Source organism: Aedoeadaptatus ivorii, assembly GCF_030815095.1.
GTDB classification, from domain to species: Bacteria; Bacillota; Clostridia; order Tissierellales; family Peptoniphilaceae; genus Aedoeadaptatus; species Aedoeadaptatus ivorii.
In genome coordinates, this window is record NZ_JAUSWF010000007.1 from 1 (window position 1) to 57671 (window position 57671).

Below are 57671 nucleotides of genomic sequence, written 5' to 3' on the forward strand. Positions count from 1 at the left end.
CTTTTGTGAAAACTCTTCTGCTTTCTTTCGACATATGTCTCCTCCTTTGCTGAGGTAACTAAGGCCGTGTCTAAAATCATTATACCAGCTACCCTTGCTCAGGATGACAATGGGGGCGGTTATGCGTTCCGGCACAGGCTATTGCGAAACCCTAACTTTGTCACCCTGAGCGGAGCCGAAGGCGGAGTCGAACGGGTCTCCAGTAAGCTATTGCAGGTTGACCGCTTGCACAATGCTGATTGCGCGTCCTTTTGCCCGAAACATGAGAACGTGTTGCGCGCTTCGCAAAACCCCATACCCCACAACCGCCATTTCCTATACAATACCCTAAGAGGAGGAAAGCCGTGAACATACACCTTGCACCCCGGCGGTGGCAGGGCGCCGTATCCGTGCCGCCGTCAAAATCCCTGGCGCACCGCCACATCGCCCTCGCCGCGCTCTCGCCGCAAGGGGGCGTGGTCGAACTCGACGAAATCTCGCGCGATGTCGCCGCCACCATTCGCGCCGTATCGGCATTGGGGGCGGACATCCACCAAGACCGCAACCGCATACATATCGGCGCCGCCCGCACCGTAAAGACCGCCGTCATCGACGTCGACGAAAGCGCCACCACCCTCCGCTTTTTCCTCGCCATCGCCCCGGCCCTGGCACAGACCGCCGTGTTTACGGGAAGTGCGCGCCTCGGCCAAAGGCTCGGGGAAGCCGGCCTCCGCACCCTCGCCGAAGCGGGCGTAGCGGTAGAAGGCACAGGCCTTCCCCTCACCGCCCGCGGCCCCTTGCGCCTTCGAAAAATCACCGTCGACGCATCACAAACCGCGCAGTTTGCGAGCGGCTTCCTATTGGCCGCACTCGCCATGCCGGGGGAGGTCGCGGTAGAAATAAAGCGGCCCGTATCCCGTCCCTATATCGTCATGACCGCCGAAATGATCCGCCGCGCGGGCGGCGCCATACAAACCGTCCCCGGCGGCTATATCGTGGGCGATGCGCCCCTACAAAAAATCGAGGCAAAAATAGAAGGCGATTGGTCCCAGGCGGCATACTTTTACGGCGCCAACGCTCTCGGCTCCTCTGTGCGGGTACAAAACATACAGACAGACAGCCTGCAGGGCGACCGCGCCGTGGGCGAATATATCGAAACCCTCCGCACGGGCGGCGCCATCGATCTGACCGACCACCCCGACCTCTTTCCGCCGCTGGCCGTCGTCGCATCGCGCTTCGGGGGCAAATTTTATGGCATAGAGCGACTGCGAAAAAAAGAGAGCGACCGCATTCGCACCACCGCCGATCTCCTCGGCGCATTGGGCATCGACTGCGACTACACAGACGGCATATTCACCGTCCGCCCGGGCACATTGCGGGGCGGCACCGTCGATGCGCGGGGCGATCACCGCATCGCCTTTTCCGCCGCCATGGCCTCTACCGCCGCAGATGGCGCCGTCGTCATACGCGGCGCCGAAGCCGTAGACAAAAGCTGGCCCGGCTTCTTCGATGCCGTACGCCGATTGGGAGGAAAACCATGTACTATATAGGAAGAAAAATGCAACTCACCGTTTTCGGCGAGAGCCACGGCAAAGGCGTGGGCGCCCTCATAACCGGCCTGCCCCCGGGCCATCGCATAAATCCCGCCGCCATAGACCGCGAAATGGCGCACCGAAAACCCGGCGCCTACGGAACCCCCAGAAAAGAACCCGACCCGTGGGAAATCCTCTCCGGCATCTATCGGGGGCACACCACCGGCATGCCCCTCGCCATTTGGGTGCCCAATCTCGATCCCCGGCCCGACGACTATACAGACATGCCCTTTCGCCCGGGTCATACCGACTACACCGCCCACATCAAATACCGAGGGGCAGAAGACCCCCGGGGCGGCGGCCATTTTTCCGGCCGGCTGACCGCCCCCCTCGTCGCGGCGGGCGCCATATTGAAAGACATCTTGAAGCCCCTCGGCGTTACCGTCACATCGAACGTCGCCGCAGTCGGTGGAAAATCCGATCCCAAAGAGATACAAGCGGCCCTGGCGCGCGCTAAAGCCGAAAAAGACTCCCTCGGCGGCATCGTCGACCTCTGTATAGCGGGCGTTCCCGCCGGCATCGGCGGCCCGCGCTTTCGCGGACTCGAATCTGGCTTATCGGCCGCCTACTTTGCCTTGGGCGCCGTAAAAGGCGTTTCCTTCGGCGCGGGATTCGACGCGGCCAATAAAAAGGGATCCGAGAACAACGACCCCTTTCGGATCAAAGGCGGCGCCGTTGTCACCGAAACCAACCACGCCGGCGGCATCCTCGGCGGCATCGCCACCGGATCCGACATCGTCGCCCACATCGCCGTAAAACCCACCCCCACCATCGGAAAAGAACAGAACACCGTCGACCGAAGCGGCAAAGAAATCTCATTCGCCGCCACAGGCCGCCACGACACCGCTATCGTCTTGCGCATACCCGTCGCACTCGAAGCGATGAGTGCCCTCGTGATCTTGGACGAAATCGCATTGGTAAGAGGAGAACTATGAAACAAAACATCGTCATCATCGGCATGCCCGGCGTGGGCAAAACCACCATCGCCCGCGAAATCGGACGCCTGTATCACATACCCGTCATCGACATCGACGAGGAAATCGTAAAAACCCATGGCGACATCCCCGCCATCTTCGCCGAACGGGGCGAAGCGGGATTTCGCGCCATCGAAAAAGAAAAAGTGCACATCGCCGCCAAGGCGCGGGGCGTCGTCATCGCCACCGGCGGCGGCAGCGTGCTCGATCCCGAAAACGTAGAAGCCCTGCGGAAAGGGGGTAAAGTCTATTGGCTGCGCCGGCCCCTGGAAGAACTTTCCTCCGACGGGCGGCCCCTTTCCGCCGGTGGGCTCCAAGCCGTCGAAAAACTCTGGCAAGAGAGAAAACACATCTACGACGCCTCTAAAGACGTCATCGTGCACAACGTGCGCATACGCGATGCGGCAGAAGAGATCGTGCGGGACTTTCGGGAGGAATAGTGGGGAGAGTCGTGCGTTCCGGCAGAAGCTATGGCGTTTAGTATTTTTGTCATCCTGAGCGGAGCGCAGCGAAGTCGAATGGATCTCCGTAAGCTATTGCGGGTTGAAAGGTCGCACGGTGCCTATTGCGTGTCTTAGTGCCAGAAACAGAAGGACCGCCGAGCGTCCCGACACCGGCTTCTTTGCGAACTTTACATAGAGAAAGAGATCTTTCGACGCGGGGCTTCGCCCCTTGCTCAAGATGACAATAGGGGGAGGGTAACGTCAAGGCGTGATACCCCACTCTGCTATTGCGTTTAATATCCCTGTCATCCTGAGCGAGAAGCTGTGCTTCGAGTCGAACGGATCTCGAGCCTGCTATTGCGGGTCGACTGCTTGCATGGTACATACTTCGTGACATATCGCCCGATACAGAAGATACCGCCGCGCGTTTCGGCACCGGCTTCTCTGCGGACTTTACATGGGGAAAGAGATCTTTCGACGCGGGGCTTCGCCCCTTGCTCAAGATGACAGGTGGGGGAGGGTCACGGCAAGGCGTGATACCCCACTCTGCTATTGCGTTTAATATTCCTGTCATCCTGAGCGAGAAGCTGTGCTTCGAGTCGAATGGATCTCCGTAAGCTATTGCGGGTTGAAAGGTTGCACGGTGCCTATTGCGTGACGTATTGCCTGACACAGAAGGACCGCCGCGCGTTTCGGCACCGGCTTCTTAGCGGACTTTACATAGAGAAAGAGATCTTTCGACGCGGGGCTTCGCCCCTTGCTCAAGATGACAGGTGGGGGAGGGTCACGTCAAGGCGTGATACCCCACTCTGCTATTGCGTTTAATATTCCTGTCATCCTGAGCGGAGCGCAGCGAAGTCGAATGGATCTCCGTAAGCTACTGCGGGTTAAAAGGTCGCACGTTGCCTATTGCGTGTCTTAGTGCCAGAAACAGAAGGAGCCATCGCGCGTTTTGGCACCGGCTTCTTTGCGGACTTTACATGGGGAAAGAGATTCTTCGACTCGGAACGGGGTTCCTCGCTCAGAATGACAATAGGGCGGGTCGTGCGTTCCGGCAGAAGCTATTGCGAAATCCAACCTTGTCATCCTGAGCGGAGCGCAGCGGAGTCGAACGGATCTCAAGTTGGCTATTGCGGGTCTACTGCTTGCACGGTGCCTATTGCGTGTTTCACCACTCCAAAACATAACCCATACCTATACCGCCTCTTTCCCTCACAAAATACTCTCCCATAAATCCTCTCGCTCTGGATTCATCGCATCAATCAAGGCCTCTTTCTTTCGCCGGTTCCATCCCTTCAACTGCTTTTCGCGAGCGATCGCCACATCCACATCCCCCGCCACCTCGTAATACACCAGCTTATTGACATTATATTTCGCCGTAAACCCGGCAACCGACTTCTCCTTGTGTTCCCATACCCGTCGCAACAAATCATTGGTAACCCCTATGTATAACGTACTGTCCGTTTTGTTGCTTAGAATATAGACAAAATAATCTCGCATATACACCTCTTTCTTGGGTTAAAGTGCAAAATTATCCGGCAATGCCATTGTACCCATTTGGCGCACTTAGAATGACAATGGGGCAGACAAAAACCTTGTCATCCTGAGCATAGCTTTTGCGGGGAAGTCGGATCTTTTGAATGCTATTGCCAATTTATTTTTGTCATCCTGAGCGGAGCGAAGCGTAGTCGAATGGATCTCCGTAAGCTACTGCGGGTTAAAAGGTCGCACGTTGCCTATTGCGTGTCTTAGTGCCAGAAACAGAAGGAGTCATCGCGCGTTTTGGCACCGGCTTCTTTGCGGACTTTACATGGGGAAAGAGATCTTTCGACGCGGGGCTTCGCCCCTTGCTCAAGATGACAGGTGGGGGAGGGTCACGGCAAGGCGTGATACCCCACTCTGCTATTGCGTTTAATATCCCTGTCATCCTGAGCGGAGCGAAGCGTAGTCGAATGGATCTCCGTAAGCTATTGCGGGTCGACTGCTTGCATGGTACATACTTCGTGACATATCGCCCGATACAGAAGATACCGTCGCGCGTTTCGGCCTCGCCCCGCACTCAGAACGACAATCCCCTCCCTCCGCATCCACCCCCAACCCCACCCATTCCACAACCCCACCGCTACAAAAGCCAAAAATCGGTAAAAATACCGCCGCGCGACAAAAATGGTGTCATTAAACTGTAATTTTACTAAATAATACAATCGTGTATAATGAAATTACCATAGGACGGGACAGAGCCCGAAAATTTCGGGCCCCGACTATGAGATCCCCATCGACTTCGAACTTGAAGGCGAAGGTACTCGATGGTATAATGTAGTAAGATTCACAGGAATATGCCTGGGAGAATCTGAAAATTCATAAGGAGGTCGTAAGACAAGATGAAAAAGAAATTTCTTAGCCTTGTACTAGCACTAGTCATGGTACTCGGCACCTTCGGAAACGTCTTTGCGGCTGCCGCTACGGATAAGAAGGAAGTTCCCAAACTGACTTCTACCAACCAAAAGGTTCAATGGCTTATCGATAACAAGATTGTCATTGGTTTGGCAGACGACGAAGGCAAAGCAACCGGAAACATGGACCTTGACAGTCCGATCCGCAGAGACGCAGTCGCTAAGATGCTTGTATACGCTATCGGCGAACAAGACTTGGCAGCAAAACTGCAAGGACTTTACCGCCCCTTCCCGGACGTAACCGTTGATTCTATCGTAAACGGCTACATCTCCGTAGGCGCAAGCAAGTCCTCCCCCGCTAACGGTCTTCCCTTTATCGAAGGCTACAACGAAGACGGCACCTTCCGTCCCCAAAGAGAAGTTAGCTACGCGGAACTCGCTAAGATGCTCGTAGTTATGGTCAAGAAAGACCTGACCAAAGACATGGCATACAAGGCGAACAGAGACTGGGCATCCACCTGGATGAGATGGGCTGCACAAGAAGGTATCTTGGACGGCGTAAGCGTTGCTGACGAACACGCTAAGGCTCCCCGTAGCGATGCATTTGCAATGATCTACAATGCATTCTACAAACTGAGAGACGTTAAGCCGGTTCCCACCAACGAAACCCGCGGCATCATCAGCAAGAAATCCGTAAACTATGATTTGGTTCTCAACCAAGGCGATTTCGAAAAGAAATTCAAGGTTACCAACGAAACCGTATTTGTTTCCCTGCTGAATAGAACTCCGGTTCTCTGGTTGGAAAACATTGCTGAAAGACACAACTACTATGTAGGTTCCTTGGTACGTGTTCTTTCTGACAAAGACGGCAATGTAACCCACATTATCGAAATGGGTAACCCCGTTAAGGGAATTCAAAACCCCGAATTGGCATGGGTTGATCTGGGTAACAAGACTCTCAAGCAAGAACAAAGCAACTTCATCAACGGCGTTAAAGACGTTGAATTGAAGGTTGATGGTGCAGACAAACTCGATAAGATTCGTTTTACTCCTCAAAATGGAGACGCTTCGATGACTTTCGAGACCACCGATAATACCGTTTACTATGTAGCTGACTACGAAAACGGCGTTCTTACCCAAGTTAAGGACAAAGCTGCTGCAGCTAAGTACCTCGGCGACAAGACCGAAAAGGTATACCTCGCGTATGAAGTACTGCCGAAATCCAATGTGTATGAAGCAAAGATCGTAGTGTTCAACAGCATTAAGGATCAGGCAGATAAGGACATCGTGCGTGTTGCTAAGCCTGTATCTAACGCTGACTTTATGCTTAGTTATCAACTTCCCGGACTTACTTCGACTGATGTAAAGCAAGTTGATCTTCGCAATGTGACTGATGCTTGGCCTTACAACTATAAGTTGAATCCTTACGATGTCATTAATATGAGATATCGTGATGGTGAATTCAAAGGCAAAGCGGTTCTTATCAACTACAAGGAAGATCCGATCTACCAAGTAGAAGATCTTCAACTAGTAGAAAACGGTAAAACCACTAAGGGTGTAGAAATGGCAAAAGCTAACTCTATCGTTCTTAAAGACAAGGACGGTTGGGTAAACAGTTTCGACCTTTCCATCAATGCGAAGACCTTCTTCCGCAACGAAATTGTAAAGGGCGCTAAGGTACAAGTACTGCCTACCGATGACACGAACAGAAAGTTAGCCATCATCTCGGTAGTTCCTGACACCGACTCCCTTCGTGGCGATATGTTGAATAACACAGAAAATGCGAAGTCCTCTAAAACTATCGAAGGTGTATATGTAGATACCATCGATAGAGAAAATAGCCACTTGGCAACTGTTCTTGTCAACGTCAAAGATGGTGACAACAGTTACTCCAAGAACGAAACTCCTTTCGTTACCAGATTGGACCTCGATAAGTATGATGTTGAAGCAGGCGATGTAATTGAATTCGTAATCGAAAAGATCAATAACGATAACGCTGTTGGCGAAATCGTTAAGATCAACAACGTTACCAAGACTGCTTTGACTACTTGGAATAAGGCATATCAAGCTGTTGCAAAACCGCTTGTTGACGATCCTGCCTTTAAAGAATCTGCAGAATTCAAAGCTAAACTCGAAGACGCAATTAGAGCATACAACGCTTTGAATGCAGAGCAAAAAGCGATGGATAACGTAAAGAAGAATGCTGGATATCTTCAAACGAAGATTGACAAGTACAATGAAATTGTTCTAGATGCTTACTCTTGAACTTCAAAAGTAAGCATCTAGAACAAAAAACTCGCGTTGAAAAACGCGGGTTTTTTATTGCCCAAAATTCGTTGCAGACCTCTTCCACCCCAATCCCCAAAAATTTTCTCGAACTTTTTCCCATTTCCATAGGTAAAAAACGCGCCCTTATTCTATTACATGTATGAAGGGGCAAGAAAGACGCAGCGTCGCCTCCCTTCGGCGGCGCGGAATGAGAAAAGGAGAATATTATGGCAAGTGTAAAAAAAGCGTTGCGCCTGACCCACGACGCGGGCGTAGGCGAAGACGGCAAGCAAAAGACGCGCAGCAAGACCTATTACGGCGTGCGCGCCGAGGCGACCAACGAAAATATGCAACAGGTGGCGGAAGCGCTGAACACGCTCTCTGAAAAAGAGGTCATCTACGTCGAAGCGATCACCACCGAGCGATTGGCATAAGGAGGTAAGGGATGGAAAAAACGTATCTGAATATGAGTTTTGCGGACGCGGACGACAAGTCCATGACCTTGCGGGTAGACGACCCCAAGGCGGATCTCACCGCCGAGGATGTGACGACCGCGGTCAATGCCATCATCCAAAGCGAAGTGTTTCGCGACCGCGCGGCGCTGGTGCGCCACAAAAAGGCCGAGATCTTTACCGTGAGCTCTCGCGTCATTCTGAACCAAGAGGAAGCGTAACATGCCCTTAGAGCAAATCCTCTCGCTGATCGCCAACACCGGCTTTCCCATCGTGGTGGCAAGCTATATGATCCTCCGCATGGAAGACAAACTCGAAATGCTCAACAAAAGCATTCTGGAGCTCAGCCACTCGATCGAGAAGAGCGTGAACTAAAGGGAGGGCGGAACCATCCGCTCTCTTTTTTTACCATCTATTGAACATATGTTCTGAACCTGCTATACTGTTAGCATGAAAGGAGCGGAGACATGGAATGGGAAGTACCCGAAACGGCGACCGACGCCGAGTTAGTCGCGGGGTTGTGGACGGAGGCAAAGCCCTATGTGCGTTTCTGTATTAGACGCATACAGCCCTTTGCACCGGATTGGGAAGATTTGGAGCAAGAGGCGGCGTTGATATTGCTCCGTTGTATCGAGGACTACGACGAGGAAAAGGGCGTTCCCTTTCACCTGTACTTTAAGACGCAGTTGGAGTATTTCTTAAAGGACGATCTGAAAAAACGGCTGCGGCAAAAGGCGATTCCCCTCGAAGGCGAAGTGGCGGATGCGACGCCCGCTGACGACGACGTAGAGGAAGAGGCGGCCCTCAACGAGGCGTGCGAGGAAGTGCGCCGTGCCATCGGGCGTCTGGCGCCGCGCGAGGAGACCGTGATTCGCCTGTTTTACTATGAGGATCTGTCTATTTCTGAGATTGCGGGGTTTTTGGGGTTGCAATACGCCACCGTGGCGAATACCAAGTGCCGCGCGCTCAAAAAACTGCGGCGTCTGTTGTTTTAGAAAGCGTAGGAGGGTAATATGCGTTTAGATAAACGGCTGATTCACTACAACTACATGTCTCGGCGGGGCGCAAAGGTGCGCTACATCGTCATTCACGATACCGGGAACGAAAACCCCGGGGCCGATGCCCTGGCGCACTACCGCTACTTCGGCGGCGGCAATCGGCGGGCGAGCGCGCACTACTTCGTAGACGATGCGGGCGTGGTGCAAATTATCGAGGATGCCTACGCTTCGTGGCATTGCGGCGACGGTAGGGGGAAGCGCGGCATCACCAACACCAACTCCATCGGGATCGAACTTTGCGTGCACCGGGGGAATGATCGGACAAAGACCCTGGCACACGCGCGCACCCTCGTGCGGGAACTCATGGCATTTTACGGCGTGCCCAAGGCCCGCGTCGTGCGACATTACGACGCCAGCGGGAAAACCTGTCCCCGTTCCATGGCGGCGAACGGATGGGCCGAGTGGTATGGGTTTTGGGAGAGCTTGTGAACAAGCGGCGAGGATCGGCACCTCGCCGCTTTTTTTGTGGGGAAAAGGACCTTGCCTGGCGAAGAAGGGGGTGTTGTGCGTTTCGGCAGATGCTATTTCCACCCCCATCCTTGTCATCCTGAGCGGAGCGCAGCGGAGTCGAAGGATCTCGAGTGGCCTATTGCGTGTTATATTGCCTGGCGAAGAAGGGGGTGTTGTGCGTTCCGCATCGGCTTCTTCGCGGACTTTATGTAGGGAACGAGATCTTTCGACGCGGGGCTTCGCCCCTTGCTCAAGATGACAGGTGGGGGTGGGTCGTGCGTTCCGGCAGAAGCTATTGCGAAACCCTAACCTTGTCATCCTGAGCGACGCCGAAGGCGGAGTCGGCCGCTCCGTTAGCCAAATCGAAGATTTGGACTGCGCGGCATCTGACCTACGACGAAATCGAAGATTTCTGTTAGGTCATGAATGCATCTCCGTATTTTATTGCGGGTCGAAGGTTTGCACGGTGCCTATTGCGTGTTGTATTGCCTAAGACAAAAGGGGTGGTCGCGCGTTTCGGCATCGGCTTCTTTGCGGACTTTATGTAGGGAAAGAGATCTTTCGACGCGGGGCTTCGCCCCTTGCTCAAGATGACAAGTGGGGGTGGGTCGCGCGTTCCGGCAGAAGCTATTGCGAAACCCTAACCTTGTCATCCTGAGCGACGCCGAAGGCGGAGTCGGCCGCTCCGTTAGCCAAATCGAAGATTTGGACTGCGCGGCATCTGACCTACGACGAAATCGAAGATTTCTGTTAGGTCATGAATGCATCTCCGTATTTTATTGCGGGTCGAAGGTTTGCACGGTGCCTATTGCGTGTTGTATTGCCTAAGACAAAAGGGGTGGTCGCGCGTTTCGGCATCGGCTTCTTTGCGGACTTTATGTAGGGAACGAGATCTTTCGACGCGGGGCTTCGCCCCTCGCTCAAGATGACAAGTGGGGTGGGTCGCGCGTTTCGGCAGAAGCTATTGCGAAACCCTAACCTTGTCATCCTGAGTGACGACGAAGGCGGAGTCGGCCGCTCCGTTAGCCAAATCGAAGATTTGGACTGCGCGGCATCTGACCTACGACGAAATCGAAGATTTCTGTTAGGTCATGAATGCATCTCCGTAGCCTACTGCGGGTCGAAGGTTTGCACGGTGCCTATTGCGTGTTGTATTGCCTAAGACAAAAGGGGTGGTCGCGCGTTTCGGCATCGGCTTCTTTTCAGACCCAATGTAGGGAAAGAGATTCCTCGACCAACCTAACAAACGAAAAACTGCGCACAAAAAAAGGAACCGCACGGTTCCTTTTTTATTTACACTTTTACTTAGACCGATTCTCCATAGACAGATATTTCTTATGCGAGTTGAGGTGTACGTAAGCGGGACGCAGGATTTTTTTGTCCTGTACCTGCTCCAGTCGGTGGGCGCACCAGCCGGCCATGCGGGCGGTGGCGAAGAGGGGGGTGTAAAGATCTCTCGGGATGCCGAGCATTTGGTACACGAGTCCGGAGTAGAGGTCGATGTTGGCGGCGACGGGGTAGTCGGTCTTGTTGCGCTCCTGCAGGAGTTTGCCGCCGATGTCTTCGACGAGTTCGACGAAGGCGTACTGATCGGCATAGCCCTTTTCGTCGGCGAGTTTTTTTGCCTGTTCTTTGAGCATGATGGCGCGGGGGTCGCTTAGGGTGTATACGGCGTGGCCGATGCCGTAGATCAGGCCCTTTTCGTCGAAGGCCTGTCCGCCCATGATGCGGCGCAGATAGTCTTCGATGTCGTCGCGATTGTGGATGTCGCGCACATTGGAGGCGATGTCGTCGAGCATGGCGGAGCACATGAGGTTGGCGCCGCCGTGGCGGGGGCCTTTGAGGCTGCCCAAGGCGGTGGCGATGGTGCTATAGGTGTCGGTGCCGGAGGAGGAGACGACGTGGGTGGCGAAGGTGGAGTTGTTCCCGCCGCCGTGTTCGGCGTGGAGGATGAGCATAAGGTCCAGGATTTTCGCTTCCGCGTCGGTGAAGTCGGAATTTTTGCGAATCAGGTGTAGGATGTTTTCCGCCGTGGCGAGTTCTCCCTCGGGATAGTGGATGACGAGGCTTTCGCCGTCGATGTAGTGTTTTTTCGCCTGGTAGTTGTACGCCATGATGACGGGGATTTTGGCGAGGAGGCTGATGCACTGTCTAAGTACGTTGGCGGTGGAGGTGCCCTCGGGGTCGACGTCGTAGGAGTAGAGGCTCAATACGGAGCGCATCATTTTATTCATGACGTTTTTGCCCGGCACTTTGAGGATGACGTCTTCGAGGTAGTTGCGGGGCAGGTCCTGTTCTTCGCGCAGCAGGCCCTTAAAGAATTGGAGTTCCTTTTTGGTGGGGAGATTGCCGAAGAGCAGGGTATAGGCGACTTCTTCGTAGCCGAAACGATTGCTGCTCCTGAAGTCGTCGACCATGTCGCGCACGGAGTAGCCGCGGTAGAGGAGATCGCCCTCGACGGGGATCTTTTTGCCGTCGACTTTTTCGTAGCCGTTGACGTAGCCGATGCGGGTGATGCCCACCAGTACGCCGGTGCCGTCGGCGTGACGCAGGCCGTGTTTGACGTCGTATTTTTCGTAGAGCTGGCGGTTGATGTAGTCGCGTTTGGTAATGTTGTCGGCGTATTCCGCCAATCTGTGGTCCATTTTTTGATTTAACATAATTCACCTACAATCTTTGTAACAGTGCGTCGATATATTCTGCGGTCGTAAGGGTGCCGCCCAGGTCGCGGGTGCGGGTGGCGGGATCGGACAGTACGTCGTGGATTGCCGTGCGAATGCGCTCGGCGGCGTCGCGCTCGCCGATGTCTTCGAGCAGCATGCACGCGCTTAAGAGGAGGGCGGTGGGATTGGCGATGCCTTTGTTTGCGATGTCGGGGGCGGAGCCGTGCACGGCTTCGTAGATCGCCATATCGTGCCCTTTGTTCACGCCGGGGATCATGCCTAACCCGCCGATCAGGCCGGCGCCGAGGTCGGAGAGGATGTCGCCGTAGAGGTTTTCGGTGACGACGACGTCGAATTGGGCGGGGTGCATGACCATCTGCATGGCCATGTTGTCGACGAGGATTTCTCGGAGGGGGATGTCGTAGTCCTCGGCCACTTCGCGGGCGATGCGCAAAAACAGGCCGTCGGTCGCCTTCATAATGTTCGCCTTGGTGACGACGGCGACCGATTCGCGGCCGAATTTTGTCGCGTAGTCGAAGGCGGCCTTTACGATGCGGCGCGATTTGTCGGCGGTGATGATTTTGATGGAATGGGCCTCGTCGTCGCTGATGACCTCTTCTACGCCGGCGTAGAGGTCCTCGGTGTTTTCCCGAAAGAGGACCATGTCCACGTCGTCGAATTTGAGGGGCAGATTGGCCGCGGGTTTGATGGGGCGGATGTTTTGGTATAGATCGTATTTTTTGCGCAGTTGCACATTCAGGCTGCGAAAGCCGTGGCCGATGGGGGTGGTGATAGGGCCCTTTAGGGCGATGCGGTTTGCCTCCAACGATTCGTACACGGATTCGGGAATGTAGGCGCCTTCTTTTTCGAAGACCGCCGCACCGGCGTGGACTTCTTCAAATGCGACGGGCACTTGGAGAGCATCGAAGACGGTGCGAACCGCCGATGCGATCTCGGGGCCGATTCCGTCGCCGGGGATTAAGGTTACGGTTTTCATAGTTCCCCCCTATGGTTTTTGGTGTAGTTCAGGTAGCCGCCCTCGAGGAGCATCGCCTTTTCCCGCGCGCTGAATTCGCCGTCTAAGGCGATGTCGCCGTGGGGGGTGTGCAGGACGAAGTCGCCGGTTTCTACGGCCGCGTGCAGGGAATCCATAGAGATCTCATCGTCCTTGCGAAGGCGGTCGTAGTCCTCGGGGTTGCGAAAGGTGAGGGGTAAAATGCCCATGTTCACCAAATTGGAGCGGTGGATGCGGGCAAAGCTCTTGGCGACGACCGCCTTTACGCCCAAATACAGGGGCAGGAGCGCCGCGTGTTCCCGGCTGGATCCCTGGCCGTAGTTTTCGCCGCCGACGACGATGCCGCCGCCGCGCTCTTTGGCGCGCTCGTAAAATCCTTCGTCGATGGTGGAGAAGGCGTATTTCGAAAGTTCGGGGATATTCGAGCGGTAGGGCAGGAGTTTTGCCGTCGACGGGCAGATGTCGTCGGTGGTGACATTGTCCGGCGCCTTGAGGAGCACCGTTTTCGTAAAGGCATCGGCGAGGGGCATACTCGGGGGGAAGGGCTTGATATTGGGGCCCATGACGGTTTCCTTCGGCCGATCCGCCTTGTCTTTGGGGTAGATGAGGTAGTTGGTGGCGTGTTCGTAGGATTCGGGTTCTTCGATGCCCGAAAGCGCCGCCACATCGTCGGGGGAGGCGATATAGCCCAGCACCGCCGATGCGGCGCAGGTTTCGGGGCCCGCCAAGTATACCTGTGCGTCCTTGGTGCCGCTTCGGCCCTTAAAGTTGCGGTTAAAGGAGCGCAGACTCACGCCGCCGGATTTGGGCGCCTGGCCCATGCCGATGCAGGGGCCGCAGGCGCTTTCGAGGATGCGCGCCCCCGCTGCGATCATGATGGCGAGCGCTCCGTTTCGCGAAAGGGCCTCGAGGATGGTGGCGCTACCCGGGGCGATGACGAGGCTCACGTCTTCGTGCACCTTTTTGCCCTCGAGGATCTTCGCCACTTTCATCATGTCCTTATAGGAAGAGTTGGTGCAGCTGCCGATGGCGACCTGGTCGATCTTTGTGTGTTCCAGTTCGTCGACTTCGGCGAATTTGTCGGGGAGGTGGGGTTTTGCCACGGCGGGCACCACCGTAGAGAGGTCGAGTTCCAGCACCTCGTCGTAGTCCGCGTCGTCGTCGGCGGAGAGGGGGGCGTATTGTTCTTCTCTGCCGTGCCGGCGCAGAAAGTCGCGGGTGTTTTCGTCGGAGGGGAAAATCGAGGTGGTGGCGCCCAGTTCCGCGCCCATATTGCAGATGGTGGCGCGGTCGGTGACCGACAGGGCGCGAACGCCTTCGCCGCTATACTCGACGATATAGCCGGTGCCGCCTTTTACGGTTTTTTCCTTAAGAATGCGGAGAATGACGTCCTTGGCGTTTACGCCGGGGGCGAGGGCGCCGCTAAGACGTACATTCAGCACCTTGGGCACTTTTAGATAGTAATAGCCGCCCGCCATCGCCACCGCCACATCCAGACCACCGGCGCCGATGGCGAGGGAACCCAAACCGCCCGCTGTGGGGGTGTGGGAGTCGCTGCCCAACAGCGTCTTTCCGGGGCGCGCGAACTGTTCCAAATGCACTTGGTGGCAGATGCCGCCGCCGGGCTTCGAGAAGATGAGGCCGTATTTTTCGGCGGCGGATTGGATAAACTGGTGGTCGTCGGGATTTTCAAAGCTCGCTTGGAGCATATTGTGGTCGATATAGGCGACCGAAAGCTCCGTCTGAATCTCGTCGATGTCCATGGCCTCCAGCTGGAGATAGACCATGGTGCCGGTGGAGTCTTGGGTCAGGGTTTGGTCGATCTTGATGCGGATTTCTTCGCCGCGCTTCAGTTCTCCGTCTAAGAGATGGGAACGAAGCAGTTTGTATGCCAGTGATGCCATAATACCTCCTGTGTCGACTTTAGTAGGGCGATAGCCGGGTAAAGAAAACGACATTATCGTTATATAATTCATATGATCGTTTACAAGGCATAGTATACTAGTTCTTGGCGAGAAAAGATAGGGTTTTCCTAAAATTCGATTGTATATTTTTGCAAAGCGGCGGTAATATTTGCGACCGCAAACAAAAAACGACGCCGAAGCGTCGTCTTTATAAAAGAGGTATAGGAAGTGGCTGTCGTTATTTTACGAGATCTAAAGCGCCTTGGGGCACGTAGATCTTTTCGTCGTTGAATACGGTGAGTCCGCCGATGTCTACCTTTTCGCCGTCAACGATGGCGTAGTTGCGGTAGGTGGGGAATTGGTAGAGCTTGCCGTCTTTTTTGATTTCGAGGATCGGGTTGCCGCCGTTGCGGTTAAAATTGACTTCCGCGCCCTTGGCGGTAAACGCGTCTCTGGAGTAGATAAAGAGTTGGTCGGTGAGCGCGTCGAGGTCGGTGCCCATGATCTTCTCGATATAGCGTCCGATTTCGTGGTTGTGTACGGTGCCGGAAAGGACGTCTGCGCCGTTGGCGTATACATACAGTCCCACATCGCCGCCCACGTGGCCGTTGGTAGTCCAACCCAGGCCGCTGCGCTTGCTGACGACATGGCCGAATGCGGTGTCTGCCGCCTTGGTGTTTTTGATGTATTCGATTTCTTCGGCGGTGAGGTCGATGCCGAAAGCTTGTTTGGCGACTTCGGCCGCGTTGGAGCGGTCTTCGTTTAAGAGGGCCGCCGCGCCTTCGCCGGTGAGCTTGGAGTTCTTAACGATCTTGGTAAAGTGGTCGATGTCGAAGCGGTCATAGCCCTTGGTGGTCTTGTCGTTGCCGATGGTGAAACCGCCGGTGCCGTGGTCGGTGGCGGAGATTACGACGGTGCCGGGGTGTTCCTTCGCGAACTTCTTGGCGACGCCCACGGCGTTGTCGAAGGCGAGGATTTCGGAAGCGATGCCCATCGGGTCGTTGGCGTGTGCGGACCAGTCGGGCTTGGAGCCTTCTACCATGAGGAAGAAGCCCTTGTCGTTTTTAGAGAGAACATCGATGGCCTTGTCGGTCATTTCTGCGAGGGAAGGTTCCTTGGCGGGGTCTCTGTCCCAGTCGTTTGCCAAAGCGGAGGGGTCGAACATGCCCCAAATCTTATCGGCGGTGGACGCCTTCATGGCATCGGGGGTGGTGAAGTAGTCGTAGCCTTGTGCCTTGATTTCTGTGATCAAGTCTTCCTTGTCGCCGCGGTTTTCGGCTTCGAGGCTCTTGGAGCCGGCGCCGAGCACGACTTCCATGCCTTGGAATACTTGTTGTTCCGCCAGAGCGTCGTAGTTGTTGCGGTTGGGGTGGTGTGCGGAGAAGTCCGCCGGGGTGGCGTGTTGCACATTGGAGGTGGACACGATACCGGTGGATTTGCCTTGGCGTTCCGCCGCTTCGATGTGGTTTGCGATGGGCATCTTGGCGCGCTTTGCGTCAAAGCCTTCGCTGCCGGGCATACCCGCCTTGGAGGGGTAGCTGCCGACGAAGGGGGATTCTGACTTTACGCCGGTGGCCATAGCCGTTCCCGCCGGTGCGGAGTCGGCGATGGGGGTGGGGGCGTTGTTGGTGCGAATCAGGCCCGTCGCCATATCGTCGATATTCAGGGTATTGTCTTCGTCGATCCAACGGGCATAAGTAACAGCTTCTACGCTGGATCCGTCGGGGATCATGACGATCACATTCTTTGCCTTGCCGTAGTCTTCCTTCAGAGCCGCATGGGCGGGCATCGCACTAGCCAAGGTGGTGGTCAGGGCGAGGGCGAGGGCCGCTACGCGTAAAGTTTTTTTCATTTCTTTTCCTCCCAATCATATTTTATATTGCAATGGGAGTATACCGAAGCTTTATCGTTTTCATATAGAGTTATGATGAGGATCTGATTAAATTGTGTAATGAATGTGTAAAAACACCTTCCCCTTATCTTAATCTGCGCCTTACGGGTTTTTTCTTTCGGTAATAGACCACCTCTTCAAATCCCAAGGCCTCGAGATGGGCCGCCCCGGCGGCGATGCCGCGGCCGATGTGCACGCTTTTGTGCGCATCTGAGGAGAGCGTGACGTTGTCTCCGCCCAAGTCCCTATATAAGGAAAGGATTTCGTCCTTCGGGTTGGCGTGGTCGAGGCCCTTATACCGGCCGGCGGTGTTGTATTCGATGGCGAGGTCTTTTTGAATCGCCGCCTCGAGGATCGCCGCCACGATATCGCGATAGGCCGAAAAGGGCGGAATGGCGGATTTGTCTTCGATATAGCGGTCGATATAGTCGATATGCCCGACGACCTGAAAGCCCCGGGTGGTCTCGATATTTTCGAGCATGGTCTCGTAATAGTGGGTGTAGTAGGATTCGATATCGGGGGTGCTGCGGCGCAGAACCGTGGCGATGTCCTCCTCGTCGAGGGAGTGGATGGAGCCGATAAAAAAGTCGAAGTCCAAATTTTCCATCAGCTCTTCCATCATGGTCTTGACATTCAGATTCAAGCCGATTTCGAGTCCGATCAGCACTTCGATCCGCTCGGCATAACGGTGGCGGATAAAGTCGAGGACTTCTATATATTCGTTAAAGTTAAAGGTATAGTCGATGGATTCGTTCTCTATCGTGCGATCGATATGGTCGGTAAAGGCCAGGACTTCGATGCCCCTTTCGATGGCGTTTACGACGTTCTTTTCGGGATCGGCGATGGAATCCATGGAAAAGCGGGAGTGGGTGTGTATGTCGATCATAAGACCTCCTTTGTGTCACTATGAAGTATACCGTTCCGATGTGAAATTTGTGAAAGATTTGAGTTATTTGCATTAAAATTTCGATCAGCGGGTATACAGGTGGTAACGAACTAAAATGGAGGTATGAGTATGATTTTTGATTTGTTCGACATTCGCAGACGGGAAAGAGAAAGATATTTGCGAGAAGAGAGAGCCCGTAAGTTTGCCCTGGGCGCGCTGGTAGGTGCGGCGGCAGGTATTCTGTTCGCCCCCAAAAGCGGCGAAGAAACCCGCCAGGAAATCGCCGATCGCTCCCGCGAATTTGCCGAAAACGCCAAGGAAGGCGCATTGGAAACCGCCGATGAATTGAGCTACAAGGCATACGAAGCCCAACAGGCGGTACAAAACACCTATGATGACCTGAAGCTCCGCGCGGCCATCAAAGCCGACGAAATGCGCGACGAAGCCGAAATCGCCAAGGCAAAGGCACGCGCCATCGGCGACATCGTGCGCGAAGAGGGCGCCAATGTAAAGGGCGAGCTCGACAAGAGCAAAGACGCCGTAGCCGATGCCGCCAAGGAAGTCGGCGGCGAAGTCAAGGAACAGGCGGAATCCACCAAGGACCAAATCGCCGAAAGCTCCGAAAAGATCGCCGATGCGGCAGAAAAGGCCGCCAAGAAAAACGACAAAAACAAGAAGTCTCAGGCGTAAGGCGGGGAGGTCTCGATGGATACGATGATCACCTTGCACGACCTCTTACGATTTTTACTCTATCTGGCGGGGATCGGCGCTCTGGTCTATCTCCTGCTGGTCCTTAAAAACGTCGCCGGCATCTTGAAGCTGGTAAAGGGAAAACTCGACGCCCACGAAGCGGTGATCGACGACACCTTCCAAAAGCTGCCGACGATCACCGACAACGCCACGGTGATTACCACCAATGTGTCTCGATTGTCCACCGACGCCACCGAGATGGTCGAGATCGTAAAGCCCGAGGTGGAAAAGATCGCCGTGACCGTAGGCGGCGTAACCGGCACGGTGGACAATGTGGTGCGCACCGTCGACGAGACGTCGATACGGCTTTCCAATACCGCCAATGTGGTATCGGATTCGATATCCGACACGGCGAAGACGATTTCTTTCAACGCCAACAATATCGTCGACTATTTCTACATCCTCCGGGAAGTATTGGAAGCGTTGCGGGACGTATTGCGCACGCGCTAAGAGAAGAAAGGCACGGCATACCGTGTCTTTGTTTGTGCTTTTTTGAAAAAGCCGCAAAAGGGTTTGTTAGAGAATGGACAATCGATCCGATTTTTATGTGAAAGAATGCTATATATCACTATACAATAGTAAAGGAATATATAAGGGCAGCGTGGCCCGAAAAAGGAGGAAATTATGGTACGACGAATTCAAAGAACGACGATGCGCGTTCTCGTATTTGTACTGGTCCTCGCCGCGAGCTTTGCATTGGGCGAAGGGATCTGTAAAGAGAAGGCCTTTGCCTCCTCGTCTCAACCGGAACCGCAAGAGATCATCATCGAAAAAAAAGTAATCTGGCGCGAGGGCATGAAAAAGGACCCCGACCGAGTATATAATTTTCGGATCGTACGAAAACCCGACGATACGATCGTGAAGAGCTTCAAGTTAAAAGACGGCGAGAAAATGAAGGTGCAACTGGAACCACTTCCGTCGACATCGGTAATGGTAGAGACGCCGCAACGCTATGTATTGGAGGAAATCCTGACCGGCAAAGAACACTGCCGCGTATGTTTTGAACCTACTATACGGCAACAACCCGCCCCGCGCAATTTGGTGAGCGGCGCCATGCCGGAATCCCTCCCCGACGGCGACTCGTTTGATGCCGCAGAAAAGCAGACAGAGACGGCGGAGCCCGCGCTTTCCGCTTCTTCTGAGATTATTGCGCCGCCGGTGGGACAATTTTTGCCGGGGCCGCCCGGTCCGGGCTCTATAGGCGAGGGCAAGTTCTGTGCGGATATCGGTCCCGACAATATCGCCCGCTTCGATTTTCAGATCCACGAAGCTTTACGCGGCATTACCGTCTATAACGACTGCGTGCCCACGGAGTGCCCCGACGGCACCTGCCCCCTACCCGTCCAACCGCAACAATCGCAACAACAGCAACAGAATGTAAACGTAGCGCCCATCATCAACAACTACATCACCAATACCATTACGGCACCGGAAGAAAAAGCGCCCGATGCCCCCAAACTCAAAAAAGATACGGGCTTCCACTTTGCCTATATGATCGGCTATCCCGACGGCACCTTCCGCCCGAATGCGCCGGTAACGCGGGGTGAATTTGCCGCCGTGGCCTCCAAATTCACCACCGGCAAGAAGCGGGTAGGCGGCTTTACGGACGTCGCCAACGACCACTGGGCGAGAGGCAGCATAGAAGAAGTGATCGCAGAAGGCTGGTTTAGCGGCTACGGCGACGGCACCCTCCGCCCCGATGCCCCCATCACCCGCGCCGAAGCGGTTACGGCCGTGAATAAAATGCTCGATCGCCGGGCGGATAAAAACTTTATCGGAGAAAGCGAATACGGACTGCGCAACTTTACCGACGTGCACATCGGCCAATGGCACTACTACGACATCGCCGAGGCCGCCAACGGACACTTCTACAATCGCCTGAACGACGGTTCGGAAGCATGGACGCGCCTTAAGAACTGACGGAATACAAGACGTCCCCGCATAGCGGGGGCGTTTTTTATTGCGGATCAAATCGCGCGGAAAATGCGGGAAAACGGCGATAGAACGGTTGCATACAAGGTACACTCATATAGAAATATACCGGGAAAAGGCCGGAAAAGGACCGGTGAGTTTTGTATAAAGATCGTAATTATACATACAAATTTCCGAGTCGCTCTGTACGCACCCGAGAATATACAAATTCTCGGCAATGCACAGGAAGCCGTTGTTTTCCCGCCGACTTGCCCGAAAATTTCGGAGAAGCGGAAAAATCGCGATTTTTCTTTTGTGGAATCGTTGTACTTATCGTATAATAAAAGTAGCGTCCGGAGGTGTGTATGAAACGCATAAAAATCATCGCCAATCCGTCCAGCGGCCGAGAAGGGGCCGTGGATATTCTGAAAAAGCTGATCGCGCCCTTTTCCCGCATGGGGGCGTCTTTGTTGTTGGAATTTACCCGCCATCACGGAGACGCCGAGGCCTTTGCTGCCCGCGACGACGGGGAGGACTGCATTATCGCCATGGGCGGCGACGGCACGGTAAACCAGGTGGTAAACGGCCTCTATGCAGAGAAGCGCAATGTGCCCTTGGCGGTGTATCCGGCCGGTACGGTAAACGACTTTGCGGAGTATTTGAAGATCCCCAAGGATCCGATCGAGTTTGTCTCGATGGTCGAACGCGCCCACGTGGTGCCGGTGGATTTGGGGTTGTGCGGCGACCGGGCATTTATCAATGTGTGTGCCGCCGGGCTCTTTACGGAACTGGGATACAGCGTCTCGGATGCGTCGAAGAGCTCTATGGGCAGGCTCGCATACTATTTAGAGGGCATTCGCTCCTTTCGGGTCAAGGATCTGTCCCGGGAGTATTTTCGCGTGCGGCTCGAGACCGCAGACGGCACCGTCGAGAAAAAGGTGATGTTGGTGATGGTCTCGAATTCTTCGAGCATCGGCGGCTTTTCGAGGATCAGCCCCGCGGCGAGTATCAAAGACGGCCTGCTGGAGGTCATCGCCATCGAAGAGATGCCCTTTCCCAAGATGATCGAGCTGATCACCGCCATCGGCGTGGGAAAACATACGGAACACGAACACTTTTTGTACTTTAAGACCGACAAGGTGACGATTTCGGCGGATCGTGCGCTGAGAATCGACATAGACGGAGAACCGGGACCGCACTTGCCCCAGACCGTGGAAGTGGTGGCGGGGGGCGTTCCCATGATTATAAATTAGGAGGAATTGCATTGGCATCTACGATTAAAGACGTGGCGAAAATGGCGGATGTGTCCATATCTACCGTATCGCGCGTTATCAACGATTCGAAACCGGTAAGTCCCGAGGCGCGGCGCCGGGTGCTCCACGCCATCGACGTGCTGGACTATAAGCCCAACGAAGTGGCGCGGAGTCTGGTGACCAAAAAGAGCAATCTGATCGGCGTCATCGTGTCCGATGTGGGGAACCAGTATGTTTCGCAGGTACTGCGCGGGGTCGAGGAGATCGGGCGCATGTATAATTACGACATTCTGCTCTCGTCGTCCTATGACGATCCCGAGGTCGAGATCAAGTTTGCCAAGCTGTTCAGCCAAAAGCAGGTAGAGGGGATTATCATTATCTCGGAGATTTTGAACCAAAAGCTCCTCTACAAGCTCGACGAGTTTAAGATTCCCTGTGTGGTCATCAACCGCTTCTACAATATCGACGATGCGCCCACGGTTACGATCAACAACAAGGCGGCGTCGTTCAATATGACCGATTACCTTATGATGTTGGGGCATAAGTCCATCGGCTATGTCGCCATGCGCAAGGATATGGACCGCACCAACGAGAAGTTTAAGATTCGTGGCTATCGCGACGCCATGAAGAGCGGCGGCTTAAAACCGCAGATCCTCTATGCCGAAGGCGCCACAGAAAAAGACGCGCTGGAGCTATTCGAGGACCACGAGGACGACATTCGAAGCGGCAAGTACTCGGTGCTGTTTTGCAGCCAGGATCTCATCGCCATTCACCTGATGAATGTGATGCGCGACCACGGCATGCGGATCCCCGAGGATATGTCCTTCGCGGGCTTCGGCGGCAGTTTCTTATCGGAGATTTACCGGCCCAAGCTGACGACGGTCAAAGAGCCCTATTACGACATCGGCGCCGTCGCCATCCGCAAGCTATTTAAGATTATCGAAGAAAAGTCCCCCGAGCGGGGCGAGGAAATGATCCTCCTTCCGGTAGAAATTATCAAAAGACAGAGTGTCATCGATCGGCGGGAAACCGAGTAATCAGGCGATTTGAAAGGGGGCGAAAGCCCCCTTTTCTTTTTTCGGGAGCATTGATTCCCGCCTGTGTCTCGTATATAATTTAATGAGGTAGATTTTTATTATTTTCACATAGATAAAGGAGCATACGCATTGAAAAAACTCCTACTGGGCTTGTGTGCATGTATCGCCCTGACGGGATGTCAGTCCTCTGTCAGCTACAGTGCAGAGGAGCCCGTCCGCGAGGACAACAAGCCGGCGGTGGTTCGGGATCGCGCCGACGGCAGGCGTCTGTATACGGACGGGATCTACGTCTCCGAAGGACGGGGAATGCAGGGAGATATCCGCGTAGAGGTGCGGGTGCGCGACGGCTATGTGGACGCCGTTCGCGTACTGGAACACGTTGAAAATGTCGGCGTCGTAGAAGACGCCTTTGATCGATTGGAACAGGAAGTATTGGACAAGCAATCCGCCGAAGTCGACGTCGTGAGCGGCGCCACCGAAGCGAGCTACGGCTATTTGGAGGCGGTCAGAAATTGCCTGCGCCAGGCGGAATAAGGGGAACCGTTCGCCATAGGAATAAGAGGGGTTACGTATGAAACTGTCGAAATATTATTTGCCGACGCTCCGCGAAGCGCCGGCGGAAGCCGTCACCAAAGCCCATACGCTGGTGTTGCGAAGCGCCATGGCGAGAAGCGCGGGGGTGGGCGTATTTAGCCTGCTGCCTTTGGGAGAGGAGACGGTATCGCGCCTTGCCGAGGAGCTGGAGGCGAAATTTTTTGCCGAAGGACTGAAGGTATCCGCGGCGTCGTTACAGGACCGCGCGATTTGGGAACAGAGCGGGCGCTGGGCGCGCTACGGATCGGATATGTTTAAGGTCGCCGATCGCTACAACCGCCAGTCCGTCCTCGCCGCCGAATCGGAAGAGGCGTTCCTCGGCCTGGTTTCGGGGGAATTGAAGAGCTATAAGCAGCTGCCGGCATTTTTTTACGAGGAGGAAAAGCGCTTTCAAGACGTCAAAAAACCCAAATACGGCTTTGCCGATGCGCGGGAGCGCCGGGTGCTGGACGGATACAGCTATTTCGCCGATGCCCAAGAGGCGGCGGCATTTTCCGAGGATATGCGCGCGCGTGCCGAAGACTTTCTCGCCGAAGAGGGCGTTCGCTACCATTGCATCGAAACCGACGAGGCGTATTCGTTCTACGCCCTGGCGGAGGGCTACGAAGAGGCCCTCGCCTGGACCGAGAAGGACGCCTATTTTCGCGAGCTGGCGCCGGTGACATATCCCGCACCCGCGGCGCAGGACGCGCAGGAGGCGGAAGAGATCCACACCCCCGGCGCGGCGACGATTCGGGATCTGAGCGAAATGATCGGCATCGAGCCCGCCCGCTGTGCCAAGGCGGTGGACCTTTCGGTGGCGGGAAAACCCGTGTTCGCATTTGTGCCTGGCGATCGCGGCCTCAATATGAAAAAGCTCGCGCGCTATCTCGAAGTGGACGAAGCGGACATCGACATGCTCGACGAAGAGACCATCGAAAAGATGGGATCCTTCCCCGGCTTTACCGGGCCCATCGGCCTTTCCGACGAAGCGCGGATCATCGTCGACCGCTCGTTGACGGGCATCGCCAATCTGGTGGTGGGGGCGAACAAATTCGACCACCACATACAAAACGTAAACTACGGCCGCGATTTCGGCGGCGAGGTGGCCGACGACCTCCTTACGGTCGAAGAAGGCGACGCGACCCCCGGTGGCGAGCCGCTTTCCTTCGGCACGGGCTTTTTGATCGCTACGGTGCGCAAACCCTCTTCGTTCTATGCCCAGGCCATGAACGTGAGCTATATCGACCAAAGCGGCAAAGAAGCGCCCTTTGTCGCCTCGGGCATTTGCTGGGACACTACCGCTCTGTTTGCCGCACTCCTCGAAAACCACAGCGACGAAAAGGGCATCGCCTTTCCCGTGGGGATGGGCGCCTACGACGCGGTGATCACGGTGGTGAACACCAAAAAAGCGGAGCAGAACGAATTGGCCGAGGCCCTCTACGAGAAACTACGGGCGGAAGGCGTGCGCGTGCTCTTGGACGACCGGGCGGAACGCGCCGGCGTGAAATTCAACGACCGCGACCTGATCGGCATTCCGCTCCAGATCAGCGTCGGCAAACGCGCAGCGGAAGACGTGGTGGAATACAAGCGCCGCGGCGGCGAGATGGAAGAGATCGACGCAGAGGCGGCCGTATCGCGTGCGATTTATGTCTGCAAAGAAGCATAAGACGCGTAAGGCTCGATATTATGTCGGGTCTTTTTTTGTGCCCGCCGGCTGTCATCAAGATGTAATCATTGTTACGATTTCCTTTCCGTATAATATAAGTAAGGAGGAATAACATGAGAAAACGCGTATTGGTGCTGCTCACCTTGTTGTTTGTATGTGTATCTGTGGGGGTCTATGCCGTGGAGGACATACAGTCGAGCCTGGTGCAAGGATCCACAGCCGGGCTCAAGGCGGGCGCACCCTATACCATGGAGCTGAAACTCGCGCTGCCCGGCGGGTACCGGAGCACATACAAGAGCTTTACGCTCTCATTTTTAATGGATCGGTCGCTGTCGTACAAGAAATCGAGCGTCACCGCATCCGCCGACAAGAGCGCCTACCGGGTGATGCACTCGTCGACCGAATCGGGACGCGAGATCGTGACGCTGGTGATCGACGATGTGGGCAAGCTGAAGGGACCGGATGTTTCGCTTACGATCGATACAGTGATCAAAAGCGGTGTGAAGGACTTGCCCGCCGCCACCAATACTTATGTAATGAGTACTATAAGTTCTGCGGGCAAGGCGCAGACGGTACAAAAGACCGTAAAGAGCGACGAAAACGCCGCCCCCGCTCCCGCTCCCACGCCGGCCCCCGGCGGCACGGAGTCGGTGGAGCCCGTAATGGTGGGTGAAAATACCTTAAAGGGCAAGGCGGCGCCGGGGACCAAGATCCAGGTCTTTCGGGGCAATACGCGGATCGGGGCGGGCGCTGCCGATTCGAAGGGCAATTTTGCCATCGTCATCAATCCCCAACCGGAAGGCGCCAAGCTCGAGTTTCGCTTTGCGACATCCGGCGGCGAAAAGAAGATCGCGGTCGTCGTCGGCGCGGCAGAAGGCACGGGAGAGACAAGCCCCGCGCACAAGGAGCTGGCGGACTTTCTGCGGGTCTTGGAAGGGGCAAACCGGGACAATCTCGACGAGGTGCAAAAGCTCCAAATCGACGCCGGCATCGCCCGCGCCCGCTACACCCTCGCCAAAAGCGATGTGCCCGATTCGGAACTGAAGGCGGTACTCGGCGATGTAAAGGGTGCCCTCGCCGTGGCGCGGCCCGCCTATGTGACGGGGTACCCGAACAACACCTTCGGCCCCCGAAAGCCCATGACCCGCGGCGAAGTGGCGGCGGTCTTTACCAAGATCTTAAACCACGGCAAGCCCGCAAGCGGCTTTTCGTCTTTCAAAGACGTGGATGAAGGCAAGTGGTACGCCGCTTCGGTGGGCTTTATGGAAAAGCGCGGCATCATCGGCGGTTACAGCGACGGCAGCTTTAAGCCCAACAAATCCATCACCCGGGCGGAATTTGCGAAGATCCTCGCCGGCTACGCGGGCCTTACCCCCGGCGGAAGCGCCCGGTTTTCGGACGTAAAGGGCGGACACTGGGCGGAGGGCTATATCGCCGCCGTCGCCGATCGCGGCTATATGAGCGGACGACGCGAAGGCAAGTTCGACCCCACCGCCGAAATCACCCGCCAAGAAGTGGTGACGGCGATGAACAAGGCGATGCAGCGCACGCCCGATAAGGCCTTTTTGGACACCTACGCCAAAAATCCCTTTAGCGACGTAAAATCAAGTGCCTGGAGCTACTACCAGATCTTAGAAGCCACGGGACAGCCGACGAAATAGACGAAAAGGAAGCCCGAGGGCTTCTTTTTTTGTGGGGAAAATGACTGCTTGCCTGCCACAGAAGGGGGTGGTGTGATAAAAATATTGTCATCCCGAGCGAAGCGGAGTCGGCCGCTCCGTTAGCCAAATCGAAGATTTGGACTGCGCGGCATCTGACCTACGACGAAATCGAAGATTTCTGTTAGGTCATGAATGCATCTCCGTATGCTATTGCAGGTCGAAGGGTTGCGTGGTATCTATTCTGTGTCATATTGCCTGGCACAGAAGGGGCGGTCGTGCGTTTCGGCACGGGCTTCTTTGCTGACGTTATGTAAGGAAAGAGATTCTTCGACTCGGAATAAATTCCTCGCTCAGAATGACAATAGGGGGTGGTTGTGCGTTCCGGCGGGTGCTATTGCGACTCTCTGCCTTGTCATCGTGAGCGGAGTCGGCCGCTCCGTTGGCTATTGCACCCCCAACCCTGTCATCCTGAGCGGAGGGTAGCGGAGTCGGCCGCTACGTTAGCCAAATCGAAGATTTGGACTGCGCGGCATCTGACCTACGACGAAATCGAAGATTTCTGTTAGGTCATGAATGCATCTCCGTAGGCTATTGCGGGTCGAAGGGTTGCGCGGTATCTATTGCGTGTCTTGTTGTTCAAGAAAAGAGTATGTCGTGAGTTTCGGCATTGGTTTCTTTGCAGCCCCCATATAGGGAAAGAGATTCTTCGACTCGGAATAAATTCCTCGCTCAGAATGACAAGGGGGGTGGTTGTGCGTTCCGGCGGGTGCTATTGCGACTCTCTGCCTTGTCATCGTGAGCGGAGTCGGCCGCTACGTTGGCTATTGCACCCCCAACCCTGTCATCCTGAGCGGAGCGAAGCGGAGTCGAAGGATCTCGAGTTGGCTATTGCGGGTTGACTGCTTGCACGGTACTTATTGCGTGTCTTGTTGTTCAAGAAAAGAGTATGTCGTGAGTTTCGGCATCGGCTTCTCCGCGGACTTCACATAGGGAACGAGATTCTTCGACTCGGAATAAATTCCTCGCTCAAATGACAATAGGGGGTGGTTGTGCGTTCCGGCGGGTGCTATTGCGACTCTCTGCCTTGTCATCGTGAGCGGAGTCGGCCGCTACGTTGGCTATTGCACCCCCAACCCTGTCATCCTGAGCGGAGGGTAGCGGAGTCGAAGGATCTCGAGTTGGCTATTGCGGGTTGACTGCTTGCACGGTACTTATTGCGTGTCTTGTTGTTCAAGAAAAGGGGGGTTGTCGTGCGTTTCGGCACGGGCTTCTTTGCTGACGTTATGTAGGGAAAGAGATTCTTCGACTCGGAATAAATTTCTCGCTCAGAATGACAATAGGGGAGTAACGCGTCGACAGGTTGCACGGTGCCTACTGCGTGTCTTGTTGTTCAAGAAAAGGGGGGATGTCGTGCGTTTCGGCATCGGCTTCTTTTTTTCCACGCCTTTCTCCGCATTCGAACGAATGTGCTATAATGGAAAGGATGAAAAGGAGGACTTATGCATTTAGATGTAGATTTGCACACGCATACAATCGCCTCCGGTCACGCATACTCGACCTTGCGGGAAAATATTACCGTAGCAAAAAAGCGCGGGCTGCGCATTTTCGGCACCAGCGATCACTCGAAGGATATGAAGGGCGTGGGCACCAACGCCGCCTTTGCAAACTTTCGGGGGATTCCGCGCTTTATCGAAGGCATACCGGTGCTCTGCGGTGTCGAGGCCAATGTACGGGATGTTTTCGGCAGAATCGATATAGACCTGAACCTCAGGCCGGTGGATTATGCCATCGTCAGTTTGCACAAGCAGTGTATCGCCCCCTCGGATGAAAAGGGCAATACCGACGCGCTGATCAAGGCTTGCACCCACCCGGCGATCAAGATTATCGGCCATCCCGACGACGACCGCTATCCGCTGGATTACGAGCGCTTGTCGGATTTTATCACCGGAAAGAGCCTGTTTTGCGAGGTCAACAATTCTTCGTTAAAACCTCACGGCCCCCGATCGGGCGCCGAGAAGAATTTGGAGACCTTGCTCAAGTTCGGCAAGAAAAAGGGCATGCGCGTGATCGTGGGCAGTGACGCCCATATGGACGTGGACGTAGGAAATTTCGATTTGGCGGAATCGCTTCTGATCCGCATGGACTATCCCGAAGAGTTGATCGTCAACACCTGGGATACCGAAGCGATCCTCGCGGAATTTCCCCTGATGGACAAATAAGGAGGAATCATGAAGGACGTAAGAGTACGGTTTGCGCCGTCTCCCACGGGATATTTGCATATCGGGGGACTCAGAACCGCCGTATACAACTATCTTTACGCCAGACAACACGACGGCAAGTTTTTGCTCCGTATCGAGGATACGGACCGCACCCGCTTTGTGGAAGGGGCGATCGAAAACCTGATCCGCTCGCTCAACTGGTCGGGGATCGAAATCGACGAAGGGGTCGTTTTGCGAGACGGCGAAGTGGCGCAAGTGGGCGATAAGGGGCCCTATATCCAGTCCGAGCGGCTGGAGATCTACCGCAAATACGTGGATCAACTGATCGAATCCGGCCACGCCTACCACTGTTTCTGCAGCAAGGAGCGGTTGGACGCGCTGCGCGAAGAACAAAAGATCAAGGGACAGGTGCCGCGCTACGACGGCCTGTGCCGCTCGATTTCTCCCGAAGAGGCGCAAAAGCGCATCGACGCCGGAGAAGAATACGTCATTCGCCTCAAACTGCCCCACGACCGGGACATCAGTTTTGAAGACGAGGCGCGGGGCACCATTACCATCAATACCAACGAAATGGACGACCAGGTGCTCATGAAGAGCGACGGCTTTCCCACCTATCATCTGGCGGTGGTGGTGGACGACCACTTGATGGGTATCACCCACGTTATCCGCGGGGAAGAGTGGCTGCCTTCTACGCCCAAACACGTCTATCTCTACGAGGCGTTTGGCTGGGAGCCGCCCACCTATATCCACCTGCCGGGCGTTTTGAACAAAGATCACAAAAAGCTCTCCAAGCGCCAAGGCGACGTGTCCGTCGAGGACTTTCGCGGCCACGGCTATTTGCCCGAGGGCCTGGTGAACTACCTGGCGCTGGTGGGCTGGTCCCCCGAGGACAATCAGGAGATCTTTTCGATGGACGAGCTGATCGAGGCCTTCGACACCTCGAGAATCGCCCGCACCGGCGGCGTCTTCGACGTTAAAAAACTCGACTGGGTGAACAGCCACTATATGAAAGAGCTCTCTCGCGAGGAACTGCTCGAGATGGCGCTGCCGTATCTTGCGGAAGCGGGCCTTTTGACCGAAGAAGAGGCGAAGAAAGACCCCGAGCGCTATCTGATCCTGATGGATACCATTCAGGAAGGGCTCGACCGACTGGAGCAAGTGCCCGAAGCCTGCGACTTCCTCTACGGCGAATACAAAGTAGAAGAAGAGGCGGCGCTGGAGCAGCTGAAATCCGAAAGCGCCCCCGCGGTGGTAGACGCGCTGAAAGAGATCCTCAAGGGGATGGACGAAATCACCTTCGAAGACGCGCAGGGCCTGATGAAAAAGGTCCAAAAGGCGAGCGGCGTCAAGGGCAAGAATCTCTATATGCCCGCCCGTGCGGCCATGACGGGAAACGTACACGGCCCGGAACTCAGCAATATCATTTATCTTTTGGGCAAAGACGAAATCCTCGCCCGCCTCGAGAAGGCAAAAGCATATATGTAAGTGAATCCCCTCCTCGCGAGGGGTTTTTTTGCGCGCAAATTCGATTTTCGGCACAAAAAAGATCCCCGGCGCAGGGGATCTTGTGGCTTTAGAGGTCATTCGCATTCGGACTGCCCTCTTCGGGGATGGGGCACTGGGCGCCTTTGTGGTAGCGCTCCGCGCGGATGCCGTGGATGATGATCTTTAAGACCATATAGAGAGGAGAGGCGATCAAGGCGCCGAGGACGCCGAATAGATTGGCGCAGACCATGACGGCGATGATGACGACAAAGGGGTGGATGTCCAGTCGGCTCCCCATAATATTCGGGGTGATGACATTGCCCTCTAGCTGTTGGACGATGGTGCTGACCACGATCACTTTGACCACCATGGCGAAGTCGATGGTAAGCGCCACCAATACCGCCGGCGCCGCCCCCAAGAAGGGCCCGATAAAGGGGATAAAGTTGAAGATCAGGGCGATGGCGGCGAGGGACAATTTATACGGCAGGCCGATGATGGTATAGCCGATAAACATGAGGACGCCGAGAATCCCCGCCACCAAAATCTGGCCCGAGATATAGGTCTCGAGGGTGCGGTGAATCTGCCCCAGGATGTCCATAATGCGGCTGTAGTATTTGCCGCGGGCGAGATAGTGGATGGTAGCGACCGCTTGCTCTTCGTCCTTTAGGAGATAGAACAGCCCCAAGAGGATCAAGAGGATCAGCGATCCGAAGGTGCCGATATTGCTCAGGAGCCCCCCCAATACATTGGGAATGTTGGAGGCGGAGCTCTGCAGCCAGCTCTCGAACTGGGCGATGTAGCGGTTTAGGGGCACGTAGCGGTTGATCTGTTGAAAGATCTCGGTATCGGAGTAGCGAATCAGCGCCTGCATATCGAGATTCGAGACGAAACTCTGCGCCTGGTTGTAGATCATGCTGATGGTGACGGTAAACAGGCCGATGGTGCAGGCGATAAAGAGCAAAAAGGTGAGCACCGCCGAAAGATCGGGGCGTTTGGTTTTTTTGGCGAGCCAATCCCGTACGGGCCGAAAGGCGTAGAACAGGTAGATCGAGAGGATCAAAGGCGTGGCGAGAAAAATAAAAATATCGTAGACGGGCCCCAAGAACTTTTGCGTGATGCTGAAGAGATAGATAATCAACAGCACCAGCGCGATGTTTACCAGGATGCCCGTGGCATTATTTTTCGCCATTGTCTTCGGTCTCTTTGTCCAACAGTTCGAAGGTGCCCGGCGGGAAGACGAGGTCTTGCTGGTATTCGCGTACGTGGAGTTCGCGGGGATCGTTCTTGAAGGAGTGGTCCACGCTCTTGTTGCGGTAGTCTTCCATCATCGCCTTAAACAGCTCGGAATTCGACGGCGGCGTGTAGGTGATGGAGTTTGCGCCGGCGTCGATGGTGGCGCGAATGTGGTCCTCGTTGTCGCCGCCGGTGGCGATAATGGGAAATTCGCTCCCCACCATGCTGCGGACGTACTGCACCAACTCGGCGGTTTTCTTGCCGCCCGAGATATTGAGAATCCGCGCGCCGGCGTTGATCTTTCCGACGAAGTCGTCGTGCTTGGAGACCACGGTGGCGATAATGGGGATGTCCAGCACCGAATACATTTCGGCGATCACTTCGTTTTCCATGGGGGCGTTTACGACCACGCCGTAGGCGCCGAGGAGTTCGGATTCCAGCGCGATGGACACCGAACGCGCCCCGGTGGTGGTGCCGCCGCCGACGCCTGCGAATACGGGGATCGAACAGCCCTGAATGATAGACTGAATGATCGCCAGTTGCGGCGTAAAGGGATAGACGGCGAATACCGCCTGGGCGTTACAGTTTCGGATAATGGCGATGTCCGTGGAAAAAATCAGGGACTTGAGGCGAATGCCCTGAATGCGGATCCCCGAACAGTTGTAGATCGCCGGGGGCATAAGGACCGGTTTTTTCCGGAGCCCCGATTCGATTTCCGGAACGTATTTTTCTTTGATGACTCTGAATTCGCCCTTGGGCAATTTCGATTTTTTCGTGATCGACATAGCATCTCCTACTTTCCTGTGAAATAGTATAAAGTCGCCTATATTATATCACTGCACCGCCGCCTTTTGCACCCGCGGGCAAAGGGAGCGGGAAGTTTTCCGGCGAAGGTCCGCGGGTTTTCTATAAAAAACGCGTGCATTTTCGGTCTATATGGGTATAATTTTTATTATAGAAACAGGGCAAGGACGAGATAGGTATACGATTCTGCGGGAGGTGAAACACATGGAATCGGTGATGTTCGGCGGCGCGTTTTCGACGATTTGGATTCTCGCAAAGCTGGTCTTTATGGTCTTGGTCGTATACTATTTGGCAAAGATCGCCAAAAAATAAGAAGAAATCCTCCCCGCCGCAATGGGCGATGGGGAGGATTTTTGCGTTTTGTAAAATCACTGTCCGGGCCGATAGTTCGGATCGGTGGTGTCCGTTGCATCGGGGATGTCGAGCTTCCAGGCCATCAGCTGGCTCTTTTCGTAGAGGGCGTCGTTCAATTCCGCCACTGCTTCGGTTTGGTAGTAGCCGACGACTTTTTTGTAGAGTGCATTGTCCTCGTCTTCCGCCCGGGCGACGACGTAGTTGATATAGGGCGCGGACTTTTCGTCGGCGGGCTCCATAAAGATCGCGTCGTCTTTGGGAGTAAGCCCCGCGTCGATGGCGAGATTGGTGTTGATCACCGCCGCATCCACATCGGGGAGGGCGCGCGCCACCTGGGTGGCGTCGAGTTCGTCGATGGAGAGGTTCTTGGGGTTTTCGGCGATGTCCGATACGGTGGGCGATACCCCCGCGTCGTCGTTTAAGGCGATCAGCCCCGCGGTCTCGAGCAAGATCAGCGCCCGTCCGCCGTTGGTGGCGTCGTTGGGGATGGCGATCTTTCCGCCTTGGGGCACGTCCGCGAGGTCTTTGACCTTTTGCGAATAGGCGCCGATGGGCGAGAGGAAGGTGCGGCCGATGGGCACGAGATCGGTCCCCTTGTCCTTGTTGTAGGCGTCGAGGAATGCCTTGTGCTGAAAGGCGTTCAGATCGGTGTCGCCGTTTACCAGGGCGTCGTTGGGGGTGTTGTAGTCGGAGAAGGGCACGAGTTTGATCTCGATGCCGTCTTTTTTCGCGAGTTCCGCGGCTTTTTCCCAAAGGCGCTGGTCGTCGCCGACCACGCCCAGGCGCACTTTTGTGCGGAGGACGTGCCGCCTGCGCTGCAACCGGTGAGGAGCAGGGCGGCGACGAGGACGATGGCGGACAGTTTCTTCAAAATATGCATGGTAAGATCCCTTTCTGTGTTGCAATGGTTCCGTGGGGTTCGGCGTTCGCTTTCGTGGTGACGTCCGCGCCCTTCGCACCCGCCCGGAGCATTGCCGGGATCAGGTAGTCGAAAGACGGGACGAGCGCATTCGTTCGTTTGTCGTCATGCTGTCTTCCTCTCTTTTATGCATTGGGGTTATTTGGCTTCGGTCTTTCCGTCTTCGTATTGGGCGAGGTTTTCCAGATCCAGCTTCCAGGCGGCGTATTGGCTGCCCTTATAGAGTTCTTGGAGCAGTTCGTCCACTTCGTCGGTTTGGTAATAGCCGACGACTTTTTTGTAGAGTTCGTTATCCTTGTCTTCCGCCCTTGCCACCACATAGTTGATATAGGGGGCGATGTTTTCGCTCATCTCTTCTACATAGATGGTGTCTTTGCGGGGGTCGAGGCCCGCATCGACGGCCATATTGCCGTTGATGACGGCGGCGTCCACGTCGGGGAGGGAGCGCGCCACTTGGGCGGCGTCGAGTTCTTCGATTTGGATGTTTTTAGGGTTTTCTGCCACATCGCCGATCGCCGGGGTGAGGCCCGCATCGTCTTTGAGTTGGATGACGCCGGCTTGTTCCAGTACCAAGAGGGCGCGGCCGCCGTTGGTGGTGTCGTTGGGGATGGCGACTTTGGCGTTTTCGGCGAGGTCCTTTAAGTCCTTGATCTTTTCGGAATACACACCGATGGGGGAGAGATAGGTCATGCCTATGGGCACGAGGTCGGTGTTTTTGTCCTTGTTATAGGCGTCGAGGAATGCCTTGTGTTGGAAGGCGTTTAAGTCCAGTTCGCCGTTGGCGAGGGCGTCGTTGGGGGTGTTGTAGTCGTTAAAGACCACGATGTCCAAGGTGACGCCGTCTTCTTTGGCGGTCTCTGCCGCCTTTTCCCAAAGGCGTTGGTCGTCGCCGACCACGCCGATCTTTACGGTGTCTTGGGCGCCGCCGTCGGCTTTCTTTTCGCCGCCGGCACAGCCGGTGAGCACCAGGGCTGAAAGCAGGGCGATTGCGGTGATTTTTTTCCATAGATGTTTCATACAAGGTCTCCTTTCAAAGGGATATTTAGTGTTGTATCTTCTTCACCCAGAAGTCGAAGAGCGCCTGGGTGATAAATACCAGAATCAAAATCAGCACCGTAGAGACGATGATGATGTCGTTTTGGAAGCGGTTGTAGCCGCGGGTGATGGCGAGATTGCCGAGGCCCCCCGCGCCCACCGCCCCAGCCATGGCGGTCAGGCCGATCAGGCTGATGACGGTCATGGCGCTGGCGCGCAAGATGGCGGGAAGTCCCTCTTTCATATACACGCCGAAGACGATGTCTAAGGGCGAATCGCCCATGGATTCTGCCGCTTCGATAATGCCGGGGTCCACTTCCGCCAGGGCGTTTTCGATCTGCCGCGCGTAAAAGGGCATACTGCCGAATACCAAAGGTACGATGGCGGCGGTGTTGCCGATGGTGGTGTGTACGATGGCGCGGGTAATGGGCGAGATCAGCGCCAAGAGGATGACGAAGGGGATGGAGCGAAAGATGTTTACGAATTTGTCGAGCACCCAGTAGAGCCGTTTGTTTTCCAGCAGGCCCCCTTCTTTGGTGAGGGTGAGGACAAAGCCCGTAATCATCCCCAATACGCCGGCGATCAGCGAGGTGACCAGCACCATATACAAGGTCGCGCCGGTCTCTACGACGAAGTCGCCCTTCGATGCGATGACATTGGAAAAGAATTCCATTATTCCACCTCCTTATACAATACTCTTAGTTGTACGCCGTGTTCGATCATATAGGCCTTTGCCGCCGATACGCTGTCGGGATCGCCCTCGAAGAGGACCACGAGGTTTCCGAAGGGGATATCCTCCAAAAATTCGATATTGCCCGAGAGGATATTGGTCTTTACGCCGAATTTGGTAAAGACGTCGTTGAGAATCGGCTCGGTGGCGGAGAGGCCGGTGTAGCGCAGGTGAATCAGCTCGCTGTCCGGATCGCTCTGTGCCAAAAGGCCGTGGGTGCGTAGCTTTTCGATGGTCTCGTCCCAGTGGCTTGCGGTGTTTACGAACTGGCGGGTAATGGTCTCTTTCGGATCGGCGAAGATGTTTACCAAAGAGCCCGCCTCGACGACCTTGCCCGATTCCATCACGGCGACCTTATTGCAGATCTCCTTGACCGCCTGCATTTCGTGGGTGATGAGGACGATGGTAAGGCCCATCTCGCGGTTCAGCCGCTTTAAGAGGTGCAGGATCGAGGTGGTGGTACGCGGGTCCAGCGCCGAAGTGGCCTCGTCGCAGAGCAAGATCTTGGGGTCGTTGGCGAGGGCGCGGGCGATGGCGACCCGTTGCTTTTGGCCGCCCGAGAGTTCCCGGGGGTATTGCTCGGCCTTTTCGGCGATGCCGACGAGCGTTAAGAGCTTCATCGCCTTTTCCTTCTTTTCCGCCTCGCCGAGGCCGCTGTTTCTGAGGGGATAGAGGACATTGCCCAGGATGGTGCGGGCGTTCATCAGGTTGAAGTGCTGAAAAATCATACCGATCTTTTTGCGCCGCGCGCGCAACTCCTTGACCGAAAGTTCGGTGAGGTCTTCGCCGGCGACGACGACCTTGCCCGCGCTGGGGGGCTGCAGCAGATTGATGGTGCGTACCAGGGTGGACTTGCCCGCCCCGGAGTAGCCGACGATGCCGAAGACATCGCCCTTTTCCACCCGGAGGGAGACATCGTCCACCGCCGTAAATTGTCGTCCGCCCTTTTCAAATACGACGGAAATATTCTGTAAGTCGATCAAAATATCCTCTCCTTCGATCGGCCGATGCCGATCCGAATCTATTCATAAAAAAAGCCCTCTTCCCGCGATCGGGAAAAGGGCGAAATGTATCGCGTTACCACCTTTTTTTACGGAAACCTCGCGATTTCCGACTCGAAGAGTACCATCATACTCCGGCGCTGTAACAGGCGCACCTGTAAGGACCTCATATCGACCCTTAGAGTCGGGGGCCATATTCCCTCGAAGATCCAAACCGCTTCTCTCACCAAACAAAGCTTCTCTGTAGTCCGATACTTCTCGAGGTACTCTCCCCGTCAAACTCGATGGATCCAGTGTATCAAGGGGCTCGCAAAACTGTCAAGTGTTTTTTAGACATTTCTTGGCATTCCTTTGATACAATAGTACCAACGGTAAAAGTACAGGAGGTAAGAAACGATGCACCGAAAATTTTCGGAGAATATGCGGGAACAGTTCCCCATGAAAGAAGTCACGAGTTTTCAGATCGGCGGCGCCGTGGATTATTTTATCGAGCCCGTCGACGAAGAGGAGCTGTCCGCGGCGATCGGCGCCTTGGAAGAAGAAAAGATCCCCTGGATGGTGATGGGAAAGGGCACCAATATGCTCGTTTCCGATCGGGGAATCCGGGGCGCGGTGGTGCGCTTGGAGAAGAATTTTGAAGAGGTGCGCGTAGAAGGCGATCGAGTGATCGCACAGAGCGGCGCGTCCCTTCGCAAGGTCGCCGAAGCGGCGCGGGATGCGCGTCTTTGTGGCCTGGAATTCGCCCACGGGATTCCCGGTGCGATCGGCGGCGCCATGACGATGAACGCCGGCGCCTATGGCGGCGAGATGAAAGACGTGGTAGAGACGGTGCGCGCCATGGACCGCACGGGGAACGTCCGCGTCTATACCAACGACGAGATGCACTTTCGCTACCGCAACAGCCGGGTCTACGAGGAGGGACTGATTGTCCTCGAGGCGACCTTCCGCCTCGTTCCCGGCGAAAAAGACGGCATCACCGAAAAAATGGAAGAACTGTGGCAGCGCCGGCTCGACAAACAGCCCCTGGAATACCCTTCGGCGGGTAGTACCTTTAAGCGGCCCGAAGGTCATTATGCGGGCCAGTTGATCGATCTCGCGGGGCTCCGGGGGCTTACCCACGGCGGCGCCCAGGTATCCGAAAAACACTGCGGCTTCGTCATCAACCGGGGCGGGGCCACCTGCAAGGACGTGGTGGAGCTGATCCGCACGGTGCAGGAAGCGGTCTATGCCAAACACGGCGTGGAACTGGAGACGGAAGTCAAAGTCTTAGGAGAATAATCCATGAAACTCTTGGTCATCACCGGCCTTTCCGGTGCGGGAAAGTCCCAGGCGCTCAAGGCGGCGGAGGATATGGGCTACTACTGCGTGGACAATCTGCCCCCGGCGCTGTTTCCCAAGTTTATAGAGATGGTGGAAGAGGCGCAGATGCCCCTGGTGGCCCTCGCCCTCGATATACGGAGCGGCCTGTTTTTTAAGGAGCTCGACGTCGCCATCGACACCCTAAACCGCGAGGTGGGCGATGTGACGGTGGTCTATCTCGAGGCGGACAGCCACGTGCTGATCAAGCGATTTAAGGAACTTCGCCGCCCCCACCCCCTGAGTTCCACCTTGGAGCGGGGCATCGAAGAGGAAAAAAAGCGGATGCAGCCCCTTCGGGAGCGCGCCGACCATATTATCGACACCTCGCATCTCACCAATTACAATCTAAAGCTGCGGCTAAAGAGCATTCTGCGCCAAGAACAGGGCACTTTGGGCCTTTCGGTGATCTCTTTCGGCTTTAAACACGGCATTTTGGAAGAGGCGGATCTCGTCTTCGATATGCGCTTTTTGCCGAACCCCTTTTATGTGCCGGCGCTCAAGCCCTTTAGCGGCATGAGCGAAAAGACCGCCGATTACGTATTGGAGCGGCCCGAGGCGCAGGCGTTTTTGGATTGGGTCGAAGGCTATATCGTAAAATTCGGCGACTGTTATGTCAAAGAAGGCAAGGATATGCTCACCATCGGGATCGGCTGTACGGGCGGCTATCACCGCTCCGTCGCCGTGGCCGAGGCGCTGGCGAAGCGTTTTAACGACGCGGGATACTCGGTGGTGGCGGGGCATCGGGATCTGGGGCGCGGCCATGCGTGACCCTCGATTTGTGGTGATCGGCGGCGGCACGGGCATTTCGGTGCTGCTTCGGGGCCTCAAGCGCTTTAGCGAAGAGATCTCCGCCATCGTCACCATGGCCGACGACGGCGGCTCCAGCGGCATGCTGCGCCGCGAATACGGCATGCTCCCGCCGGGGGATGTGCGCAACTGCCTGGTGGCGCTCGCCAATGCCGAGCCTTCCTTAAAAAACCTGCTCCAGTACCGCTTTGTCGACGGCGAACTGGAAGGGCAGAATATGGGAAACCTCATCATCGCCGCCTTATCGAATATGTACGGCGGCTTTGCCGAAGGGGTGCGCGAAGCGGCGGAGGTCCTGCGCATTACGGGGAAGGTCCTCCCCGTGACCACCGAAAACATCGCCCTATCGGGGCGGATGTCCGACGGCGCTACTGTCGAAGGCGAATCCAAGATCCCCGCCTACGGCGTGCGCGCCGGCGCATCGGTGGAGGAGATTCGCCTCATTCCCCGCAATCCCCGCGCCAACCCCGACTGCATCGAGGCCATCCTTAGGGCGGATATTCTGGTGCTCGGGCCCGGGAGTCTGTATACCTCTTTGATTCCCAATATTTTGGTACCCGAAATCGCCCGCGCCCTCGAAAAGAGCGAGGCGCCCTTGATCTATGTGGCCAATATTATGCAGCAGCGGGGCGAAACCCGGGGCATGCGCCTTACGGATCACCTGACGGCCCTCGCCCGCCACGGCCTTACGCGGCCGGTGGACATCGTGCTCGTAAACGACGAAGCCCCCGATCCCGCCCTTATCGCCCGCTACAAGGACGAGGAGGACGTGGACCCGGTGCCGGTGGAAGAGGCGGAGCTTGAAGGGCTTGCCGAAGCGGGGATCGTCGTCGAACGAGGCGATTTCCTCGACGAGTCTTTGGGCTATGTGCGCCACAACGGTCTTTTGGTCGCCCAGCGCCTGTTGGCGGTGGCGGATCGATGCCATGAAAACCGTTGCGTAGGCAGGAAATCTGGACTATAATGGAACTCGGGAAAGGATCGAGGACGAAGTGAGTTTTTCGAAAGACGTAAAAAATGAATTGGCGCGCGTTCCCATGCACGATATGGAAATCGTCGAGGCGGAACTCGCCGCTTACATTCGCACCTGCGGCGTAATTTCTTTGACGAAAGACCTGAATATCGGGCTTTCCTTCGTCACCGAAAACGCGCCCGTCGCCCGACGCATCGTATCCGTCTTAAAGCGGGTGACCGACAGCGGGGTCGAGGTAATGCAGTCGAAGAATCTGCAGCTGAAGAGAAACAAGCACTATAAAATTCGCGTCGAAGACCTCGGCTCGGTCCAGGCCTTACTTATGGATAGCGATTTCCTCAGACAGGACAATGTCTTCCAGATGAACTACACTTTGGACGCGAAATTTTTAAGAAGCGCCGATGCGATCCGCGCCTATATTCGCGGCTGTTTCTTGGGGGCGGGTTCGATTACCGCACCCACCAAGCGCTACCATCTGGAGTTTATTACCCACGACCGCACGCACGGCGCGGATCTGTGCAAGTGGTTGAACCGAGTACAACTCGGCGCAAAGGGCATATATAGAAAAGACGACTATATCGTCTATATCAAGGAAGCGGAAAAAATTTCCGATTTGCTCGCCTTTATGGGCGCGAGCCGATCCGTACTGGAATTCGAATCCGCGCGGGTCGTAAAAGACGTGCGCAATTCGGTAAATCGACTGGTCAACTGCGAGACGGCCAATCTCACCAAGACGGTGGATGCCAGCGCGCGGCAGGTCGAAGACATCGAACTGATCGAAAGGATCTACGGCATGGATCGATTGAAAGAAGATGTGCGCCGCGTCGCGGAGCTTCGGTTGTCCCATCCTCAGGCGAGCCTGAAGGAGCTGGGCGCCATGATGCAACCGGCGATGTCGAGAAGCGGCGTCAATCATCGATTTAAGAAGATTCGCGCCTTGGCGGAAAAGCTGAGAGGAGTGTCAAGTGAAAGAGTCTAAGGTTACATTACAAAACGAAGAGGGTTTACACGCAAGGGCTGCGGCGCTGTTTGTGCGTAAAGCGAACCAATTTGCCTCGGAAATCACCATCCTCCGAAACGGCGAAGAAGTCAACGGCAAGAGCATTATCGGGATTATGAGCCTGGGGGTCTTCTCGGGACAGGAGATCGTGCTCCGCGCCGACGGCGCCGACGAGGACGAGGCTGTCGAGGGACTGGTCGCCTTCGTCAAAGAAGAACTGTAAACGCATTCCAAAGAGTTGCCGCAAGACAACTCTTTTTTTGTTTAGAGGGGAAACAGTATGAAACCGTTCGTACACTTGCATTTGCACTCGGAGTACTCGCTGTTGGACGGCTTTACCAAGCTCGACGAGCTCTGCCGCCACACCAAAGAACTGGGAATGGACGCCGTGGCGCTCACCGATCACGGAAATATGTTCGGCATGGTCGCCTTCTACAAGGCGGCGAAGGCGGCGGGCATAAAGCCCATATTGGGCTGCGAGGTCTATGTTACCCGAAAGGACAAGACCGTGACCGACAAGGACAACCGCCGTTTTCACCTGATTCTGTTGGCGGAAAACCGCACCGGCTACGAGAACTTAATGTCTTTGGTATCGATCGGCTATGTGGAGGGTTTTTACTACAAACCCCGGGTGGATATGGACGATCTCAGGAGAAAGAGCGAGGGCATTATCTGCACCAGCGCCTGCCTGGGCGGGGAAGTGCAGTACGAGCTCTTGCAGGGCAACGAAGCCGCCGCCGAGGAAGCGGCGCGCCGCTACGAGGAGATCTTCGGCGAAGGGAATTTCTTTTTGGAGCTTCAGGACCACGGCATGCGGGAGCAAAAAGAAGTGAATTTGAAGCTGCTGGCGCTCTCCGAAAAGACGGGGATTCCCCTGATCGCCACCAACGACTGCCACTACTTACACAAAGAAGATGCCGACGCCCACGACGCCCTGCTCTGCGTGCAGACGGGTTCGATCCTTGCAGACGGCGATCGCATGCGCTTTCCCACCGACGAGTTCTACGTCAAGAGCCCCGAGGAAATGGCGGCGCTGTTCGATTACGCCCCCGAGGCGCTTCAAAATACGGTGCGAATCGCCGAGCGCTGCAATGTGGAGATGGAGTTTCACAATCTCCACCTGCCCCACTTCGAGTTGCCCGCGGGCTACACCAATACGGGGTATCTGCGCGAACTGGTGGAAAAGGGACTGCGTGCGCGCTACGGCACCATAGACGACACGATACGAAAGCGCGTGGAATTCGAGCTTTCGACCATCGAGTCGATGGGGTATACGGACTATTTTTTGATCGTATGGGATTTTATTCGCTTTGCCCGCTCCCAAGGCATAGAGGTGGGGCCGGGCCGAGGGTCCGCGGCGGGGAGCGTGGTTTCGTATGCGCTCGAGATTATCGACGTGGATCCGCTGAAGTTCGGCCTGCTCTTTGAGCGCTTTTTGAATCCCGAGCGGGTGAGCATGCCCGATATCGACGTGGACTTCTGCTACGAACGGCGCGAGGAGGTCATCGACTACGTCATCGAAAAATACGGGGCGGACCACGTGGCGCAGATCGTCACCTTCGGTACCCTGGGCGCCCGCGCCGCCATCCGCGACGTGGGCCGGGTGATGGATCTGCCCTACGGGCGGGTGGACTATGTGGCGAAGCAGGTGCCCAACGAGCTGAACATCACCTTAAAGCGGGCGCTCGAGATTTCGCCCTCTTTGAAGAAATCTTACGACGAGGACGAAGAGACCCACAAGCTCCTGGACCTCGCGCTTCGCTTAGAGGGCGTGCCCCGGCATACCTCCACCCACGCCGCCGGGGTGGTGATCAGCGAAAACCCCATTACCGACTATGTGCCCCTAACGCGAAACGGCGACATTATCTCGACCCAATTCAATATGATCGAGCTCGAAGAATTGGGCCTGCTCAAGATGGACTTTTTGGGGCTGCGGACCCTCACCGTCATTCGCGACGCCCTCGCCTTTATTCGAAGAGACGAGGGAATCGAGGTGGATTTCGACGCCATCGACTACGACGACCCCGCGGTCCTCGCCCTGTTTCAGCGGGCGCAGACCCTGGGGGTGTTCCAGTTCGAAAGCGGCGGGATGCGCGCCTTTTTGAAGGAACTGAAGCCCACGAAATTTGCGGATCTCGCGGCGGCGAACGCGCTGTTTCGGCCGGGCCCCATGAACCAGATCCCCAAGTTTATCGAATCCAAGCACGATCCCTCGAAGATCAGCTACATTCACCCTTCCCTGGAAGAGATCTTGCGCGAGACCTACGGCTGTATCGTGTACCAGGAACAGGTGATGGAGATCGTGCGAAAGATCGGCGGCTATTCGCTGGGGCAGGCGGATTTGGTGCGCCGCGCCATGAGCAAAAAAAAGATGGTTGTTATGGAACAGGAACGGCAGAATTTTATCTACGGCAGCCTCGACGACGACGGCAATGTGGCGGTGGACGGCGCGATCCGAAACGGGGTGGACGATGCGAGCGCAAACGCGATCTACGATTTGATGATCGACTTTGCGAACTACGCCTTTAACAAATCGCACTCGGTCGCCTACGCGGTGATCGCCTTTCGCACCGCCTGGCTCAAGACATATTATCCCGCGGCCTTTATGGCGGCGCAGATCACCTCGTTTATGTCCGACACCGACCACGTGCGGATGTATATCGAGGAATGTAAGGCGCTGGGGATCGAGATTTTGCCGCCGAATATCAACGAAAGTTACCTGAAGTTCAATGTGGAAGACGGCGCCATACGCTTCGGCCTAAAGGCGGTAAAAAACGTGGGGGCAAACTTTGTGCGCGCCATCGAAACGGCGCGAGAAGATGGGCCCTTTACCTCGATGACTGATTTTATTCGCCGGGTGGAAAAGGCGGCGCCGGGCGCTATGAACAAGCGCTCTATGGAGTCGTTGATCAAGGCGGGCGCCTTCGACGTCTTGGGCGGCAACCGGCCCCAGTACCTCGCGGTCTATGACCGGTATATGGATCACATTCAGGGCGAGGCGAAGCGGAACATTCCCGGCCAGGTGAGCCTGTTCGGGACGGCGGTGCCTTTGGAAGAGAGCCTGCCCAAGCTCAAGGACTTCGACCGCAAGCAGAAACTCGAGTACGAGCGCGAGGTGATGGGGATCTACGTTTCGGGCCACCCGCTGGAGTCCTATACAGAAAGCCTCAAGGTACAGGGAAACACTGATACCGCGCGCATTCGCGAGCGCCTCGAGACACAGGATACGATCTACGGCGTGCGACTGGGCGGCATGCTCCGGGAGACGCGGACCATGGTGACGAAGAAAAACACCATGATGGCCTTCGGCGTGCTGGAAGATTTGTACGGCACCATCGAACTGGTGATATTCCCGCGTACCTACGCCGCCATGGGCCGAGGCGTTTTCGAAGAAGGCAAGCTCCTATTGGTGTCGGGCCGCGTCGAGGGAAGCGATGTGGAAGAGGGCAAGATCCTCGTCGAAGACATTCGCCCTCTCGTGGATCTCGACGATCGGGAAAAGCTCTATATTCGCCTAAAGGATGCGCGCGATCAGAAAGCGGTGGAGGGGATTTTGGAGAAATATTCCGGCTCTCTCCCCGTGGTGCTCTACTTCACCGAGGAGAAAAAGGCGATCGGCCTGCCCGAGAATCTGGCGGTGCGCGTGGACGACGGACTGATCGAGGCGCTAAAGGGGTATATAGATCCCGAAAAGGACCTGATCAGAAAGTGAGGAAGATATGCGGATCGGAATTTTGACCAGCGGCGGCGACGCCCCGGGCATGAACGCGGCGATACGCGCCGTGGTGCGGGGGGCGCGCTACGAGGACATGGAGGTCGTGGGGATCCACAACGGGTTCGACGGCATCTTACACAGGGAGACCGAGGAAATGGACCTTTCGTCGGTGGCCGACATCATCCACCGGGGCGGCACCGTCCTCGGCACCGGGCGCTCCGAGGCGATGATGACGGAAGAAGGCCAAGAACAGGCGCGGGAGAACCTCAAGGCGATGGGGATCGATCACTTGATCGTGATCGGCGGCAATGGCTCCATGGCGGGGGCGCTCGCCCTTTCCAAGCGCGGGCAGTCCGCGGTGTGTATTCCCGCCACCATCGACAACGACCTGGGCTACCAACAGGCGAGCATCGGATTTTATACCGCCATCGAGACGATCACCGATGCCATCGGAAAGATTCGGGACACCTCCAGTTCCCACCGGCGGGCGAATATCGTCGAAGTGATGGGCAGAAAATGCGGCGACCTCGCCCTATGCGCCGGCATCGCGGGCGGCGCGGAAAGTATTTTGGTGCCCGAACTCCCCATGGATGTGGCGCGCATCAAAAACAAGGTGCTCTCCGGCAAGGCGCGAGGCAAGCGGCACCACATTATCCTCGTGACCGAAGGCTTAATCTCGCCCTATGCGCTGGCGGAGGATGTGGAGGCTTCTACCGGCGTAGAAACCCGGGTCACGGTGCTTGGCTATCTGCAGCGCGGCGGTTCGCCTTCGGTGGCCGACCGCATCAACGCATCGCGCCTGGGGACGGCGGCGGTACGCGCCTGTGCCGATGGGCCCGTGTCGATCGCATTGGGTATGAAGAAAGGGGACGTACTCTCTATGGACCTCGCAGAGGCCCTGGAGATCGAAAAGACATTCGACCGCGCGCTCTACGACACATTGGATAAGATTTCCATTTAGGAGGATTCCATGAAAAAGACGAAGATCGTCGCCACCATCGGGCCGGCATCGGCGGACGAGGAGACCCTCGCCGCGCTGATGGGAGAAGGGGTAGACGTCTGTCGCCTCAATTTTTCCCACGGAGACCACGCAAGCCATAAACAGACCATCGACGCCATTAAGCGGGTGCGGGAGGCATTGGAGCTGCCCGTCGCCATTATGCTCGACACCAAGGGACCGGAGATCCGCACCGGCACTTTCTCGGGGGGCGGGGTTACCCTTTCGGCGGGAGATGCCTTCAGCCTATACGCCGAGGAGAGAGAAGGCGACGGGGAAGGGGTGTCGATTACATACCCCTCCCTCTGGAAGGACGTGGAGATCGGCCAGCCCATCCTGATCGACGACGGGCTGATCGAACTGCGCACCGTCGCCGTCGAAGAAGGCGTGATCCGCACCGAGGTCGTAAACGGAGGCGAGGTAAGCGACCACAAGGGCATCAATGTGCCCGGCGCTCGCGTCCGGCTGCCGGCGCTTACCGATAAGGACCGGGCGGACATCCTCTTCGGCATTCGAGAAGGGGTCGACTTTATCGCCGCCTCCTTTATCCGCAAAAAAGAGGACCTCTTTGTCATCCGCGAGATCTTGGAACGGAGCGGCGGCGAGGACATTAAGATCATCGCCAAGATCGAAAACCGCCAGGGGATCGAAAACATCGACGAGATCGTAAACCTCGCCGACGGTATTATGGTCGCCCGGGGCGATATGGGCGTCGAGATCGAGACCGAGTACGTGCCCATCGTACAAAAGCGGCTGATCGAAAAATCCATCGCCGAGGGGATTCCCGTCATCACCGCCACCCAAATGCTCGACTCCATGATCCGCAACCCCCGACCCACCCGGGCGGAGGTCAACGACGTCGCCAACGCTATTATCGACGGCACCAGCGCGGTGATGCTCTCGGGCGAGACCGCAAGCGGCAAGTATCCCCTGGCGGCGGTGCGCACCATGGCGAAGATCTGCCGGGTGACCGAGGGGTCGCTGGACTACGACGCCATCTTGAAGAAGGGCGAAAAGTTCAGCTACACCACCACCAATGTGGTGGTCCACAATGCCGTAGAAATGGCGGAAAAGCTCTCGGCCGATGCCATCGTCATCGCCACCGCCACCGGCTACAGTTCGAGAAACCTCTCCAAATTTCGCCCCCGCACCCGGGTCATCGCCGTCACCGAAGACCCGCGCGTATTGCGGCAGATGGGCCTGCAGTGGGGCGTAGAAGGCGTACTCGGCGACAATCGCGGCGAGCATATCTTCGACGACACCGCCAAGGTCGCCAAAAATGCCGGCCGGATCGAAGACGGCGACTTGATTATCATCGTGGCGGGCATTCCCCAAGGCGTGGCGGGAAGCACCAATGTCCTCAAGGTGCACCAAGTCACGACGACGCTGCACAAGGGCATGGGTCTGGGCGGCGGCGTGCACACCGCGCGGGCGCGGATCGTCGCGGGTTCCCAGGACTATGTGCGCGACTTCTCCGACGGCGATATTCTCGTGATTCAAAGCTACCACAAGGATCTCGCCCCGTATCTGCAGCGGGCGGGCGGTCTGGTTTCGGAAGAAGAGGGGCTCACCTCGCCCTCGGCGATCGCGGGGCTGGGACTCGAAAAAACCACGGTCATCGGCGCCAAGGGGATTACCGGCGGCCTAAAACCCGGCAGTATGATCACCGTCAACGGCGATACCGGCGAGATCTTCTTGGGCAATGTAAAGGCGAGATAAAGGATTTTTGCGAGAAAGGGACGCGCGCCCTTGTGGACCGCTCCGAAAGCGACTATAATGGACATCATGAGTAGAGTAGACAAAAGGCGTTAAGTGTTGGGGGATGGGAAGTTGCCTCCAAACGAAGAGAAAGAGGCTCGCTATCTTTTGTCGCATCCGCTGCTGTCCTCTTAAGCGGCTTGAGGAGGAAACAATTGAAAAACACGAAAAAACTGACCTTTTTGGCGGTTATGGTGGCACTGCAGATCGTATTTGCCCGGACGCTGGGGATCGAACTGGGAAACTATCAACGGATCAGCTTTTCCTTTATCCCCGTGACCCTGGCATCGGCGACGCTGGGACCGTGGCTTTCGGGCATCGGCTCGGTGGTCGCGGACATCGTCGGCTATATTTCGAAGCCCACCGGACCGTACTTTCCCGGATTTACCGCGAGTGCGTTTTTGTCCGCCGCCATTTATGGATGGTTTTTCTACAAAAAGCCCTTGACCAAAGGCCGCATCGCCTTGGCCAATGTGGTGGTGACCGTATTTGTAAACATGATTTTGGGCACCTTGTGGCTGAACATACTCTTCGGCAGCGAATTTATACCGCTCCTGATGACAAAAATGCCCTTCCAACTCTTGATGTTGGTGATCAAGATCGTGGTACAAATATTGATCCTGGAAAAGTTGACGAAAGAGGCGTCGCGTCTCTTTCAGTAAAAAGGCGCCGAGAGGCGTTTTTTTATTCGGTTAGTATAAAGGAGGAGAGATGAACGAACAGATCGAACGGGTACAGGCGATGGAAGCGATCCTCAATGCCCAAATCGAAGACATAAAGAACATAGAAAATGCCCTTTCGCGCTTTTTAGAGCGGGCGGACGAATACGAAAAGTTGCGCCGCTATTACGGCAGCAACGAGATGGACGCCGATCTCTCCTATGAGGCGGAAGGCGGCCTCGAAGGCATTCCCCGGGGCGTGCTTTCGGAGGATGCCGTCTATAATATGATGGGTGCGCGCTATGCGCTGGGCCTACAAATGCTCGCGGGCGCCCAAAAGATCTTCGAACAATTTTAGGAGGCAATATGTCCGATATTCTAATCGCGTTTTTGGCGTCCGCCCTCGCCGGCCTCGCCACCATGCTCGGGGCGGTGATCGTATTTTTCACCGACTCCGAAAACAAGAAATTCCTATCCGCCGCCCTGGGCTTTTCCGCCGGCGTGATGATCTATATTTCCTTTATGGAAATGCTCCCCACCGCCAAAGAGCACTTTATGGAAGGCGCCTCCGAAGCGGTGGCGAGTCTGTGGATGCTCGGCGCGTTTTTCGGCGCCATGGCGCTGGTGGGGTTGATCTCGCACTTAGTGCCCGACGCCGATGAGCCCCACGAGATCCGCACCCAAGAGGAAATGGAAGCGTACAAAGAGGATTTGGCGCTCAAAAAAGTCGGCGTCAAAAGCGCCGTCGCCATCGGGGTCCACAACTTTCCCGAGGGCATGGTGACCTTTATGTCGACGGTGGCGAACCCGACTTTGGGCTTTTCGATCGCCGTGGCCATCGCCATCCACAATATTCCCGAGGGGATTGGCGTGGCGGCGCCCATTTATTTTGCGACGGGGGATAAAAAGCGGGCGCTCTGGCTCACGTTTTTAAGCGGATTTTCCGAGCCCGTGGGCGCGCTGATCGCCTATTTTGTCCTGATGCCGTTTTTGAGTCCGTTTCTGTTCGGCATCGTGTTTTCCGCCGTGGCGGGCATTATGGTCTTAATCTCCTTCGACGAACTCTTGCCCGCCTCCCGTGCCTATGGCGAGACCCACCTTTCCTTGTTGGGCCTTATCTTCGGCATGGCGGTGATGGGAATCAGTCTGGTACTTCTCTAGGCGTAAATTTGCTTTTTCCTTGACATTTTCCCACAGGGCGGATATACTCATAGCACAATCGAATCTACATGATAGAGGCGCATTGCACATCAGTACCGCGGATCTCCGGTCAATGGATCGGCGGGAAAGGGTGTCGTGCCGAGGGTCTGGCATTCGTGTCCACGGGTGTTATTCACCGGGACGCAGGAAAATATTCTGCGTACTGTCGTCCGCTAGGACGGAGAGCTGTCGTGTCTTTTGAGGTATTCTTTTCATACAGAATTTCAGGAGCCATGACTGCATCATGGCTCTTTTTGTTTCGATTGAAATTCTAAGAAAGGATGTATACCATGAACAACCAAAGAAATTTACGTATCGCATTGATCCTGGCGGCAATCGCCGTCATCGGCAGCTTCTTCGTCGCCGCCTCGGGCGTCGAGACCGCCGCCACCTTCTGGGCGCTGGTGCCCCCGGTGGTGGCCATCACCCTGGCGCTCATCACCAAGGAGGTCTTTCCCTCCCTCTTTGCGGGCATCTTCGTCGGCGCCCTCTTGGCCTCCGGCGGCTCGCTTCCCAAGACCATGGACTATGTCATCAACGAAGGGCTCATCAACTCCATTTCAGGCACGGCGGGGATCTTCCTCTTTCTCGTGCTTTTGGGGATCTTGGTCTCTTTGATCAACAAGAGCGGCGGCACCACCGCCTTTGGAGAATGGGCGGCAAAGCACATCACCTCCCGTAGGGGCGCGCAACTCGCCACCTTCTTCCTCGGAATTTTGATCTTTATCGACGACTACTTTAATTGCCTTACCGCGGGTTCTGTGATGCGGCCCATCACCGACCGCTACAAGATCTCCCGCGCCAAGCTCGCCTATATCATCGACGCCACGGCGGCGCCGATCTGTATGATCGCCCCCATCAGTTCCTGGGCGGCGGCGGTCTCGGGCTACGCTTCGGGCACCGGCATGAGCGGCATCACCATGTTCGTCAAGGCGATTCCCTACAACTTCTACTCCCTGTTGACGCTCCTTTTCGTCGTGGTACTGATCATGATGCGCGACGACTTCGGGACCATGCTGAAGTTTGAAGAAGAAGCCCTCGGCGGCGAAGACTCCAGTGCGCTCCTCACCGACGTCACCTCCACCGTACAGAACGACCGCGCCCATATGCGCGATCTCGTGGTGCCGATCTTGTTTTTGATCGTGACCTCGGTCGTCTCCCTGGTTTATGTCGGCGGATTCTTTGAAACGGGCGGCGAATTCGCGGGCGATTTTATCGGCGCATTCGGAAACACCGATGCCACCGTGGCGCTCCCCTGGGGCGCGATGATCACCCTGATCTTCACTCTGATCTATTTGATTCTAAGAAAGGTGCTCACCTTCTCGGCGTCCATGGATTGCTTTACCGAAGGCTTTAACTCCATGGTGGCGGCGATTATGATCCTCACCATGGCCACCGCCCTCAAAAATATCTCCAACGACCTGTTGGGCAGCGCCGAGTTCGTGGCGGGCATAATGGGCAATGTGGCGGGAGAACTGCAACTGTTCCTGCCGGCGGTCATCTTCGTCGTCGCGGCGTTTTTGGCCTTCGCCACCGGCACCTCTTGGGGTACCTTCGGGATCTTGATCCCCATCGTCGTCAGCATGTTCGACGTATCCGACCCTCTGTTCTTTATCGGCCTGTCGGCTTGCCTTGCCGGCGCCGTCTGCGGCGACCACTGCTCGCCCATTAGCGATACCACCATCATGTCCTCCGCCGGGGCGGGGTGCAACCACGTCGACCACGTGTCCACCCAGATTCCCTATGCGGTGATGGTGGCGGCGGCGAGCTTCCTGTCCTACATCGTGGCGGGATTCGTGCAAAATCCGTGGATTCCCCTTATCGTCGGCATCATTACCGTCGGCGGATTTTTGACCTATATGGGGAATCGCAACACCCATAAGGACTTAAGAGAACAACTGTAAAATAGAAGCGAGAGGCATACCGCGCGTATGCCTCTTTTTTTGTGCCGGAAAGGGGGTGGAAGGGGAAAAGGGTACGCCGTGCGTTTCGGCACCGGCTTCTCTGCGAACTTTATGTAGGGAACGAGATTCTTCGACTCGGAACGGGGTTCCTCGCTCAGAATGACAATAGGGGGTAACGGGTCGATGGGTTGCATGGTACTTCCTGCGAGTCTTGTTGTTCAAGAAAAGGGTACGCCGTGCGTTCCGGCATCGGCTTCTCTGTATTCCCCATACAGGGAAAGAGATCCTTCGACTCGGAGTGAGTCTCCCCAGAATGACAATGGGGGTACGTCGCAGTGCCCATTTTCTATTCCCGAAACCTTTTCATTCCCCTAAGAATCCCATATAATGAAGGTTCAGGAGGCAATCATTATGGAGGAAAGATTTGAAGAAATGGCGGAAATGCTCGACGACATCGTCGATGCGCTGCCCGCCGAATACTTTCGCGGCCTAAACGGCGGGGTGCTCTTTTCCGAAGAGACGATGCGGGACGAAGACTACCCCGAGCTGTATATTCTCGGCCACTATAAACAGGAACCCATCGGCCGGAGTATCGTGCTGTATTACGGATCGTTTCTCGCGATGTACGGGTCTCTTCCCAAAGCGGCGCTGTACGAGGAGCTCAAGAAGACGCTCTATCACGAGCTGACCCACCATTTGGAGACGCTGGCGGGAGAGGACGATTTGGTACGAGAAGATCGGGCGTTTATGGACGAGTACAGGAGAGACAATGGATAAGATTCGCGGAAATTTTTATAAATATATCGGCATCGTCATCGACTATGTGTTGGAGTTTTTTATTACGGTGTTCAGCCTTTTGGTGGAGGTCTTTCGCTCGTTTCGCAGTCTGTTGATCTCGCTGTTGTTTTTCGGGGGCTGTCTGTTCTTTTTTATCCTCTGGATTCCGCTGAGCTTCGGCAGTCGCGACGGGATTCCCTGGTTTTGGATCGTGCTGTTTGTGCTGGTCTTTCCGGTGGCGGGTTCTTTTGCCATCACCCGGCTCAAGTATCTGCAGTATATGGCGACGGAGTATTTTTACGAGCGGGCGGACTATTATCTTTTGGGCAAGAATGTCACCTACGACACGATGGGCGACTATGGCCGTCGCTACGCCCGCAAAATCGAAGAAGAGCGAAAGCGGCAGGCGGAAGAACGTCAGCGGCTGGAGGAGGAGATGTTCCGCCGGCAGTTCGAGGCGTTCTTTAATGACGCGCGCTTCGGCGGCTACAACCAAGGCGGTTACCGACAGGGCGGCTACGACTACGGAAGCGCGGGTTACGGCAATACGACCTTCGACGGCGGATTTAAGGAAAAATACGAGACCGCGGCGCGCCGTTTGGGCGTAAGTACCGACGCAGATAAGTATGAGATCCGCCTGGCGTATAAAAAGCTCGCGAAGAAGTACCATCCCGATTTGAATCCCGGCGAGGACACGACGCGGCTCTTCCAAGAAATCAACGCCGCCAACGAATTTTTGTCCGACGAAAATATCGCCCGCTACAAACAGATGTACGGGCAGGGGTAAACAGGAGAGATCCATGAAGATACTACACACTTTAGCGCAACTGCCGACCCGCACCGGGAGCGGCGTCTATTTTAGCAATCTCCTCGCGGGACTCAAGCGGGAGGGGGTGGAGAATCGGCTGCTGTATGCCGTACAGGATCCCTACGAATTCCACTTCGAAGAGGCGAGTTATCCGGTGCGCTTTTTAAGCGAGGAGCTGCCCTTTCCCATCGCGGGCATGAGCGACGAGATGCCCTATCCCAACACGGTGTACTCCGCCATGGACGAGGAGACGCTTTACCGGTGGAAGGCGGCGTTTCGGCGTCGGCTCGATGCGATCAAGTCGGAGTTTACGCCCGATGTGATCGTCGCCCACCACCTGTGGTATTTGACGAATATGGTGATCGAGGCATTTCCCGGCGTTCCTGTGGTGGGGATCGCCCACGGCACGGATTTGCGTCAGGCGGAAAACCACGAGGCGCTCGCCGAGGCCCACGCGCCCCGCATACACGAACTCGCCCACGTCTTTGCGCTCTCTCGCAAGGATAAGGCGGGGGTATCGCGCATCTTTCAAATTCCCGAGGAGCGGATCACCGTTATGGGCGGCGGGTATAATGAGTCGGTCTTTAACGACCAGGGCATTTGGCGCGGGGAGGAGATCATCAAGATCGTCTACGCCGGCAAGCTCTCCCGGGCAAAGGGGGTCTACGAGCTCGCGAAGGCCTACCCCAATCTTAAGCGCAAGTACCCGGAGATCACGATGGAATTTATCGGCGAGGAATCCTTGGAGCACAAGGACCGCATCTTCGAGTGCGCCCACTACAAAGAGGGCTTTCGGATCCACAATGTCATCGACCAAAAGGCGCTGGGCGCCCATATGAAGACCTGCGATATTTTCGTGCTGCCCAGCTATTACGAGGGACTGGGACTTACGGCGATCGAGGCGCTGGCCTGCCGTATGCGCCTGGTCACCGCCGAGCTCGACGGGTTGATGGAGCTCTTGGGCGATGCGGTCGTGAACGCTGATGAGATCGAGATCGTAAAGCTGCCGAATCTCTATGAGCTCGACAAGCCCTATAAGCTCGAGATCGACGGGTATGTCGAGCGCCTGGAAGAGGCGATCGAAAAGCAGATTCTAAGATTGCGGCAAAAACAGCCCTTTTCCGATGCGGTCTACGACAAGATCCGCAACCATTCCTGGCGGCGCATCGTCGAGCGGGAATACGAGAAGATCAAAGAGATCGCGGAAAGTTCCGGGCAATAAAAAAGGCCCCGCGAAGGAGCCGATTAGAGGAATTTGCTCTTGATATTTTCCCAGTAGTTGCTGTCGATAACGAGGCGATTCAGGTGCCGGTCGGCGAAGCGGATATTGACCCGCTTCAGCTGATTGTAGGTGTGCTCGCGCCCGTCGACGAGGATCAGATTGGAATTGGCGTATCGGCGCTCGGGCACCAGACTGACGACGTGGTTGCCGGGAATGACGAGGCTAGAGCGGAGCGAGCGATACGAGTGCGACGAGATCCCCGCCATAGGGGTCACCGACATGGCCTCGACCCCCGGGTGGACGATGCCGCCGCCCAAGGACATATTGTAGCCGGTGGAACCCGCCGGGGTGGCGACCAGAATGCCGTCGCCCGAGAATTTTTCCAGGTGGTTGCGGTCGATAAAAATGTTCATATGGATGACTTTGGAATTCTGTGCCTTGAGGACGACCTCGTTTACGGCGTAGAGAAAAAAGTTCTTCTGATTGGTATAGACCTCCGCGCCGAGGATCGGCAATCGCTCGATCCGGTAGCGATTGTTGTCGTAGGCGTCGATAAAGGCGTCCAGCTGTTCGGGACTGATTTCCTGAAAAAAGCCCAAATGCCCTGTGTTGATGCCGACGATGGGCGTATCGGAAAACTTGGTGCGGTTGACCGCCTTGATAAAGGCGCCGTCGCCCCCGACGGTGATGGTAAGCGCCGCCCGGGGGGAGAGTGTGGTGGTCGGATTATAATTATGTTGTTTGAGTTTTTGGATCAGCCGCTTGGTGGTCTTGCGACTTTCAAAATTCGAATTCGAAATAATATTGATCAGTTTATTGGCCATCGTTCACCTCAATTCATGCCATCTATTATATCGTAAAGCAAAAGGAGACAAATGAAAAGCGATGACAGTATAAATTTTACGGCGACAAAAGACTACACGCGCTGCGATGCGCTTTGCAAGCGGGCGGGACTTTCGCGCGGATTGATGAAGCGCGCCTTTCGAAGCGGGCGAATCACCCGCGCGGGAGAACCCATCAAAAACTTTCAGCCGGTGAAGGCCGGCGAGACGATCGCCCTCGCCTTCGCCGATGAAGAGACGAATACGGTGCCGTCGCCCTTTCGCCAGCGGGTCCTCTACGAAGATGCCGATCTTCTCGCCGTCGAAAAGGGCGTGATTCCCACTATGCCCTGTGCCCAATACCCGACGGGGACGCTCGCCAACGAGATCTGTGGCTATTTTCGCGCGCGGGGCATCCGGCGTAAGGTGCGCATGCTCGGGCGGCTCGACAAGGAGACCACGGGGATCCTCGTGGTCGCCAAAAACCCCTACGCATACGGCAAGTTGGCATCGCAACACACCGAGAGCAAGCGCTATATCGCCCTGTGCCGCGGGCGAATCGAAAAGGCGGGCACGATCGATGCGCCCATCGGCCCGGGGGATGCGTCGCTGGTGCGCGAGGTGCGCGCAGACGGGCAGCGGGCGCTGACCCGCTACCGGCCCGTGCGGCGCGGGGACAACACCCTGGTCGAGATCGCCCTCGAGACCGGCCGCTGTCACCAGATTCGCTGCCATATGGCGCATTTGGGCCATCCCGTCGTGGGCGACGATCTGTACGGCGGCGGGGCGGGGCCCATGCGGCTCCACGTATATACGATGGCGTTTCTGCATCCCCGCGACGGCAGAAGAATACAGCTTTTTTCAAAAATTCCGCAATACTTTTTCAATGCGCCCGCCGGCACCTGCGATCTTGCACAAAAGGGCGAAAAGTAGTATAATAACCACAAGGTAGATCTCTGCCGCGTACGATATCTTCACATTAATTCAACCGACAAATCAGACACGGGAAATTGTGTCTAGCTCCCTATAACAAGCCTCCACTGCGTGGAAGTTAGAAGTAGTTAGCAGATTACCCACCTTAATTTTAGGGCGGGTCTGAATTAAATGGAGACCGGCTAGGCGGAGACTCAAGAGGCCCGGCTTTGCCGGGTCTTTTTTTGCGCGTTTTTGCTTTTGGCTTGACGCGCAGCGCCGAAAAGCGTAGTATAACCATAGAAAACGAACTTTTAATTTAGTGCGGGACACTAAAAAGGTCGCAAAACAGAATACCCCCTTCCCCTCGCGGGACGGGCCTCTCTTTGTGCCTTTTATCCTTCCGATAAAAGCTTTTTTTGTATAGGAGGCAATATGCTCAGACACCTGATCGAACCGGATGACTTTACCTCGAGAGAGTACGACACATTATTCAGACTGGCGGCGGACATCGCAGAAAATCCCGCATTGTATCGACACAGATGCGACGGGAAGATCTTGGCCAGTCTTTTTTTTGAGCCCTCCACCCGGACCCGCATGTCCTTTGACGCGGCGATGTATCGCCTGGGGGGCGACGTACTCCATCTGGGCGATGCAAAGGTGTCGTCGTTGGCAAAGGGCGAGAGCGAAGGGGATACGGTAAAGATCGCCGAGCAATACGCCGATATCTGCGCCATGCGCCACCCCGTGGCACACACCCAGCACGAGGTCGCCAAGCTGCTTACCACCATGCCCTTGATCAACGCCGGCGACGGCGACAACGCCCACCCCACCCAGACCCTTGCGGACATCTTTACCATTCGCGACGAAAAGGGCGCCTGGTCGGGCTTAAAGGTGGGATTTTGCGGCGATCTGCGCTACGGCCGGGCGGTGCATTCGCTCTTTGAGTTTTTGAACCACTACGACAACGAATTCGTCTTTATTTCGCCGGAAGGGCTCGAGATGCCCGCGGTGTATTTGGAAAAGTCGAATTGCCCCTATACCGAGACCGGGGATTTGGCGCAGGCGATCGGAGACCTCGACGTGCTCTATATGACCCGGGTACAGCGGGAGCGTTTCGCCAGTTCCGAGGAGGCGGCGCGCTACCGCGGCTCCTATATTCTGAACCAAACGGTGCTCGATCGGGGGCGAGACGATCTCATCGTACTTCACCCGCTGCCTCGGGTTGACGAGATTGCGACCGAGGTGGACGACGACCCGCGGGCGCTGTATTTTAAGCAGGCGAAAAACGGCATGTATATGCGCATGGCGCTGATACTGACATTATTGGAGGCGAGCGATGCGAGTTTTGGAAAATAAAGCGCTGGGGGAAGATCTCTTTCTCCTGCGACTGGACGGGGAATCGACGGTCGTGCCGGGGCAGTTTTTTATGCTGCGGCCCAACGACCGCTCCCGATTGCTGGGGCGGCCGCTCTCGGTGTTTTCGGCCATCGACGGACTTTCCTTTCTGATTAAGGCGGTGGGAGAAGGCACCGAAGGCTTTCGGCGTCTGCGCCCCGGCGATTCGATCGACGTAGAGGGTCCCTACGGGAACGGCTTTCCGCCCTTGGAAGCGCCGACGCTATTTATCGGCGGGGGCACGGGGATTGCGCCGTCCTTTCACCTGTTGGAATCCGACGCAAAGAAACACCTGCGCGTAGCCATCGGCCTACGCGCGCCGAATCCCGCGCTGGAGGCGCTCTATGCGCCCTATGGCGATCGGGTGCGCTTTTATATCGGCGACGACATCTTCCGCGATCTCACCGTCGGGGACGAGACGATCTACACCTGCGGCCCCGCCGGCATGATGCAGCGGGCGGTAGAGGAGGCAAAGGGCGACGTATATGTGTCGCTGGAATCGCGCATGGGCTGCGGTTTCGGCGCCTGCCTCGCCTGTACCTGTAAGGTGAAAGAGCACCGCGAGCGGGTCTGCGTAGAGGGCCCGGTATTCGAAGGGAGGTCCGTATGCTGGAAGTAAAACTCGGGGGCAGAACCCTCAAAAACCCCTTGATCGGCGCCTCGGGCACCTTCGGCTTCGGCGCGGAATACGCCCGCTTTTACGACCCCGCGATTTTGGGCGGCATCGCCTCGAAAGGGCTCACCCTGCGGCCCAAAGAA

General features: G+C 56.0%; 51 protein-coding genes, 1 other RNA gene, 2 riboswitches and 1 other annotated feature (1 of these 55 running past the window's edge). Of the genes, 39 read left to right on the forward strand and 13 right to left on the reverse strand.

The genetic code is table 11. The features are described from left to right. Positions 1 to 344: 344 nt before the first annotated feature. The 3 genes from QO008_RS05560 to QO008_RS05570 are packed head-to-tail and all read left to right on the forward strand — an operon-like array spanning position 345 to position 2985. A complete protein-coding gene (locus QO008_RS05560; RefSeq protein ID WP_307385007.1) occupies positions 345 to 1529 on the forward strand; it encodes a 3-phosphoshikimate 1-carboxyvinyltransferase in 1185 nt (394 codons plus the stop codon). 8 nt (positions 1530 to 1537) lie between these two features. Next, positions 1538 to 2506, forward strand: coding sequence for a chorismate synthase (locus tag QO008_RS05565; protein ID WP_307385009.1), 969 nt, complete (start codon positions 1538 to 1540; stop codon positions 2504 to 2506). Beyond that, positions 2503 to 2985: a shikimate kinase gene (locus QO008_RS05570; RefSeq protein WP_307385011.1), complete on the forward strand. Its 483-nt coding sequence runs from the start codon at positions 2503 to 2505 to the stop codon at positions 2983 to 2985. The genes QO008_RS05565 and QO008_RS05570 overlap by 4 nt, the downstream gene beginning before the upstream one ends. Positions 2986 to 4200: 1215 nt before the next feature. Here the strand turns inward: QO008_RS05570 and QO008_RS05575 are convergent. Next, positions 4201 to 4488 carry a GIY-YIG nuclease family protein gene (locus QO008_RS05575; protein ID WP_126466123.1) on the reverse strand — a complete coding sequence of 96 codons (288 nt, stop codon included), beginning with the start codon at positions 4486 to 4488 and terminating at the stop codon, positions 4201 to 4203. 881 nt (positions 4489 to 5369) lie between these two features. Between QO008_RS05575 and QO008_RS05580 the strand changes: the two genes are divergently transcribed. The 6 genes from QO008_RS05580 (at position 5370) to QO008_RS05605 (ending at position 9588) form a co-directional block, all read left to right on the forward strand. After that, positions 5370 to 7646, forward strand: a complete 2277-nt coding sequence (locus tag QO008_RS05580; protein ID WP_307385014.1) for an S-layer homology domain-containing protein — start codon at positions 5370 to 5372, stop codon at positions 7644 to 7646. A 230-nt stretch (positions 7647 to 7876) separates the two neighbouring features. After that, entirely contained in the window at positions 7877 to 8083 is a 207-nt protein-coding gene (locus QO008_RS05585) for a DUF1659 domain-containing protein (RefSeq protein WP_126466121.1), read from the forward strand. 11 nt (positions 8084 to 8094) lie between these two features. Next, positions 8095 to 8322 (forward strand): DUF2922 domain-containing protein, encoded by a 228-nt coding sequence (locus QO008_RS05590; protein WP_307385016.1) that lies wholly within the window; start codon positions 8095 to 8097, stop codon positions 8320 to 8322. A 1-nt stretch (position 8323) separates the two neighbouring features. Then, the gene (locus QO008_RS05595) at positions 8324 to 8476 is read left to right on the forward strand and encodes a YvrJ family protein (protein WP_126466119.1); all 153 of its coding nucleotides are present in this window, start codon (positions 8324 to 8326) and stop codon (positions 8474 to 8476) included. Positions 8477 to 8568: 92 nt separating this feature from the next. Further along, complete coding sequence (locus tag QO008_RS05600; RefSeq protein ID WP_307385018.1) at positions 8569 to 9096, forward strand: sigma-70 family RNA polymerase sigma factor; 528 nt, start codon at positions 8569 to 8571, stop codon at positions 9094 to 9096. Positions 9097 to 9114: 18 nt separating this feature from the next. After that, positions 9115 to 9588, forward strand: a complete 474-nt coding sequence (locus QO008_RS05605; RefSeq protein WP_307385020.1) for a peptidoglycan recognition protein family protein — start codon at positions 9115 to 9117, stop codon at positions 9586 to 9588. A gap of 1322 nt (positions 9589 to 10910) precedes the next feature. On the opposite strand, the gene QO008_RS05610 is transcribed toward QO008_RS05605, so the two are convergent. The 5 genes from QO008_RS05610 to QO008_RS05630 form a co-directional block, all read right to left on the reverse strand. Further along, the gene (locus QO008_RS05610; protein ID WP_307385023.1) at positions 10911 to 12269 is read right to left on the reverse strand and encodes a citrate synthase; all 1359 of its coding nucleotides are present in this window, start codon (positions 12267 to 12269) and stop codon (positions 10911 to 10913) included. A 7-nt stretch (positions 12270 to 12276) separates the two neighbouring features. Next, entirely contained in the window at positions 12277 to 13269 is a 993-nt protein-coding gene (locus QO008_RS05615; protein ID WP_307385024.1) for an isocitrate/isopropylmalate dehydrogenase family protein, read from the reverse strand. Then, on the reverse strand, positions 13266 to 15194 hold the full coding sequence (locus tag QO008_RS05620) for an aconitate hydratase (protein WP_307385161.1): 1929 nt from the start codon (positions 15192 to 15194) through the stop codon (positions 13266 to 13268). Before QO008_RS05620 ends, QO008_RS05615 begins: the two co-directional genes overlap by 4 nt. A 235-nt stretch (positions 15195 to 15429) precedes the next feature. Then, entirely contained in the window at positions 15430 to 17043 is a 1614-nt protein-coding gene (locus QO008_RS05625; RefSeq protein WP_307385026.1) for an alkaline phosphatase, read from the reverse strand. A 124-nt stretch (positions 17044 to 17167) separates the two neighbouring features. Next, a complete protein-coding gene (locus QO008_RS05630) occupies positions 17168 to 17968 on the reverse strand; it encodes a histidinol-phosphatase HisJ family protein (protein WP_307385029.1) in 801 nt (266 codons plus the stop codon). A gap of 129 nt (positions 17969 to 18097) precedes the next feature. Here QO008_RS05630 and QO008_RS05635 point away from each other — a divergent pair, with 129 nt between their 5' ends. The 10 genes from QO008_RS05635 (at position 18098) to gltX (ending at position 30526) form a co-directional block, all read left to right on the forward strand. Next, positions 18098 to 18658 carry a YtxH domain-containing protein gene (locus tag QO008_RS05635; protein ID WP_164715255.1) on the forward strand — a complete coding sequence of 187 codons (561 nt, stop codon included), beginning with the start codon at positions 18098 to 18100 and terminating at the stop codon, positions 18656 to 18658. A 15-nt stretch (positions 18659 to 18673) separates the two neighbouring features. Continuing rightward, positions 18674 to 19168, forward strand: a complete 495-nt coding sequence (locus QO008_RS05640) for a hypothetical protein (protein WP_126466111.1) — start codon at positions 18674 to 18676, stop codon at positions 19166 to 19168. 174 nt (positions 19169 to 19342) lie between these two features. Further along, positions 19343 to 20638: an S-layer homology domain-containing protein gene (locus QO008_RS05645; RefSeq protein WP_307385032.1), complete on the forward strand. Its 1296-nt coding sequence runs from the start codon at positions 19343 to 19345 to the stop codon at positions 20636 to 20638. Between the two features lie 356 nt (positions 20639 to 20994). After that, positions 20995 to 21882: a diacylglycerol/lipid kinase family protein gene (locus QO008_RS05650; RefSeq protein ID WP_307385034.1), complete on the forward strand. Its 888-nt coding sequence runs from the start codon at positions 20995 to 20997 to the stop codon at positions 21880 to 21882. Between the two features lie 11 nt (positions 21883 to 21893). After that, the gene (locus QO008_RS05655) at positions 21894 to 22919 is read left to right on the forward strand and encodes a LacI family DNA-binding transcriptional regulator (protein ID WP_307385035.1); all 1026 of its coding nucleotides are present in this window, start codon (positions 21894 to 21896) and stop codon (positions 22917 to 22919) included. Between the two features lie 129 nt (positions 22920 to 23048). Continuing rightward, the gene (locus tag QO008_RS05660) at positions 23049 to 23453 is read left to right on the forward strand and encodes an FMN-binding protein (protein ID WP_126466107.1); all 405 of its coding nucleotides are present in this window, start codon (positions 23049 to 23051) and stop codon (positions 23451 to 23453) included. 37 nt (positions 23454 to 23490) lie between these two features. Continuing rightward, positions 23491 to 25161 carry a proline--tRNA ligase gene (locus QO008_RS05665; protein ID WP_307385037.1) on the forward strand — a complete coding sequence of 557 codons (1671 nt, stop codon included), beginning with the start codon at positions 23491 to 23493 and terminating at the stop codon, positions 25159 to 25161. A 113-nt stretch (positions 25162 to 25274) separates the two neighbouring features. After that, a complete protein-coding gene (locus tag QO008_RS05670; protein WP_307385039.1) occupies positions 25275 to 26822 on the forward strand; it encodes an S-layer homology domain-containing protein in 1548 nt (515 codons plus the stop codon). 1499 nt (positions 26823 to 28321) lie between these two features. Further along, on the forward strand, positions 28322 to 29041 hold the full coding sequence (locus QO008_RS05675) for a PHP domain-containing protein (protein ID WP_126466104.1): 720 nt from the start codon (positions 28322 to 28324) through the stop codon (positions 29039 to 29041). A gap of 9 nt (positions 29042 to 29050) precedes the next feature. Continuing rightward, positions 29051 to 30526 carry a glutamate--tRNA ligase gene (gene gltX / locus QO008_RS05680; RefSeq protein ID WP_307385042.1) on the forward strand — a complete coding sequence of 492 codons (1476 nt, stop codon included), beginning with the start codon at positions 29051 to 29053 and terminating at the stop codon, positions 30524 to 30526. Positions 30527 to 30614: 88 nt separating this feature from the next. On the opposite strand, the gene QO008_RS05685 is transcribed toward gltX, so the two are convergent. From QO008_RS05685 to QO008_RS05710, 6 genes are all read right to left on the reverse strand, one after another. Further along, complete coding sequence (locus QO008_RS05685; protein WP_126466102.1) at positions 30615 to 31715, reverse strand: AI-2E family transporter; 1101 nt, start codon at positions 31713 to 31715, stop codon at positions 30615 to 30617. After that, entirely contained in the window at positions 31702 to 32544 is an 843-nt protein-coding gene (locus tag QO008_RS05690; RefSeq protein WP_307385043.1) for a hydrolase, read from the reverse strand. Before QO008_RS05690 ends, QO008_RS05685 begins: the two co-directional genes overlap by 14 nt. 387 nt (positions 32545 to 32931) lie before the next feature. After that, entirely contained in the window at positions 32932 to 33738 is an 807-nt protein-coding gene (locus QO008_RS05695; protein ID WP_307385044.1) for a MetQ/NlpA family ABC transporter substrate-binding protein, read from the reverse strand. Positions 33739 to 33974: 236 nt separating this feature from the next. Beyond that, on the reverse strand, positions 33975 to 34853 hold the full coding sequence (locus tag QO008_RS05700; RefSeq protein WP_126466100.1) for a MetQ/NlpA family ABC transporter substrate-binding protein: 879 nt from the start codon (positions 34851 to 34853) through the stop codon (positions 33975 to 33977). Between the two features lie 25 nt (positions 34854 to 34878). Then, positions 34879 to 35544, reverse strand: a complete 666-nt coding sequence (locus QO008_RS05705; RefSeq protein WP_126466099.1) for a methionine ABC transporter permease — start codon at positions 35542 to 35544, stop codon at positions 34879 to 34881. After that, on the reverse strand, positions 35544 to 36584 hold the full coding sequence (locus tag QO008_RS05710) for a methionine ABC transporter ATP-binding protein (RefSeq protein WP_307385047.1): 1041 nt from the start codon (positions 36582 to 36584) through the stop codon (positions 35544 to 35546). Before QO008_RS05710 ends, QO008_RS05705 begins: the two co-directional genes overlap by 1 nt. Positions 36585 to 36656: 72 nt before the next feature. Then, positions 36657 to 36890, reverse strand: a binding site (T-box leader). Between the two features lie 108 nt (positions 36891 to 36998). On the opposite strand from QO008_RS05710, the gene murB reads away from it, so the two are divergent. From murB to QO008_RS05785, 15 genes are all read left to right on the forward strand, one after another. After that, entirely contained in the window at positions 36999 to 37880 is an 882-nt protein-coding gene (gene murB, locus QO008_RS05715) for a UDP-N-acetylmuramate dehydrogenase (protein WP_307385048.1), read from the forward strand. A gap of 3 nt (positions 37881 to 37883) precedes the next feature. Continuing rightward, positions 37884 to 38729, forward strand: coding sequence for an RNase adapter RapZ (gene rapZ / locus QO008_RS05720; RefSeq protein WP_307385049.1), 846 nt, complete (start codon positions 37884 to 37886; stop codon positions 38727 to 38729). Further along, the gene (locus tag QO008_RS05725) at positions 38722 to 39732 is read left to right on the forward strand and encodes a gluconeogenesis factor YvcK family protein (protein WP_307385051.1); all 1011 of its coding nucleotides are present in this window, start codon (positions 38722 to 38724) and stop codon (positions 39730 to 39732) included. The genes rapZ and QO008_RS05725 overlap by 8 nt, the downstream gene beginning before the upstream one ends. Before the next feature lie 28 nt (positions 39733 to 39760). Then, the gene (gene whiA / locus QO008_RS05730) at positions 39761 to 40720 is read left to right on the forward strand and encodes a DNA-binding protein WhiA (protein WP_307385053.1); all 960 of its coding nucleotides are present in this window, start codon (positions 39761 to 39763) and stop codon (positions 40718 to 40720) included. Further along, positions 40707 to 40964 (forward strand): HPr family phosphocarrier protein, encoded by a 258-nt coding sequence (locus QO008_RS05735; RefSeq protein WP_126466092.1) that lies wholly within the window; start codon positions 40707 to 40709, stop codon positions 40962 to 40964. Before whiA ends, QO008_RS05735 begins: the two co-directional genes overlap by 14 nt. A gap of 57 nt (positions 40965 to 41021) precedes the next feature. Further along, positions 41022 to 44453 carry a DNA polymerase III subunit alpha gene (locus QO008_RS05740; RefSeq protein ID WP_126466090.1) on the forward strand — a complete coding sequence of 1144 codons (3432 nt, stop codon included), beginning with the start codon at positions 41022 to 41024 and terminating at the stop codon, positions 44451 to 44453. Positions 44454 to 44460: 7 nt separating this feature from the next. After that, positions 44461 to 45417, forward strand: coding sequence for an ATP-dependent 6-phosphofructokinase (locus QO008_RS05745; protein WP_126466089.1), 957 nt, complete (start codon positions 44461 to 44463; stop codon positions 45415 to 45417). A 9-nt stretch (positions 45418 to 45426) separates the two neighbouring features. Beyond that, positions 45427 to 47172, forward strand: a complete 1746-nt coding sequence (gene pyk, locus QO008_RS05750) for a pyruvate kinase (protein ID WP_307385056.1) — start codon at positions 45427 to 45429, stop codon at positions 47170 to 47172. Between the two features lie 69 nt (positions 47173 to 47241). Beyond that, a riboswitch (THF riboswitch) is annotated at positions 47242 to 47336 on the forward strand. A gap of 30 nt (positions 47337 to 47366) precedes the next feature. Then, positions 47367 to 47873 (forward strand): folate family ECF transporter S component, encoded by a 507-nt coding sequence (locus QO008_RS05755; RefSeq protein ID WP_126466085.1) that lies wholly within the window; start codon positions 47367 to 47369, stop codon positions 47871 to 47873. 49 nt (positions 47874 to 47922) lie between these two features. After that, a complete protein-coding gene (locus tag QO008_RS05760; RefSeq protein WP_126466083.1) occupies positions 47923 to 48228 on the forward strand; it encodes a DUF4298 domain-containing protein in 306 nt (101 codons plus the stop codon). Between the two features lie 8 nt (positions 48229 to 48236). Next, positions 48237 to 49031, forward strand: coding sequence for a zinc transporter ZupT (gene zupT / locus QO008_RS05765; protein WP_307385058.1), 795 nt, complete (start codon positions 48237 to 48239; stop codon positions 49029 to 49031). A 64-nt stretch (positions 49032 to 49095) separates the two neighbouring features. Then, a riboswitch (Lysine riboswitch) is annotated at positions 49096 to 49267 on the forward strand. Between the two features lie 93 nt (positions 49268 to 49360). Continuing rightward, entirely contained in the window at positions 49361 to 50974 is a 1614-nt protein-coding gene (locus tag QO008_RS05770) for a Na+/H+ antiporter NhaC family protein (RefSeq protein ID WP_307385060.1), read from the forward strand. A gap of 411 nt (positions 50975 to 51385) precedes the next feature. Next, positions 51386 to 51751: a metallopeptidase family protein gene (locus QO008_RS05775; protein ID WP_307385062.1), complete on the forward strand. Its 366-nt coding sequence runs from the start codon at positions 51386 to 51388 to the stop codon at positions 51749 to 51751. Then, positions 51744 to 52538 carry a J domain-containing protein gene (locus QO008_RS05780; protein ID WP_307385063.1) on the forward strand — a complete coding sequence of 265 codons (795 nt, stop codon included), beginning with the start codon at positions 51744 to 51746 and terminating at the stop codon, positions 52536 to 52538. The genes QO008_RS05775 and QO008_RS05780 overlap by 8 nt, the downstream gene beginning before the upstream one ends. Before the next feature lie 13 nt (positions 52539 to 52551). Further along, complete coding sequence (locus tag QO008_RS05785) at positions 52552 to 53781, forward strand: glycosyltransferase (protein ID WP_307385065.1); 1230 nt, start codon at positions 52552 to 52554, stop codon at positions 53779 to 53781. Between the two features lie 23 nt (positions 53782 to 53804). Here the strand turns inward: QO008_RS05785 and QO008_RS05790 are convergent, their stop codons facing one another. Next, positions 53805 to 54605, reverse strand: coding sequence for an NAD(+)/NADH kinase (locus QO008_RS05790; protein ID WP_307385067.1), 801 nt, complete (start codon positions 54603 to 54605; stop codon positions 53805 to 53807). 51 nt (positions 54606 to 54656) lie between these two features. Here QO008_RS05790 and QO008_RS05795 point away from each other — a divergent pair, with 51 nt between their 5' ends. From QO008_RS05795 to QO008_RS05815, 5 genes are all read left to right on the forward strand, one after another. Next, a complete protein-coding gene (locus QO008_RS05795) occupies positions 54657 to 55535 on the forward strand; it encodes an RluA family pseudouridine synthase (protein ID WP_307385069.1) in 879 nt (292 codons plus the stop codon). 17 nt (positions 55536 to 55552) lie between these two features. Continuing rightward, positions 55553 to 55732, forward strand: a non-coding RNA gene (gene ssrS, locus QO008_RS05800) — 6S RNA. A 217-nt stretch (positions 55733 to 55949) separates the two neighbouring features. Next, a complete protein-coding gene (pyrB, locus tag QO008_RS05805) occupies positions 55950 to 56873 on the forward strand; it encodes an aspartate carbamoyltransferase (RefSeq protein WP_126466068.1) in 924 nt (307 codons plus the stop codon). Beyond that, complete coding sequence (locus QO008_RS05810; protein WP_126466066.1) at positions 56854 to 57531, forward strand: iron-sulfur cluster-binding protein; 678 nt, start codon at positions 56854 to 56856, stop codon at positions 57529 to 57531. The genes pyrB and QO008_RS05810 overlap by 20 nt, the downstream gene beginning before the upstream one ends. Next, positions 57519 to 57671: the beginning of a dihydroorotate dehydrogenase gene (locus QO008_RS05815; RefSeq protein WP_307385072.1), read on the forward strand. The gene runs 744 nt beyond the window's last position; only the first 153 of its 897 coding nucleotides appear in the window; its start codon is at positions 57519 to 57521; the stop codon falls past the right edge of the window. The genes QO008_RS05810 and QO008_RS05815 overlap by 13 nt, the downstream gene beginning before the upstream one ends.

Bases quoted from the DNA above. Each gene is read 5' to 3' on its own strand.
- QO008_RS05770 (WP_307385060.1), top strand. From the start codon at position 49,361: ATGAACAACCAAAGAAATTTACGTATCGCATTGATCCTGGCGGCAATC.
- QO008_RS05605 (WP_307385020.1), top strand. From the start codon at position 9,115: ATGCGTTTAGATAAACGGCTGATTCACTACAACTACATGTCTCGGCGG.
- zupT (WP_307385058.1), top strand. From the start codon at position 48,237: ATGTCCGATATTCTAATCGCGTTTTTGGCGTCCGCCCTCGCCGGCCTC.
- QO008_RS05640 (WP_126466111.1), top strand. From the start codon at position 18,674: ATGGATACGATGATCACCTTGCACGACCTCTTACGATTTTTACTCTAT.
- QO008_RS05810 (WP_126466066.1), top strand. From the start codon at position 56,854: ATGCGAGTTTTGGAAAATAAAGCGCTGGGGGAAGATCTCTTTCTCCTG.
- QO008_RS05760 (WP_126466083.1), top strand. From the start codon at position 47,923: ATGAACGAACAGATCGAACGGGTACAGGCGATGGAAGCGATCCTCAAT.
- QO008_RS05795 (WP_307385069.1), top strand. From the start codon at position 54,657: ATGAAAAGCGATGACAGTATAAATTTTACGGCGACAAAAGACTACACG.
- QO008_RS05610 (WP_307385023.1), bottom strand. From the start codon at position 12,269: ATGTTAAATCAAAAAATGGACCACAGATTGGCGGAATACGCCGACAAC.
- QO008_RS05665 (WP_307385037.1), top strand. From the start codon at position 23,491: ATGAAACTGTCGAAATATTATTTGCCGACGCTCCGCGAAGCGCCGGCG.
- QO008_RS05745 (WP_126466089.1), top strand. From the start codon at position 44,461: ATGCGGATCGGAATTTTGACCAGCGGCGGCGACGCCCCGGGCATGAAC.
- QO008_RS05650 (WP_307385034.1), top strand. From the start codon at position 20,995: ATGAAACGCATAAAAATCATCGCCAATCCGTCCAGCGGCCGAGAAGGG.
- pyk (WP_307385056.1), top strand. From the start codon at position 45,427: ATGAAAAAGACGAAGATCGTCGCCACCATCGGGCCGGCATCGGCGGAC.
- QO008_RS05775 (WP_307385062.1), top strand. From the start codon at position 51,386: ATGGAGGAAAGATTTGAAGAAATGGCGGAAATGCTCGACGACATCGTC.
- pyrB (WP_126466068.1), top strand. From the start codon at position 55,950: ATGCTCAGACACCTGATCGAACCGGATGACTTTACCTCGAGAGAGTAC.
- QO008_RS05705 (WP_126466099.1), bottom strand. From the start codon at position 35,544: ATGGAATTCTTTTCCAATGTCATCGCATCGAAGGGCGACTTCGTCGTA.
- QO008_RS05630 (WP_307385029.1), bottom strand. From the start codon at position 17,968: ATGATCGACATACACACCCACTCCCGCTTTTCCATGGATTCCATCGCC.
- QO008_RS05565 (WP_307385009.1), top strand. From the start codon at position 1,538: ATGCAACTCACCGTTTTCGGCGAGAGCCACGGCAAAGGCGTGGGCGCC.
- rapZ (WP_307385049.1), top strand. From the start codon at position 37,884: ATGAAACTCTTGGTCATCACCGGCCTTTCCGGTGCGGGAAAGTCCCAG.
- QO008_RS05685 (WP_126466102.1), bottom strand. From the start codon at position 31,715: ATGGCGAAAAATAATGCCACGGGCATCCTGGTAAACATCGCGCTGGTG.
- gltX (WP_307385042.1), top strand. From the start codon at position 29,051: ATGAAGGACGTAAGAGTACGGTTTGCGCCGTCTCCCACGGGATATTTG.
- QO008_RS05580 (WP_307385014.1), top strand. From the start codon at position 5,370: ATGAAAAAGAAATTTCTTAGCCTTGTACTAGCACTAGTCATGGTACTC.
- QO008_RS05585 (WP_126466121.1), top strand. From the start codon at position 7,877: ATGGCAAGTGTAAAAAAAGCGTTGCGCCTGACCCACGACGCGGGCGTA.
- QO008_RS05590 (WP_307385016.1), top strand. From the start codon at position 8,095: ATGGAAAAAACGTATCTGAATATGAGTTTTGCGGACGCGGACGACAAG.
- QO008_RS05785 (WP_307385065.1), top strand. From the start codon at position 52,552: ATGAAGATACTACACACTTTAGCGCAACTGCCGACCCGCACCGGGAGC.
- QO008_RS05595 (WP_126466119.1), top strand. From the start codon at position 8,324: ATGCCCTTAGAGCAAATCCTCTCGCTGATCGCCAACACCGGCTTTCCC.
- QO008_RS05675 (WP_126466104.1), top strand. From the start codon at position 28,322: ATGCATTTAGATGTAGATTTGCACACGCATACAATCGCCTCCGGTCAC.
- QO008_RS05725 (WP_307385051.1), top strand. From the start codon at position 38,722: ATGCGTGACCCTCGATTTGTGGTGATCGGCGGCGGCACGGGCATTTCG.
- QO008_RS05600 (WP_307385018.1), top strand. From the start codon at position 8,569: ATGGAATGGGAAGTACCCGAAACGGCGACCGACGCCGAGTTAGTCGCG.
- QO008_RS05740 (WP_126466090.1), top strand. From the start codon at position 41,022: ATGAAACCGTTCGTACACTTGCATTTGCACTCGGAGTACTCGCTGTTG.
- murB (WP_307385048.1), top strand. From the start codon at position 36,999: ATGCACCGAAAATTTTCGGAGAATATGCGGGAACAGTTCCCCATGAAA.
- QO008_RS05670 (WP_307385039.1), top strand. From the start codon at position 25,275: ATGAGAAAACGCGTATTGGTGCTGCTCACCTTGTTGTTTGTATGTGTA.
- QO008_RS05635 (WP_164715255.1), top strand. From the start codon at position 18,098: ATGATTTTTGATTTGTTCGACATTCGCAGACGGGAAAGAGAAAGATAT.
- QO008_RS05780 (WP_307385063.1), top strand. From the start codon at position 51,744: ATGGATAAGATTCGCGGAAATTTTTATAAATATATCGGCATCGTCATC.
- QO008_RS05690 (WP_307385043.1), bottom strand. From the start codon at position 32,544: ATGTCGATCACGAAAAAATCGAAATTGCCCAAGGGCGAATTCAGAGTC.
- QO008_RS05790 (WP_307385067.1), bottom strand. From the start codon at position 54,605: ATGGCCAATAAACTGATCAATATTATTTCGAATTCGAATTTTGAAAGT.
- QO008_RS05570 (WP_307385011.1), top strand. From the start codon at position 2,503: ATGAAACAAAACATCGTCATCATCGGCATGCCCGGCGTGGGCAAAACC.
- QO008_RS05615 (WP_307385024.1), bottom strand. From the start codon at position 13,269: ATGAAAACCGTAACCTTAATCCCCGGCGACGGAATCGGCCCCGAGATC.
- QO008_RS05625 (WP_307385026.1), bottom strand. From the start codon at position 17,043: ATGAAAAAAACTTTACGCGTAGCGGCCCTCGCCCTCGCCCTGACCACC.
- QO008_RS05575 (WP_126466123.1), bottom strand. From the start codon at position 4,488: ATGCGAGATTATTTTGTCTATATTCTAAGCAACAAAACGGACAGTACG.
- QO008_RS05700 (WP_126466100.1), bottom strand. From the start codon at position 34,853: ATGAAACATCTATGGAAAAAAATCACCGCAATCGCCCTGCTTTCAGCC.
- QO008_RS05645 (WP_307385032.1), top strand. From the start codon at position 19,343: ATGGTACGACGAATTCAAAGAACGACGATGCGCGTTCTCGTATTTGTA.